Source organism: Streptomyces fructofermentans, from assembly GCF_014651055.1.
Classification (GTDB): Bacteria; Actinomycetota; Actinomycetes; order Streptomycetales; family Streptomycetaceae; genus Streptomyces; species Streptomyces fructofermentans.
This window is the reverse complement of sequence record NZ_BMWD01000006.1, coordinates 9,792-67,462: the sequence shown is the minus strand read 5'-3', so window position 1 is coordinate 67,462 and position 57,671 is coordinate 9,792. Positions and strand designations below refer to the sequence as shown.

42 protein-coding genes (1 of these 42 only partly in view) are annotated in these 57,671 nt (G+C 72.9%); 24 read left to right on the top strand and 18 right to left on the bottom strand.

Annotated elements, in window-relative coordinates; genetic code table 11:
* Together IE265_RS10585 and recD2 are read right to left on the bottom strand one after the other, a co-directional pair.
* A protein-coding gene (locus IE265_RS10585) for a citrate synthase (RefSeq protein ID WP_190035193.1) crosses the window boundary here: on the bottom strand, positions 1-667 show its 5' portion. Its footprint begins 623 nt before the window's first position; only the first 667 of its 1,290 coding nucleotides appear in the window; its start codon is at positions 665-667; its stop codon lies beyond the left edge, outside the window.
* 579 nt (positions 668-1,246) lie between these two features.
* On the bottom strand, positions 1,247-3,511 hold the full coding sequence (recD2, locus tag IE265_RS10580) for an SF1B family DNA helicase RecD2 (RefSeq protein ID WP_190035192.1): 2,265 nt from the start codon (positions 3,509-3,511) through the stop codon (positions 1,247-1,249).
* A gap of 191 nt (positions 3,512-3,702) precedes the next feature.
* Between recD2 and IE265_RS10575 the strand changes: the two genes are divergently transcribed.
* The 5 genes from IE265_RS10575 to rbsD all read left to right on the top strand — a co-directional run bounded on the left by IE265_RS10575 (position 3,703) and on the right by rbsD (position 9,611).
* On the top strand, positions 3,703-4,743 hold the full coding sequence (locus tag IE265_RS10575; RefSeq protein WP_190035191.1) for a LacI family DNA-binding transcriptional regulator: 1,041 nt from the start codon (positions 3,703-3,705) through the stop codon (positions 4,741-4,743).
* Positions 4,740-6,305, top strand: a complete 1,566-nt coding sequence (locus IE265_RS10570) for a sugar ABC transporter ATP-binding protein (protein WP_190035190.1) — start codon at positions 4,740-4,742, stop codon at positions 6,303-6,305. The genes IE265_RS10575 and IE265_RS10570 overlap by 4 nt, the downstream gene beginning before the upstream one ends.
* On the top strand, positions 6,295-8,244 hold the full coding sequence (locus IE265_RS10565; protein WP_190035189.1) for an ABC transporter permease/substrate-binding protein: 1,950 nt from the start codon (positions 6,295-6,297) through the stop codon (positions 8,242-8,244). The genes IE265_RS10570 and IE265_RS10565 overlap by 11 nt, the downstream gene beginning before the upstream one ends.
* A 78-nt stretch (positions 8,245-8,322) precedes the next feature.
* Entirely contained in the window at positions 8,323-9,222 is a 900-nt protein-coding gene (locus tag IE265_RS10560; RefSeq protein WP_190035188.1) for a ribokinase, read from the top strand.
* Positions 9,219-9,611 carry a D-ribose pyranase gene (gene rbsD / locus IE265_RS10555; RefSeq protein WP_190035187.1) on the top strand — a complete coding sequence of 131 codons (393 nt, stop codon included), beginning with the start codon at positions 9,219-9,221 and terminating at the stop codon, positions 9,609-9,611. Before IE265_RS10560 ends, rbsD begins: the two co-directional genes overlap by 4 nt.
* Positions 9,612-10,002: 391 nt before the next feature.
* Here rbsD and IE265_RS10550 read toward each other — a convergent pair whose 3' ends face one another.
* From IE265_RS10550 to IE265_RS10540, 3 genes are read right to left on the bottom strand one after another with little or no spacing between them, the layout of a single operon-like run.
* Positions 10,003-10,800, bottom strand: a complete 798-nt coding sequence (locus IE265_RS10550) for a sugar phosphate isomerase/epimerase family protein (RefSeq protein WP_190035418.1) — start codon at positions 10,798-10,800, stop codon at positions 10,003-10,005.
* A 35-nt stretch (positions 10,801-10,835) separates the two neighbouring features.
* On the bottom strand, positions 10,836-11,990 hold the full coding sequence (locus tag IE265_RS10545) for a dihydrodipicolinate synthase family protein (RefSeq protein WP_190035186.1): 1,155 nt from the start codon (positions 11,988-11,990) through the stop codon (positions 10,836-10,838).
* Positions 11,987-13,138 carry a Gfo/Idh/MocA family protein gene (locus tag IE265_RS10540; RefSeq protein ID WP_190035185.1) on the bottom strand — a complete coding sequence of 384 codons (1,152 nt, stop codon included), beginning with the start codon at positions 13,136-13,138 and terminating at the stop codon, positions 11,987-11,989. The genes IE265_RS10545 and IE265_RS10540 overlap by 4 nt, the downstream gene beginning before the upstream one ends.
* Positions 13,139-13,506: 368 nt before the next feature.
* Here IE265_RS10540 and IE265_RS10535 point away from each other — a divergent pair, with 368 nt between their 5' ends.
* Entirely contained in the window at positions 13,507-14,559 is a 1,053-nt protein-coding gene (locus IE265_RS10535; protein WP_190035184.1) for a LacI family DNA-binding transcriptional regulator, read from the top strand.
* An 814-nt stretch (positions 14,560-15,373) separates the two neighbouring features.
* Here the strand turns inward: IE265_RS10535 and IE265_RS10530 are convergent.
* Positions 15,374-16,213, bottom strand: coding sequence for an aldo/keto reductase (locus tag IE265_RS10530; RefSeq protein WP_190035183.1), 840 nt, complete (start codon positions 16,211-16,213; stop codon positions 15,374-15,376).
* A 178-nt stretch (positions 16,214-16,391) separates the two neighbouring features.
* Between IE265_RS10530 and IE265_RS10525 the strand changes: the two genes are divergently transcribed.
* Together IE265_RS10525 and IE265_RS10520 are read left to right on the top strand one after the other, a co-directional pair.
* Positions 16,392-17,330, top strand: a complete 939-nt coding sequence (locus IE265_RS10525) for a bifunctional helix-turn-helix transcriptional regulator/GNAT family N-acetyltransferase (protein WP_190035182.1) — start codon at positions 16,392-16,394, stop codon at positions 17,328-17,330.
* 31 nt (positions 17,331-17,361) lie between these two features.
* Entirely contained in the window at positions 17,362-18,162 is an 801-nt protein-coding gene (locus IE265_RS10520; protein WP_190035181.1) for a sugar phosphate isomerase/epimerase family protein, read from the top strand.
* Between the two features lie 98 nt (positions 18,163-18,260).
* Here the strand turns inward: IE265_RS10520 and IE265_RS10515 are convergent, their stop codons facing one another.
* Complete coding sequence (locus IE265_RS10515) at positions 18,261-19,175, bottom strand: EamA family transporter (RefSeq protein ID WP_190035180.1); 915 nt, start codon at positions 19,173-19,175, stop codon at positions 18,261-18,263.
* Positions 19,176-19,265: 90 nt separating this feature from the next.
* Between IE265_RS10515 and IE265_RS10510 the strand changes: the two genes are divergently transcribed.
* The 3 genes from IE265_RS10510 to IE265_RS10500 all read left to right on the top strand — a co-directional run bounded on the left by IE265_RS10510 (position 19,266) and on the right by IE265_RS10500 (position 23,371).
* Positions 19,266-20,183 (top strand): LysR family transcriptional regulator, encoded by a 918-nt coding sequence (locus tag IE265_RS10510; RefSeq protein ID WP_190035179.1) that lies wholly within the window; start codon positions 19,266-19,268, stop codon positions 20,181-20,183.
* 615 nt (positions 20,184-20,798) lie between these two features.
* Positions 20,799-22,613, top strand: coding sequence for a glycoside hydrolase family 3 protein (locus IE265_RS10505; RefSeq protein ID WP_229916121.1), 1,815 nt, complete (start codon positions 20,799-20,801; stop codon positions 22,611-22,613).
* Positions 22,614-22,723: 110 nt separating this feature from the next.
* Positions 22,724-23,371: a hypothetical protein gene (locus tag IE265_RS10500; RefSeq protein ID WP_190035177.1), complete on the top strand. Its 648-nt coding sequence runs from the start codon at positions 22,724-22,726 to the stop codon at positions 23,369-23,371.
* 73 nt (positions 23,372-23,444) lie between these two features.
* Here the strand turns inward: IE265_RS10500 and IE265_RS10495 are convergent, their stop codons facing one another.
* The 4 genes from IE265_RS10495 to IE265_RS10480 all read right to left on the bottom strand — a co-directional run bounded on the left by IE265_RS10495 (position 23,445) and on the right by IE265_RS10480 (position 30,696).
* The gene (locus IE265_RS10495) at positions 23,445-24,893 is read right to left on the bottom strand and encodes a S28 family serine protease (protein ID WP_190035176.1); all 1,449 of its coding nucleotides are present in this window, start codon (positions 24,891-24,893) and stop codon (positions 23,445-23,447) included.
* 110 nt (positions 24,894-25,003) lie between these two features.
* A complete protein-coding gene (locus tag IE265_RS10490) occupies positions 25,004-25,396 on the bottom strand; it encodes a hypothetical protein (RefSeq protein ID WP_190035175.1) in 393 nt (130 codons plus the stop codon).
* A gap of 162 nt (positions 25,397-25,558) precedes the next feature.
* The gene (locus IE265_RS10485; RefSeq protein ID WP_190035174.1) at positions 25,559-29,281 is read right to left on the bottom strand and encodes an ABC transporter ATP-binding protein; all 3,723 of its coding nucleotides are present in this window, start codon (positions 29,279-29,281) and stop codon (positions 25,559-25,561) included.
* A gap of 491 nt (positions 29,282-29,772) precedes the next feature.
* Positions 29,773-30,696 carry a serine hydrolase gene (locus tag IE265_RS10480; RefSeq protein WP_190035173.1) on the bottom strand — a complete coding sequence of 308 codons (924 nt, stop codon included), beginning with the start codon at positions 30,694-30,696 and terminating at the stop codon, positions 29,773-29,775.
* Positions 30,697-31,409: 713 nt separating this feature from the next.
* Here IE265_RS10480 and IE265_RS10475 point away from each other — a divergent pair.
* Together IE265_RS10475 and IE265_RS10470 are read left to right on the top strand one after the other, a co-directional pair.
* Positions 31,410-32,213 carry an endonuclease I family protein gene (locus tag IE265_RS10475; protein ID WP_190035172.1) on the top strand — a complete coding sequence of 268 codons (804 nt, stop codon included), beginning with the start codon at positions 31,410-31,412 and terminating at the stop codon, positions 32,211-32,213.
* 159 nt (positions 32,214-32,372) lie between these two features.
* Positions 32,373-33,860, top strand: coding sequence for an FG-GAP-like repeat-containing protein (locus IE265_RS10470; protein ID WP_190035171.1), 1,488 nt, complete (start codon positions 32,373-32,375; stop codon positions 33,858-33,860).
* A gap of 132 nt (positions 33,861-33,992) precedes the next feature.
* Here the strand turns inward: IE265_RS10470 and IE265_RS10465 are convergent, their stop codons facing one another.
* Genes IE265_RS10465 through IE265_RS10455 form a run of 3 tightly spaced genes read right to left on the bottom strand, consistent with a single transcriptional unit; the run spans position 33,993 to position 38,172 of the window.
* The gene (locus IE265_RS10465; protein WP_190035170.1) at positions 33,993-35,678 is read right to left on the bottom strand and encodes a thiamine pyrophosphate-binding protein; all 1,686 of its coding nucleotides are present in this window, start codon (positions 35,676-35,678) and stop codon (positions 33,993-33,995) included.
* A complete protein-coding gene (speB, locus tag IE265_RS10460; RefSeq protein ID WP_190035169.1) occupies positions 35,675-36,655 on the bottom strand; it encodes an agmatinase in 981 nt (326 codons plus the stop codon). Before speB ends, IE265_RS10465 begins: the two co-directional genes overlap by 4 nt.
* Before the next feature lie 53 nt (positions 36,656-36,708).
* Complete coding sequence (locus IE265_RS10455) at positions 36,709-38,172, bottom strand: sodium:solute symporter family protein (protein ID WP_190035168.1); 1,464 nt, start codon at positions 38,170-38,172, stop codon at positions 36,709-36,711.
* 183 nt (positions 38,173-38,355) lie between these two features.
* Here IE265_RS10455 and IE265_RS10450 point away from each other — a divergent pair, with 183 nt between their 5' ends.
* The gene (locus tag IE265_RS10450) at positions 38,356-39,966 is read left to right on the top strand and encodes a PucR family transcriptional regulator (RefSeq protein ID WP_190035167.1); all 1,611 of its coding nucleotides are present in this window, start codon (positions 38,356-38,358) and stop codon (positions 39,964-39,966) included.
* A gap of 63 nt (positions 39,967-40,029) precedes the next feature.
* Positions 40,030-40,818 carry a phosphatase gene (locus tag IE265_RS10445; protein ID WP_190035166.1) on the top strand — a complete coding sequence of 263 codons (789 nt, stop codon included), beginning with the start codon at positions 40,030-40,032 and terminating at the stop codon, positions 40,816-40,818.
* A gap of 55 nt (positions 40,819-40,873) precedes the next feature.
* On the opposite strand, the gene IE265_RS10440 is transcribed toward IE265_RS10445, so the two are convergent.
* The 4 genes from IE265_RS10440 to IE265_RS10425 form a co-directional block, all read right to left on the bottom strand.
* Entirely contained in the window at positions 40,874-41,848 is a 975-nt protein-coding gene (locus tag IE265_RS10440) for a cation diffusion facilitator family transporter (RefSeq protein WP_190035165.1), read from the bottom strand.
* 3 nt (positions 41,849-41,851) lie between these two features.
* The gene (locus IE265_RS10435; protein ID WP_190035164.1) at positions 41,852-42,739 is read right to left on the bottom strand and encodes an acyl-CoA thioesterase; all 888 of its coding nucleotides are present in this window, start codon (positions 42,737-42,739) and stop codon (positions 41,852-41,854) included.
* Positions 42,740-42,773: 34 nt separating this feature from the next.
* On the bottom strand, positions 42,774-43,931 hold the full coding sequence (locus IE265_RS10430) for an acyl-CoA dehydrogenase family protein (RefSeq protein ID WP_190035163.1): 1,158 nt from the start codon (positions 43,929-43,931) through the stop codon (positions 42,774-42,776).
* A gap of 144 nt (positions 43,932-44,075) precedes the next feature.
* Positions 44,076-44,672 carry an SACE_7040 family transcriptional regulator gene (locus IE265_RS10425; RefSeq protein WP_190035162.1) on the bottom strand — a complete coding sequence of 199 codons (597 nt, stop codon included), beginning with the start codon at positions 44,670-44,672 and terminating at the stop codon, positions 44,076-44,078.
* 109 nt (positions 44,673-44,781) lie between these two features.
* Between IE265_RS10425 and IE265_RS10420 the strand changes: the two genes are divergently transcribed.
* The 9 genes from IE265_RS10420 to IE265_RS10380 all read left to right on the top strand — a co-directional run bounded on the left by IE265_RS10420 (position 44,782) and on the right by IE265_RS10380 (position 57,638).
* Positions 44,782-46,398 (top strand): carboxyl transferase domain-containing protein, encoded by a 1,617-nt coding sequence (locus IE265_RS10420; protein WP_190035161.1) that lies wholly within the window; start codon positions 44,782-44,784, stop codon positions 46,396-46,398.
* A gap of 10 nt (positions 46,399-46,408) precedes the next feature.
* Positions 46,409-48,358 (top strand): ATP-binding protein, encoded by a 1,950-nt coding sequence (locus IE265_RS10415; protein WP_190035160.1) that lies wholly within the window; start codon positions 46,409-46,411, stop codon positions 48,356-48,358.
* Positions 48,355-49,311: a hydroxymethylglutaryl-CoA lyase gene (locus IE265_RS10410; RefSeq protein ID WP_190035159.1), complete on the top strand. Its 957-nt coding sequence runs from the start codon at positions 48,355-48,357 to the stop codon at positions 49,309-49,311. Before IE265_RS10415 ends, IE265_RS10410 begins: the two co-directional genes overlap by 4 nt.
* 11 nt (positions 49,312-49,322) lie before the next feature.
* The gene (locus IE265_RS10405) at positions 49,323-50,483 is read left to right on the top strand and encodes an acyl-CoA dehydrogenase family protein (protein ID WP_190035417.1); all 1,161 of its coding nucleotides are present in this window, start codon (positions 49,323-49,325) and stop codon (positions 50,481-50,483) included.
* Positions 50,484-50,666: 183 nt separating this feature from the next.
* The gene (locus IE265_RS10400; RefSeq protein WP_190035158.1) at positions 50,667-51,713 is read left to right on the top strand and encodes an ABC transporter substrate-binding protein; all 1,047 of its coding nucleotides are present in this window, start codon (positions 50,667-50,669) and stop codon (positions 51,711-51,713) included.
* 898 nt (positions 51,714-52,611) lie between these two features.
* On the top strand, positions 52,612-54,054 hold the full coding sequence (gene desA / locus IE265_RS10395) for a lysine decarboxylase DesA (protein ID WP_190035157.1): 1,443 nt from the start codon (positions 52,612-52,614) through the stop codon (positions 54,052-54,054).
* Positions 54,038-55,315 (top strand): lysine N(6)-hydroxylase/L-ornithine N(5)-oxygenase family protein, encoded by a 1,278-nt coding sequence (locus IE265_RS10390; protein WP_190035156.1) that lies wholly within the window; start codon positions 54,038-54,040, stop codon positions 55,313-55,315. Before desA ends, IE265_RS10390 begins: the two co-directional genes overlap by 17 nt.
* Positions 55,312-55,869 (top strand): GNAT family N-acetyltransferase, encoded by a 558-nt coding sequence (locus IE265_RS10385; protein ID WP_190035155.1) that lies wholly within the window; start codon positions 55,312-55,314, stop codon positions 55,867-55,869. Before IE265_RS10390 ends, IE265_RS10385 begins: the two co-directional genes overlap by 4 nt.
* On the top strand, positions 55,866-57,638 hold the full coding sequence (locus IE265_RS10380) for an IucA/IucC family protein (protein WP_190035154.1): 1,773 nt from the start codon (positions 55,866-55,868) through the stop codon (positions 57,636-57,638). Before IE265_RS10385 ends, IE265_RS10380 begins: the two co-directional genes overlap by 4 nt.
* Positions 57,639-57,671 lie beyond the last annotated feature (33 nt).

Sequence of the window (57,671 nt, the reverse complement as noted above, 5' to 3'; positions counted from 1 at the left end):
GCTTGTCGAGCGCGGAGACGACGACCGGGTCGAGCTCGTACTCCTGCGCGGGGACCGAGAAGGTCATGCGCAGGAAGTTCTCGACGTAGCTCAGGTCGTTGCGCGGGTAGACGAACGGGTGACCGATCGACTTCTTGTACGCGTACGCCGCGATCGTCGGAAGCTTGGCGAGAAGGCGGATCGTCGAGAGGTGGCGCTGCTTCTCGTCGAAGGGGTTGTGGCTGTCCTGGTAGAACGTGGACAGCGCGGAGACGACCGAGGAGAGCATCGCCATCGGGTGGGCGTCGCGCGGGAAGCCCTGGAAGAACCGCTTGACGTCCTCGTGCAGCAGGGTGTGCTGCGTGATCTCGTTCTTGAAGACGGAGAGCTCGTCGACCGTCGGCAGTTCGCCGTTGATCAGCAGAGAGGCCACCTCGAGGAAGGTGGAGCGCTCGGCGAGCTGCTCGATCGGGTAGCCCCGGTAGCGCAGAATGCCCTGCTCGCCGTCGAGGTAGGTGATGGCGGATTTATAGGCGGCCGTGTTTCCGTAACCGCTGTCCAGCGTCACCAGGCCGGTATTGGCGCGGAGCTTCCCGATGTCGAAGCCCTTGTCACCGACGGTGCTGTCGATCACCGGGTAGGTGTACTCACCGTCGCCGTACCGCAGTACTACAGAGTTGTCGCTCACGTCATCCCTCACCGACGTTGTGCCTCTTCTTCGAGGTGCCCTGACTGTCTCTACCATCCCCCATTTGGCGCAGGAGAGTGCACTCGGGGTCGACCATTGGGCCTATTGGCGGCACTCAGTGCCGCCAACCTGCTCATCCTGCCCCCTCCGGCGGCCTCGCGAAAGTGCTCTGTGACCTTCGCGACTCATTTGATCGATCATTTTTCCCCACCCGGCCCCCTGGGCCCCTCGCACGAGCCGCTCCCGACCACTTCGCACGGCTCCCCGGGCCCCGGCGACGGGGCACCCGGCCGGTCGTACGGCCGGCTGCGCGGGCCCCGCGGCCGGGGCGCGGACGTGGGGCAAGCCCCGCGGGCCGCGCGGCTCCCCGCGGCTCACGCGCCCACGAAGGTGGGCCGCCGTCCGGACCCGGTGGTCGGCAAGGGGCAGACAGCAGGTGCCAGGCGGCAAGCGGCAGGCGGCAGGCGGCAAGCGGCAAGCGGCAAGCGGCAAGGCGCACGGACCGCACCACCCGCCGCCCGGCACCCGACACCGCGCACCCGCGCACCGGCCCTCCACCGCGTACCGGCGCGGCGCCCGTCAGCTCTCGCGCCCGCCCGCCAGCCGGAAGTCCAGCGCCGTGCACCGGCGCCCCGCGGACACCGTGCGCACCGCCTGCCCCAGCGCCTTGCGCGATCCGACCAGCACGACCAGCTTCTTGGCCCGCGTCACCGCCGTGTAGAGCAGATTGCGCTGGAGCATCATCCACGCGCCGGTCGTGACGGGGATGACGACCGCCGGGTACTCGCTGCCCTGCGAACGGTGGATGGTCACCGCGTACGCGTGCGCCAACTCGTCCAACTCGTCGAAGTCGTACGGCACCTCCTCGTCCTCGTCGGTGCGCACCGTCAGCCGCTGCTCGTCGGCGTCGAGCGAAGTCACCACGCCCACCGTCCCGTTGAAGACCCCGTTCGCGCCCTTCTCGTAGTTGTTGCGGATCTGCGTCACCTTGTCCCCGACCCGGAACACCCGCCCGCCGAACCGCTTCTCCGCAAGCTCCGGCCGTGCGGGCGTGATCGCCTGCTGGAGCAGTCCGTTGAGCGTGCCCGCCCCCGCGGGCCCCCGGTGCATGGGCGCCAGCACCTGCACGTCCCGGCGCGGGTCGAGCCCGAATCTGGCCGGAAGCCGACGGGACGCCACATCCACCGCCAGCCTGCCGGCCTCCTCGGTGTCGTCCTCCACGAAGAGGAAGAAGTCGTCGAGCCGGTCGGTGACCGGCTGCTGCCCCGCGTTGATCCGGTGCGCGTTCATCACCACACCCGACTGCTGCGCCTGCCGGAACACCCGCGTGAGCCGGACCGCCGGCACCGGCCCGCCCTCGGCGAGCAGGTCGCGCAGCACCTCCCCCGCCCCGACGCTGGGCAACTGGTCGACGTCTCCCACGAAGAGCAGGTGCGCACCCGGCGGAACGGCCTTCACCAGCTTGTTGGCGAGGAGCAGGTCCAGCATCGAGGCCTCGTCGACGACCACCAGGTCGGCGTCCAGCGGCCGGTCCCTGTCGTACGCCGCGTCACCGCCCGGCTTCAACTCCAGCAGCCTGTGCACGGTCGAGGCCTCGGCGCCGGTGAGTTCGGCCAGCCGCTTGGCGGCCCGGCCGGTCGGCGCCGCGAGCACGACCTTGGCCTTCTTCGCCCTGGCCAGCTCCACGATCGAGCGCACGGTGAAGGACTTGCCGCAGCCGGGACCGCCGGTCAGCACGGCGACCTTCTCGGTGAGGGCCAGCCGGACGGCCGCCTCCTGTTCGGGCGCCAACTCCGCGCCCGTGCGGTCGCCGAGCCAGGAGAGCGCCTTGTCCCAGGCCACCTCGCGGAAGCCGGGCATCCGGTCCTCGCCGGTGCGCAGCAGGCGCAACAGCTGGGCGGAGAGGGAGAGTTCGGCCCGGTGGAAGGGGACCAGGTAGATCGCCGTCACCTGCTCACCGCCGTCCGGGCCCGGCACCCGCTCCCTTACGACACCGGGCTCCGCGCCGTCCTCGGCGGGGGCCGCCAGTTCGGCGAGGCACTCGATGACCAGGCCGGTGTCGACCTGGAGCAGCTTCACCGCGTCCGCGATCAGCCGCTCCTCGGGGAGGAAGCAGTGGCCCTGGTCCGTGGACTGCGAGAGCGCGTACTGCAGACCGGCCTTGACCCGCTCCGGGCTGTCGTGCGGAATGCCGACGGCCCGGGCGATCCTGTCGGCGGTGAGGAAGCCGATGCCCCAGACGTCGGACGCGAGCCGGTAGGGCTGGTTCCGGACGACCGAGATCGACGCGTCGCCGTACTTCTTGTAGATGCGGACCGCGATCGACGTGGACACCTCGACGCTCTGGAGGAAGAGCATGACCTCCTTGATCGCCTTCTGCTCCTCCCACGCCTCGGCGATCCGCCTGGTGCGCTTCGGGCCGAGCCCCGGCACCTCGACGAGCCTCTTGGGCTCCTCCTCGATGATCCGGAGGGTGTCCAGTCCGAAGTGCAGGGTGATGCGGTCGGCGAAGACCGGCCCGATGCCCTTGACCAGGCCGGACCCCAGATACCTGCGGATGCCCTGGATCGTGGCGGGCAGCACCGTCGTGTAGTTCTCCACCGTGAACTGCCTGCCGTACTGGGGGTGCGAGCCCCAGCGGCCCTCCATGCGCAGCGACTCGCCGGCCTGGGCGCCGAGCAGCGCCCCGACCACCGTGAGGAGGTCGCCGCCGCGGCCGGTGTCCACCCGCGCGACCGTGTAGCCGTTCTCCTCGTTGGCGTACGTGATCCGCTCCAGGACCCCTTCGAGCACGGCCGGTTGCCGTTCGCCGCCGCCCGCCCCGCTCCCCGCCCCATTGGCCATGTCCCGACGCTACCGCCCGCCTCCGACAGCCAGGGGGCGTCCGTCCCCGCCGGGCGCCGGCGGACGGTTCGACGGCACCCGGGCAGTGTGTGTGGGCTCACACCGAAATCGGGTCAAGAGGGGTTGTCAAATGCCCGTGTAATCGATTCCAATCCTTCGTGTAATCGATTCCACGAGGAGGTGGAGCGACGATGGCGTGCATCAAGGATGTCGCCGCGGAGGCGGGTGTCTCCGTTGCCACGGTCTCGCGCGTCCTGAACGACCACCCGTCGGTGAGCACGGAGGCGCGCACCCGTGTGCTGGCCGCCGTCGAGACGCTGGGCTACCGTCCCAACGCCGTCGCCCGCTCCCTGCGCACCGACCAGACGCGCACCCTCGGCCTGGTCATCAGCGATGTGCTCAACCCCTACTTCACCGAGCTGGCACGCTCCGTCGAGGAGGAGGCCCGGGCCCTCGGCTACAGCGTCATCATCGGCAACGCCGACGAGCGCCCCGAGCTCCAGGACCACCACGTACGGACCCTGCTCGACCGTCGCATCGACGGCCTGCTGGTCTCCCCCACCGACGGCGGCTCCCCCGGCATGCTGGACGCCGCGCGCGCGGGGACTCCGATGGTCTTCGTGGACCGCTGGATCCCGGGCCTGGACGTGCCCGTGGTCCGGGCGGACGGCCGCACGGCCGTCCGCGACCTGGTCGCACACCTGCACGGCCTCGGGCACCGCAGGCTCGCCATCATCGCGGGCCCGGCGGCCACCACGACCGGCAGCGAGCGGGTGGCGGCCTTCCGCGAGGCCCTCGCCGCATACGGGCTCACGCTGCCCGACGCCTACACCGGCCAGGGCGACTTCCAGGCGGAGAGCGGCCGCCGGGTCACCGAGGAGTTCCTCGACCTGGCCGAACCGCCCGAGGTCGTCTTCGCCGCCGACAACCTGATGGCCCTGGGCGCCCTGGACGCCGTCCGCGCGCGCGGGCTGCGGGTCCCCGACGACATCGCGCTCGCCGCGTTCGACGACATCCCGTGGTTCGTGCACACCGATCCGCCGGTCACCGCGATCGCCCAGCCGGTCCGCGAACTGGGCCGGGCCGCCGTCCGCGCCCTCGTCGACCGCATCGAGGGACGGCCCCCGCAGTCGGTCACCCTCCCCGCCCGTCTCGTCGTCCGCCGCTCCTGCGGCGAACGCCCCGACCCGAACCACCCGCACATGAACGTCACGCAGAGGAGCAACCCGTGAGCGATCCGGACGAGCTGCTGCGCATCGAGGGGATGAGGAAGACCTTCCCCGGAGTGGTCGCGCTCGACAGCGTCGACTTCGACCTGCGCCGCGGCGAGGTGCATGTCCTGCTCGGTGAGAACGGAGCGGGCAAGAGCACCCTGATCAAGATGCTGTCCGGGGCCTACCGGCCCGACTCGGGACGGATCGTCGTCGGCGGCGAGGAGGTCCGCATCCACGGCGCCCAGGACGCCGAGCGCCTCGGGATCGCCACGATCTACCAGGAGTTCAACCTGGTGCCCGACCTGACGGTCGCCGAGAACATCTTCCTGGGCCGCCAGCCGCGCCGCTTCGGCCTGATCGACCGCGGGGCGATGGAGGCCGGCGCCGCGGAGCTCCTGGAACGGGTCGGGGTGGACGTCTCCCCCCGGGCCCGGGTGCGCGAACTGGGCATCGCCCGGCTCCAGATGGTCGAGATCGCGAAGGCCCTGAGCCTGGACGCCCGCGTCCTGATCATGGACGAGCCGACGGCCGTGCTCACCTCCGGTGAGGTCGACAAGCTCTTCCGGATCGTGCGCGGCCTGCGCGAGGACGGCGTCGGCGTCGTCTTCATCACGCACCACCTGGAGGAGATCGCCGCCCTGGGCGACCGCGTCACGGTGATCCGGGACGGCCGGAGTGTCGGCCAGGTCCCCGCGTCGACGCCCGAGGACGAACTCGTACGCCTCATGGTCGGGCGCTCCATCGAGCAGCAGTACCCGAGGGAGCGGGCCGACGCCGGAGCTGCCCTGCTCACGGTGGAGGGCCTGACCCGCGACGGCGTCTTCCACGACATCGGCTTCGAGGTGCGGGCCGGCGAGGTCGTCGGCATCGCCGGCCTGGTCGGCGCGGGCCGCACCGAGGTCGCCCGGGCGGTCTTCGGGGCCGATCCGTACGACAGCGGCTCGGTCGCCGTCGAAGGGACCCGGCTGCCCCGCCACGACGTGGGCGCGGCCATGACCGCGGGCATCGGGCTGGTGCCCGAGGACCGCAAGGGCCAGGGGCTGCTGCTGGACGCCTCCGTCGAGGAGAACCTCGGGCTGGTCACCCTGCGTTCGGCGACCCGCGGCGGGTTCGTCGACCTCAAGGGCCAGCGGACGGCCGCCGCCCGGATCGCCGCACAGCTCAACGTGCGGATGGCCGGGATCGGCCAGCAGGTGCGCACGCTCTCCGGCGGCAACCAGCAGAAGGTCGTCATCGGCAAGTGGCTGCTCGCCGACACCCGCGTGCTGATCCTCGACGAGCCCACGCGCGGCATCGACGTCGGCGCCAAGGTCGAGATCTACCAGCTGATCAACGAGCTGACGTCCGCCGGGCACGCCGTCCTGATGATCTCCAGCGACCTGCCCGAGGTGCTCGGCATGAGCGACCGCGTGCTGGTGATGGCCCAGGGCCGGATCGCCGGCGAGCTGTCGGCCGACGAGGCGACCCAGGACTCGGTGATGGCCCTGGCCGTCAGCACCCCCGCGACATCACCCGCGCCACCCCCCGCATCGACCCCCACCGATGCCGCTACCGAAGTGGAGAACCCCCGTGGCCACTGACACGCTCAAGAACGCACCGGGCGCGAAGGGCGCCGCGGGCGGACTGCGCAGACTGCTGCTCGACAACGGCGCGCTCACCGCGCTCATCATCCTCGTCATCGCGATGTCGGCCCTGTCCGGCGACTTCCTGACGACGGACAACCTCCTCAACATCGGCGTCCAGGCGGCCGTGACGGCCATCCTCGCCTTCGGTGTGACCTTCGTGATCGTCTCGGCGGGCATCGACCTGTCGGTCGGCTCCGTCGCGGCCCTGTCCGCCACCGTGCTCGCGTGGTCGGCGACCTCGCAGGGAGTACCCGTCTGGATCGCGGTGCTCCTCGCCGTCGCGACGGGCATCGCGTGCGGTCTCATCAACGGCGTGCTGATCTCCTACGGGAAGCTGCCGCCGTTCATCGCGACGCTGGCCATGCTGTCGGTGGGCCGAGGCCTGTCCCTGGTCATCTCGCAGGGCAGCCCGATCGCCTTCCCGGACTCGGTCTCCCACCTCGGCGACACGCTGGGCGGCTGGCTGCCGGTACCGGTCCTGGTGATGATCTTCATGGGCCTGCTCACGGCCCTGATCCTGGGTCGTACCTACATCGGCCGGTCCATGTACGCCATCGGAGGCAACGAGGAGGCCGCCCGCCTCTCCGGACTGCGGGTCAAGCGGCAGAAGCTCGTGATCTACGCGCTGTCCGGCCTCTTCGCGGCCGCGGCCGGCATCGTGCTCGCCTCCCGGCTCTCCTCGGCGCAGCCGCAGGCCGCCCAGGGCTACGAGCTCGACGCCATCGCGGCGGTCGTCATCGGCGGTGCCTCCCTCGCGGGCGGCACGGGCAAGGCCTCGGGCACCCTGATCGGCGCGCTGATCCTGGCGGTGCTGCGCAACGGCCTCAACCTGCTGTCCGTGTCGGCGTTCTGGCAGCAGGTCGTCATCGGCGTCGTCATCGCGCTGGCGGTGCTGATGGACACCCTGCGGCGCAAGGCCGGGGCGACACCCGTCGCGGCCGGGACCTCCCCGGCCCGAAAGGGCCCGCAACGGCTCAAGTACGCGCTCGCGCTGGTCCTCGCGGCAGCGGTCGTGGGCGGCCTGACCCTGGTGAACAACGGCTCGTCCGGTACGAAGCAGAAGGTGGGCCTGTCGCTGTCCACGCTCAACAACCCCTTCTTCGTGCAGATCAAGGCGGGCGCGCAGGCCGAGGCCAAGAAGGCCGGCGTGGACCTGACCGTCACGGACGCGCAGAACGACGCCTCGCAGCAGGCCAACCAGCTCCAGAACTTCACCAGTGAGGGCGTCGACTCGATCGTCGTCAACCCGGTGGACTCGGACGCGGCGGGTCCCTCCGTACGGTCCGCGAACAAGGCCGACATCCCCGTGATCGGGGTCGACCGGGGCGTCAACAAGGCGAAGACGGCGGCGCTGGTCGCCTCCGACAACGTCGAGGGCGGCAGGCTCGGCGCCGAGGCACTCGCCGAGAAGCTGGGCGGCAAGGGCCGGATCGTGATCCTCCAGGGACTGGCCGGCACGTCGGCGAGCCGGGAGCGCGGCGCGGGATTCCAGGAGGGCCTGAAGGCCTACCCGGGCATCAAGGTGGTCGCCAGGCAGCCCGCCGACTTCGACCGCACCAAGGGCCTCGACGTGATGACGAACCTGCTCCAGGCACACCCCGACGTGCAGGGCGTCTTCGCCGAGAACGACGAGATGGCGCTCGGCGCGATCAAGGCCCTGGGCTCCAAGGCCGGAAAGTCGGTCCAGGTCATCGGCTTCGACGGCACGCCGGACGGGCTGAAGGCCGTCGAGGCGGGCACGCTGTACGCGTCCGTGGCCCAGCAGCCCAAGGAACTCGGCCGGATCGCGGTGGAGAACGCGCTGCGGGCGGCCGACGGCAAGAAGGTCGACGCGACGGTGAAGGTTCCGGTGAAGGTGGTCACGTCGCAGAACGTGGCCGGGTTCGGCGGCTGACCGACGGACACCGCGGGGCGGGGCGGCGGCTGCCGCTCCCCCGCCCCGCCCCACCCCACTTCTGGACGGAGACAGCGCATGTACGAGTACGACCTGCTGGTCGTGGGGTCGGCCAACGCCGACCTGGTCATCGGCGTCGAGCGGCGGCCCGGTGCCGGGGAGACCGTGCTCGGCACCGACCTGGCCCTCCACCCGGGCGGCAAGGGCGCCAACCAGGCGGTCGCCGCCGCCCGGCTCGGGGCGCGCACGGCCCTGCTGGCCCGGGTCGGCGACGACGCGCACGGCACCCTGCTGCTCGACTCGCAGCGGGCGGCGGGGGTCGACACGGCCGGCGTCCTGGTCGGCGGGGCGCCCACCGGGGTCGCGCTGATCACCGTGGACCCGTCGGGCGACAACAGCATCGTCGTGTCGCCGGGCGCCAACGGACGGCTCACCCCGGACGACGTCCGGGCCGCGGCGCCGCTGCTGGGCTCGGCGCGGGTCGTGTCGGCCCAGCTGGAGATCCCCCTGGAGACGGTCGAGGAGGTCGTACGGACCCTGCCCGCGGGCAGCCGTTTCGTACTCAACCCCTCGCCGCCGCGGCCGCTGCCGCCCGCGGTGCTGGCGGCCTGCGACCCGCTGATCGTCAACGAGCACGAGGCACGGGTGCTGCTCGGCGCGGACGCGGGCGACACACCCGGACGGTGGGCCGAGGCGCTGCTCGCGCTCGGTCCGCGCTCGGTGGTCGTCACGCTGGGCGGGGAGGGCGCGCTGGTCGCCGACTCCGCCGGCGCGGTCCTGGTCCCTGCGGTCCGGGTGGACGCCGTGGACACGACGGGCGCGGGCGACTCCTTCACCGCGGCGCTGGCCTGGCGGCTGGGTGCCGGGGAGCGGCTCGCCGACGCGGCCGCGTACGCGGCGCGGGTCGGGGCCGTGGCCGTCACCCGGGAGGGCGCCCAGGCGTCCTTCCCCACCGCCGAGGAGGTGGCCGCGCTGTGAAGAAGGCCGGGATACTCAACCGCCATCTGGCGGGGGCGCTGGCCGAACTCGGCCACGGCGACGGTGTGCTGGTCTGCGACGCGGGCATGCCGATCCCGGCCGGACCCCGGGTGGTGGACCTGGCGTTCCGGGCCGGGGTGCCGTCGTTCGCGGAGGTGCTGGACGGCCTGCTGGACGAGCTGGTCGTGGAGGGCGCGACGGCGGCCGCGGAGACGCGCGAGGCCAACCCTGAGGCCGCGGCCCTGCTGTCGGCCCGCTTCCCGGGGTCCCTGGACCACGTCTCCCACGAGGAGTTGAAGGCCCGTTCGGCGGGAGCCCGGCTGATCGTGCGGACCGGCGAGGCGCGTCCGTACGCGAATGTGCTGCTGCGCTGCGGCGTCTTCTTCTGACCCGCCGCGGCGCCGGGCGGGTCCGTCCGGTGCCGGGTTCCGACCGGTCGGGCTCCGTCCGGTGCCGGGTTTCCGTCGGTCATTGTCCGGGTCCGGGTCCAGGTCCGTCCGGGTCCGGACAAGCTTCGAGGGGGCCCGGTCCGTCGACCGGGCCCCCTCGGTTTCCCTCCCCATCAGAACCCCGCGATCCCCCCAGATCCCCTCCAGAAGTCCTGATGCCAAGTACGACCCACGGAGTGCGGAGAGGGTTGCACGGCTCCGCGGACTTTTTTCCGGGGCTCCGCGATCGGGCCCCGATCCGGGCGTGCGGGCCCTCTCCGGAGCCCGCCTCCGCGGCCGACCCCGGGCCCGGGAGGGGTCCGCCCCCCGCGGCGGCGCCTGTGCCCGGCGCTCAGGCGGCGTGCTCCAGGAACCGGGCGGCCGTCTCCGCCAGGACCTCCCGCCCGTCCCGGGCCCACAGGGCGTCGTTGAACAGCTCGACCTCGATGGGGCCGGTGTAGCCGGCCGCCTCGACGAGCGCCCTCCACGCGCGCATGTCGATCGAACCGTCGCCGATCTGCCCGCGCCCGTCGAGGACGCCGGCGGGCAGCGGGGTCGTCCAGTCGGCGAGCTGGAAGGAGTGGATGCGGCCGCCGGCGCCGGCCCGGGCGATCTGCGCGGGCGCGTTGTCGTCCCACCACACGTGGTACGTGTCCACGGTCACCCCGACCTGCTGGGCGGGGAAGCGCTCCGCCAGGTCCAGGGCCTGGGCGAGGGTGGAGACCACGCAGCGGTCGGACGCGTACATCGGGTGGAGCGGCTCGACGGCCAGCCGCACCCCGCGCGCCTCGGCGTACGGGCCCAGCTCGGCCAGGGCCTCGGCGACGCGCTCCCGGGCCCCTCGCAGGTCCTTGGAGCCCGCCGGGAGGCCGCCCGAGACGAGGACGAGCGTGTCGGTGCCGAGAGCCGCGGCCTCGTCCACGGCCCGGCGGTTGTCGTCGAGCGCCCGAGCGCGCCCGGCCGGGTCCGGGGCCGTGAGGAAGCCGCCGCGGCACAGGGTCGTCACCGTGAGGCCCGCGTCGCGGAACAGCCGTGCCGTCGCCGTGACGCCGTACGCCCGGACGGGTTCGCGCCAAAGGCCGGCGCTCCGGACCCCCAACGCCAGGCAGGAGTCGACCAGTTCGGGCAGCGGAAGCTGTTTCACGGTCATCTGGTTGATGCTGAAGCGGGAGAGGTCCTGGACGCTCACTGGTTCACTCCGTGCAGGGAGAGCAGGTTCTTCATGCGGGCCTCCGCGAGCGCCGGGTCGGGGAACAGGCCCAGCCCGTCGGCGAGTTCGTAGGCGCGGGCGAGGTGCGGCAGCGAGCGGGCCGACTGGAGGCCGCCGACCATGGTGAAGTGCGTCTGGTGGCCCGCGAGCCAGGCCAGCAGGACCACTCCCGTCTTGTAGAAGCGGGTCGGGCTCTCGAAGAGGTGGCGGGACAACTCGACGGTGGGGTCCAGCAGTTCGCGGAACCCCCGCACGTCACCCGTGTCCAGGGCACGTACGGCCCGTGCGGCGAGCGGGCCCAGCGGGTCGAAGATGCCGAGCAGGGCGTGGCTGAAGCCGCGCTCGTCGCCCGCGATCAGCTCGGGGTAGTTGAAGTCGTCGCCCGTGTAGCAGCGCACGCCCCGGGGGAGGCGGCGGCGCAGGTCGACCTCCCGCCGGGCGTCCAGCAGCGACACCTTGACGCCGTCCACCTTGTCGGGGTGGGCCGCGACGATCTCCAGGAAGGTCTCGGTGGCCTTGTCGAGGTCCTCCGAGCCCCAGTAGCCCGCGAGGGCCGGGTCGAACATCGGGCCGAGCCAGTGCAGGACCACGGGTCCGGCGGACTGCCGCAGCAGACGGCCGTAGACCGACAGGTAGTCCTCGGGGCCCGCGGCCGCCGCGCACAGGGCGCGGGAGGCCATCAGGACGGGCTGCGCGCCCGCCTCCTCCACGACGGCGAGCTGCTCCTCGTAGGCGGCGCGCACGGCGTCGGGCGAGGCGGGTCCGGGCAGTTGGTCGGTGCCCGCGCCGCAGGCGATGCGCCCGCCCTCCGCCCGGGCCTCGGCGGCGGAGCGCCTGATCAGCTCGGCGGCGACCGGCCAGTCCAGGCCCATCCCGCGCTGGGCCGTGTCCATGGCCTCGGCGACCCCGAGGCCGTGGGACCACAGGTGGCGCCGGAAGGCGAGCGTGGCGTCCCAGTCGACGGCGGCCGCCGAGTCCGGTGAGACGTCGGCGCGCGGATCGGCGACGACGTGGGCCGCGGAGAAGACCGTGCGGGAGGCGAGGGGGGCGCCGGCGGGGACGGCGAGGGGTTCGGCGCGCGGGACGTACTCGCGCAGTCCACCGGCCGCGCCGGGCAGTCGGATCGTCACAGGGAGATCTCCGGTACGTCGAAGCGGCGGCCCTCGGCCGAGGACCTCAGGCCGAGTTCGGCGAGCTGGACGCCGCGGGCGCCCGCGAGGAGGTCCCAGTGGTAGGGGGCACCGGTGTGGACGTGCCGCAGGAACAGCTCCCACTGGGCCTTGAAGCCGTTGTCGAACTCCGCGTTGTCCGGGACCTCCTGCCACTGGCCGCGGAAGGCCTCGGTGGCCGGGACGTCGGGGTTCCACACCGGTTTGGGGGTGGCGCTGCGGTGCTGGACCCGGCAGGTGCGCAGGCCCGCGACGGCCGAGCCCTCGGTGCCGTCGACCTGGAACTCGACGAGTTCGTCGCGGTGGACGCGCACGGCCCAGGAGGAGTTGATCTGGGCGATCGCGCCGCCTTCGAGCTCGAAGATGCCGTACGCGGCGTCGTCGGCGGTGGCGTCGTACGGCTTGGCCTGCTCGTCCCAGCGCTGCGGGATGTGCGTGGCGGTCAGCGCCTGGACCGACCTCACCCGGCCGAACAGCTCGTGCAGGACGTACTCCCAGTGCGGGAACATGTCGACGACGATGCCTCCGCCGTCCTGCGCGCGGTAGTTCCAGGACGGGCGCTGCGCGGACTGCCAGTCGCCCTCGAAGACCCAGTAGCCGAACTCGCCGCGCACGGAGAGGATCCGGCCGAAGAAGCCGCCGTCCACGAGCCGCTTGAGCTTCAGCAGGCCCGGCAGGAAGAGCTTGTCCTGGACGACGCCGTGCTTGATGCCCTTCGCGTCGGCCAGCCGGGCCAGCCGCAGGGCTCCGTCGAGACCGGTCGCGGTCGGCTTCTCCGTGTAGACGTGCTTTCCGGCCGCGATCGCCCCCGTGAGGGCCTCCTCGCGGGCGGAGGTGACCTGTGCGTCGAAGTAGATGTCGACGGCGGGGTCGGCGAGCACGGCGTCGAGGTCCGTGGACCAGTGCGCGAGGCCGTGCCGGGCGGCGATCTCCCGCAGGGCGTGCTCGCGCCGGCCGACGAGGACCGGTTCGGGCCACAGCACGGTGCCGTCGCCGAGGGCGAGGCCGCCCTGCTCGCGCAGGGCCAGGATCGACCGGACGAGATGCTGGCGGTAACCCATGCGTCCCGTCACGCCGTTCATGGCGATGCGCACCGTCTTGCGTGTCACGTCATTCCCTTCGTACGCGTCCCCGCGCCGCGTACGCCCCGCCGGTGGAACCCGGGTGTCCGGCGGGCTCCGTGCACCGGCACGCGTCGCAGCAAGCGCTTTCTACACAAGGAGAAGCTAGCCTCTGAGCAGCGGATCGGACAAGACCGCGGGGGGAAGCGAGTTGTGCGAGGGGGCGAGCGGGGCGGGCCGTCGGCCGTAAGGTCTGGACGGGCCCGAGGCCGTGCGCGCCGCACGGCCCCCTGACCGTAAGGTCTGCACCAGCCGTGGCCGGAAACGCCACACTGGCGGTGGCCCGAGCCGTGGCAGCGGTCCGGCTCCGAGCACCACTGTGAGAACGACGAGACGCGCGACCGGAGGACGACGAGATGACGGTGACCCTGGCGGACGTGGCGGCCCGCGCGCAGGTCTCGCCCGCGACGGTGTCGCGCGTGCTGAACGGGAACTATCCCGTGGCGGCTTCCACCCGTGAACGCGTGCTGCGGGCCGTGGACGACCTGGACTACGTCCTGAACGGCCCCGCCAGCGCGCTCGCGGCGGCCACCTCCGACCTGGTCGGCATCCTGGTCAACGACATCGCCGACCCGTTCTTCGGGATCATGGCCGGCGCGATCCAGTCCGAGATCGGGGGGCCCGGGGGGCGTGCGGGCGGGGAGCGCCTCGCCGTCGTGTGCAACACCGGCGGCTCCCCGGAGCGCGAACTCACGTACCTCACGCTCCTTCAGCGCCAACGCGCCGCCGCCGTCGTCCTGACGGGCGGGGCCGTGGAGGACACCGCGCACGCGACGGCGGTGGCGACCAAGCTCCGCAAGCTCGTGGCCGCGGGGACGCGTGTCGTGCTGTGCGGCCGGCCGCCCGCCCCCGCGGACACCGACGCCGTGGCGCTCACCTTCGACAACCGGGGCGGCGGGCAGCAGCTCACCGAACACCTGATCGCCCTGGGGCACCGGCGCATGGGCTATATCGCCGGTCCCGAGGAGCGCACCACGACGCGCCACCGGCTGGAGGGGCACCGCGCCGCGCTCGCCGCGCACGGCGTCGCCGACGATCCCGCGTGGACCGTCCACGGCCGCTACGACCGGCGGTCGGGCTACGAGGCGACGCTCGAACTCCTGCGCCGCGAGCCCGGTCTGACGGCGGTCGTGGCCGCCAACGACACGGTCGCCCTCGGCGCGTGCGCCGCCCTGCGCGACTCGGGCCTGCGCATCCCGGACGACGTCTCGGTGGTCGGCTTCGACGACCTGCCGTTCAGCATCGACGCGGTGCCCGCGCTGACGACCGTACGGCTCCCGCTGGCCGAGGCGGGCGCCCGGGCCGGGCGCATCGCGATGGGACGCGAAGAGGCTCCACCCGGAGGGATCGCCACGATCCGGGGCGAGTTGATGGTCCGCGGGTCGACGGGGGCGCCCAAGGAGGCGTGAGCCTCCGGCGGTTCGACGGGAGGAGCACCGGGCCGGGGCTGCCGCCTGCCCGCCTGCCCGCCTGCCCGGGCGCGGCTTCCGGCTTCCGGCTTCCGGTCGAGCGGCGGGTGTCGTCGTCCCGGCGGGGTGAACACCTGGCGCCCGTACGGGACTTGCGGAGTGCGCGGTCGACGCCGGACGGCAGGGTGCGGAGCCTCCGGCGTCGGGTCCGTGGAGCGCAACGGGCATCGGGCAGGGGGGCCCGCGGGTGCCGTGCCCCGAGTTGACGGCCGGGCGCGGGACGCGGAACCTCCGGCGCCGGTGGGCCGCAAACGCGAGCGGGCATGGGGCGGGCGCGAGCCCGCGGGTGCCGGACCCGCTCCGACCGTCGGGCGCGCGGGGCGCGGAGCCCCCCGGCGTCGGTGGCCCGCGAACGCGGGCGGGCATGGGGCGGGCGCGAGTCCGCGGGTGCCGGACCCGCTCCGACCATCGGGCGCGCGGGGCACCGAGCCTCCGGCCCCGGCGGCCCGCAAACGCGAGCGCACATCGCCCAACCGGCAAGCGGCGCGCGGAAATCGCGGGTTCCCTCCGTACGCGGAGGAGCGCGCAGGCGCCGGTGGGCCGCAGGGCGCGGAGCCTCCGGCGTCGGTGGCCCGCAGGGGCGATCGGGCCTGGCGCAACCGGCAGGCGGAGCCCCGGCGCCCATGGCCCGCAGGGGCGAGCGGGCATCGGCCGACCGGCAGGCGGGAGCCCCAAGGGGCCGTGACCCGCTCCGAGCCTCCGGCGTCGCGTCCGCGTGGGCGAACGGGGCGCGGGGACTCGCGGGGGTGGCGGGTCAGGCGGTGAGGGCGTCGAGGCGGGCGCGTTGGGGGGCGGACAGGTTCAGCCGGGCCGCCGCCACGTTCTCCGCCAGGTGCACGGGGTCGGCCGTGCCCGGGATCGGGACGACGACCGGGGAACGGCCGAGGAGCCAGGCCAGCGAGACCTGCGTGGGCGTCGCGCCGAGTTCGGCCGCCACCTCGGCGACCACCGTGTTCGCGCCCGCGGCCCCGTGCGCGACGGGCCGCCACGGCAGGAACGCGGTGCCCGCGGCCGCGCAGGCCGCGAGGACGGGCTCGTGCTCACGGTCCAGCAGGTTGTAGCGGTTCTGGACGCTCGCGATGTCCACGGTCTCCCGGGCCAGGGAGAGTTCGTCGACGCTCACCTCGGACAGCCCGATCCGGGCGACCTTGCCCTCGTCCCGGAGGTCCCGCAGGGCGCCGAGCTGGTCCGCGAGAGGCGTGGCGGGGTCGACGCGGTGGAGCTGGAGCAGTTCGATCCGCTCGACCCGCAGCCGGCGCAGCGCCTGTTCCACCTGGTCCCGCAGGACTTCGGGGCGGCCGTCGAGACCCCACTCGCCGGTGTCCGCGGAGCGCGCGACGCCGACCTTGGTGGTGATCAACAGCCCGTCCGCGTACGGGTGCAGGGCCTCGGCGAGAAGCTCCTCGTTCGCTCCCCCGCCGTACAGGTGGGCCGTGTCGATCAGGGTGACGCCCAGGTCGACCGCGAGCCGGGCGACGGCGATCGCGGCGGCACGGTCGGCGCCCGGCCCGGTCGGCAGGTGCATGGCCCCGAAGCCCAGCCGCCCCACCTCCAGGTCCCCGCCGATCCGGAAGGTCCCCGCCACCGTCGTCATGTCCGCCTCCAGCCCCCCATCATGCCCAACACGGGCCGCGCCGGCAGTCCGTCCGAGTCTTCGGGGAAGTCGTGACGGCCCCCCTCCCGTCGCGTAATGTCTGACTGAGTCAGCAATCCAGTCGTACCCCGGTCGGCGCGCGACGCGCCCCGGGACCGGAAGGCGGGTGCCGGGAACCGTGACCGTCGAGGAGATCCGCTCCTTCAACCGCTTCTACACGAACCTCATCGGCGCGCTGGACCACGGCCGCCACCTGCACGCGCCGTACACGCTCACCGAGTCGCGGGTGCTGTACGAACTGGCCCACGCCCCGCACACGGACGCCGCCGGCCTCCGCGCCGAACTCTCCCTGGACTCCGGGTACCTGAGCCGCATCCTCACCAGGTTCGAGAAGGACGGGCTGATCGAGCGGATGCCCTCGCCGACGGACACCAGGCGGCGCCGGATCACCCTCACGGACAGCGGCCGCAGGACCGCCGGACTGCTCGACGAGCGCTCGTCGGAGACCATCGGTTCGCTGCTCGCGCCCGTGCCGCCGGACGACAGGCTGCGGCTCGTCGAGGCCATGCGGGAGATCCGCGGCATCCTCTCCGCCGCGCCGAGCCGCACCCCGCGCGCCGAGGACGTGCTGCTGCGCGAACCGGGCCCCGGCGACCTCGGCTGGATCGTGCAGCGCAACGCGGCGCTCTACACCGCCGAGTTCGGCTGGAACACCGACTACGAGGGCCTGGTCGCCCGGATCGTCGCCGACTTCGCCGAGGACCACGACCCGCACCTGGAGCGGGTGTGGATCGCGGAGTCGGACGGCCGCCCGGTCGGCTGCGTGATGTGCGTGCGCGACGAGGCACCGGGCGCCGCGCGGCTTCGCCTGCTGCTCGTCGAGCCCGACGCTCGCGGCCTCGGCATCGGCGACCGACTGGTCGGGGCCTGCGTCGCGTTCGCGCGCGGGGTCGGCTACCGCGAGCTGGTCCTGTGGACGAACGACATCCTCGGCTCCGCCCGCCGCATCTACCTCCGGCACGGATTCGTGCTCCTCGCCGAGAAGCCGCACCGCTCCTTCGGGGCCGATCTCGTCGGCCAGGACTGGCGGCTGGACCTGCACGGCGTGCGGGAGTGACAGGGGGCGCTTCGCGGGTAATGTCCGGTACATGAAGCTGGCCTTCTCCACCCTCGGAGTACCCGGACTCCCGATCACCGACGTGGTGCGGCTCGCCGCCACGCACGGCTACCACGGGGTCGAACTGCGCGTTCATCCCGAGGAGCCCGTACATCCCGGCCTGGACGGCACCGCTCGGGCCGGGGTGACGGCCGCGTTCGAGGCGGCCGGCGTCGAGATCCTCGGGCTCGCGGGCTACACGCGCGTGGCTGCGCCCGGTGAGGACGGACCGGTCCTCGCCGAGATCCGCGGGCTCCTCGAACTGGCCCGGGACCTGGGCGCCCCCCACGTCCGCGTCTTCCCGGGTGCCGACGCCGGCGGCGGCACGCCGGACGCCGACGCCGCGGCGGCGCGCAGGCTGGGCACCGCGGCGGAGTACGCCGCCGACCTCGGCGTTCGCGTCCTCCTGGAGACCCACGACTCGCACCGCACGGGCTCCGACGTGATCCGGGTGCTCGGGCCGGTCGGCCACCGGCAGGTCGGCGCGCTCTGGGACGTCATGCACACCTGGCTCGGCGGCGAGCAGCCCTCCGCCAGCTATGCCGCGCTCGCCCCGTTCCTCGGATACGTGCAGGTCAAGGACATCGCCTCGGCCGAGGACACGGCGCCGCTGCCCCTGGGCGCGGGCGTCCTGCCGCTGACCGAGTGCGTGGAACTCCTGTCGCGCGAGGGCTGGGACGGCTGGCTCTGCTGGGAGTACGAGAAGCGCTGGTACCCGTCGGCCGCGCCGCTCGAAGGGCTGCTGGACGCGGGCCGGGAGCACCTGGCGCGACTGCTCAACGAATCGGCGTAGGGCGCCGCCGGGACGCTCCCCGCGGTCGCGATCGCCGGCCCTCGCGCCGGGCCCGCGGCGCCGGGGCCCCTCGGCGCGGGGGCACGCGTCCGCCGGGCCTACGTCCGGGACTCCAGGGGCGTCACGCGTGACTTCGCCCCGGTGCCGCCGAGCGCGCGGGGCGCCTTCCCGACAGAGGCCACTGCCACCCCTCCCACCAGCAGTGCCGCCGCGACCCACCGCAGGCCGCTCACGGGCTCCCCGAGGAACAGCGCGGCCGAGGACATGCCGAACACCGGGACCAGCAGCGAGAACGGGGCGACCGTGGACGCGGGATGGCGGCGCAGCAGCCATCCCCAGGCACCGAAGCCGAACACCGTCGTGATCCAGGCGACGTGGAGGACCACGCCGGCGCCCTGCCAGTCGAGCGAGCGCAGCGCCCGCAGGTCGCGGGCCGGGCCCTCGGTGAGCAGGGACAGCCCGAGCAGGGGCAGTACGGGGACCGTGCTGACCCACACCATGAAGTTGAGGCTGTCGGGCGGCGCCGCCCTGCGGGTGAGCACGTTGGAGACGCCCCAGCAGGCCGCTGCGGCCACCACCAGGGCGAACGCGGTCGGCGGTCCCGCCGCTCCCCCGTCGACGGCGGCCACCGCGACCCCGCACAGCGCCACGGCCATGCCCGTGAGGCGGATTCCGGAGGGGCGCTCCCCCAGGACCGCGTACGCGAACAGCGCGGTGAAGACCGCCTGGATCTGGAGGACCAGCGAGGAGAGTCCGGCGGGCATCCCCCGGTCCATCCCGATGAAGAGCAGCCCGAACTTGGCGACCCCGAGGACCAGGCCGACGCCCACGATCCACTTCCACGCCACCTTCGGGCGCCCGACGAGCAGGACGGCGGGCAGGGCCGCCGCCAGGAAGCGCAGGGCCGAGAAGAGCAGGGGCGGGAAGTGGCCGAGGCCGATCTCGACGACGGTGAAGTTCACGCCCCAGACGGCGGCGACGAGAACGGCGAGCGTGACGTGTGCGGGGCGCATGCGTCGAGGATCACGCCCCGCGACCGTGAAGCACCAGCGATGATTCCTGCATGGTTGAATGAAGCATCCCTGAAACGACCGGAGCCCTCCGTGCTCGATCTCCAGCGTCTGCGCGCCCTGCACGCCGTCTCCGTCCACGGTTCCGTCGGCGCCGCCGCGGCCGCGCTCGGCTACACCCCGTCCGCCGTGTCCCAGCAGATCGCCAAGCTGGAGCGGGAGACCCGGACCGTGCTGCTGGAGCGGCGCGGGCGGGGCGTGCGTCTCACCGAGCAGGCGGAGCGGCTGGCGGCGACCGCGCGTGAGCTGATGGCCATCGTGGAGCGGGCCGAGACGGAGCTGGAGGAGCGGCGCGGGCTGCCCGCGGGACGGCTGACCGTGGCCGCGTTCGCGAGCGCCGCGCGCGGGCTGATGCCCGGCGTCCTGGCGGACCTGGCGGCGCGGCATCCGGCTCTGGACACCCGGCTGACCGAGGTCGACCCCCATCTGTCGGTCGACCTGGTCGCCAAGGGCGCGGTCGACGTGGCCGTCGTGCACGACTGGGACATCGCGCCGCTGCCGGCACCACCGGGGGTGGCGCAGGTGGTGATCGGCGACGACCTGTGCGACCTGCTCGTCCCGGCGGACCACCCGTTCGCGGGGCGGCGGTCCGTCCGCCGCGAGGAACTCGGCGGCGAGCGCTGGATCTGCCAGCCGCCGGGGCGCGTCTGCCACGACTGGCTGGTGCGGACCCTGCGCGCGGCGGGATGCGAGCCGGACATCGTCCACCAGGCCGACGAGAACCCGACCCTGGTGGCGCTGGTCGCCGCGGGCCTCGGGGTCGCCCTCATCCCCCGGCTCGGCCGCGGCCCGCTGCCCGAGGGGGTCGTCGAGGTGCCGCTCGACCCGATGCCCGTACGCCGGCTGTACGCGCTGTGGCGCACGGGCGCGGCCCGCCGCCCGGCCATCACGGAGACGGTCCGCACGCTGCGGGAGGCCTGGCCCGGGGCCGCGGCGCACCCCCGCGGGTGACGGGCGTACGGCGACGGGAGCGCGGCCGAGCGCCGGGCACGGCACCGGGGCCGAGCGCCGGGAACGGGCCGGGCACGGGCCGGGACCGGGGACACGGCCCGCGACGACACGGGCGGGCGGCCGGGAACGGCCCGAATGCGCGCCGCACGGGGTGTGTTCGGCACCACCCGTCCCACCCGCACCGATTTCCGGGAATCAGCGGAAAACGGGGAACCCGTCCGCGCCACCGCCCGTCCAATCCGCATGCTGCCGGATGAGTCTCCGCAGAGCGGTGTCGGCCTCGCTGCTGGCTGCGATCGCTGACCAACCCTCTCCGCCGCCTGCGGCCGGCAGCACGCCGTCATCGGCGCGCCCCCTCCAACTGCGCCGATGACGGCCCCTCACCTCCGGCCCCGACGACCGGCACCGCCTCGATCCGGCCCGATCCGGCCCGATCGGGCCAAATCCGCCCCGCGCGCCGACACGGCCGGGGCCTGCCGGCGGTCCGCCGCGCGTTGTCGGCTGTCCGCGCTATTGACTGGCAGAAATTTCCCGGATATCCGTGACTCCTTGGAAGTTTCCTTCATACTCGGCCCCTCCACGGGCCCCTTCGGGCCCCCTCCGGAAGGAGCGCACGTGCACACCTCCAGACGTACGCTGCTCGCGGCGACCGCGGGCGCGGCGGCGGCCGTCGCCGTCGGCGGTGCCCCAGCGCGGGCCCAGGACGACGAAGCCGCGAAGCACCACGACCGGCGGCTCCGGACCCTGATCTCCCGCATGACGCTCGAAGAGAAGGTCGGACAGCTCTTCGTGATGCGGGTGTACGGCCACTCGGCCACCGCGCCCGACCAGGCGGACATCGACGCCAACCTCAAGGAGATCGGTGTACGGACCGCCGCCGAGCTGATCGCGAAGTACCGCGTCGGCGGCGTCATCTACTTCGGCTGGGCGCACAACACCCGTGACCCGCACCAGATCGCGGACCTGAGCAACGGCATCCAGCGGGCCGCGCTCGAACAGCCCCGCGGGCTGCCCGTGCTCATCTCCACCGACCAGGAGCACGGCGCCGTCGCCCGGGTGGGCACCCCGGCGACCCTGTTCCCCGGAGCGATGGCCCTGGGCGCGGGAGGGTCGCGCGCGGACGCCCGGACCGCCGGCCGGATCGGCGGCGCCGAACTGCGCGCGATGGGCATCCGGCAGGACTACGCCCCGGTCGCCGACGTGAACGTGAACCCGGCCAACCCGGTCATCGGCGTACGCTCCTTCGGCTCCGACCCGAAGGCCGTGGCCCGCATGGTCGCCGCCCAGGTGACGGGATACCAGAGCGCGGGAGTCGCGGCCACGTCGAAGCACTTCCCCGGCCACGGCGACACCGAGACGGACAGCCACTACGGCTTCCCCGTCATCGAGCACACCGAGGCGCAGTGGGACGAGCTGGACGCGCCGCCGTTCCGTGCGGCCGTCGCGGCCGGCATCGACTCGATCATGACCGCGCACATCATGGTCCCGGCCCTGGACCCGTCCGGCGACCCGGCCACCCTCTCGCCCGCCATCCTCACCGGCATCCTGCGCGGACGCCTCGGCTACGACGGGGTAGTGGTGACGGACTCCCTCGGCATGGAGGGCGTGCGCACGAAGTACGGGGACGACCGGGTGCCCGTACTCGCCCTGAAGGCGGGCGTCGACCAGCTCCTCAACCCGCCGAAGCTGGACGTGGCGTGGAACGCGGTCCTCCAGGCGGTCCGCGGCGGCGAGCTGACGGAGGCACGGCTCGACGAGTCGATCCTGCGCGTCCTGCGGCTGAAGGCGAAGCTCGGGCTGTTCGACGACCCGTACGTCACCCGGCGCGGTGTGGACCGTACGGTCGGGACGCCCGCGCATCTCAGGGCGGCCGACCGGATCGCCGAGCGGACCACGACCCTGCTGGTCAACTCCGCGGGCCTGCTGCCGCTCTCGCACCGCACGCACCCGAAGGTGCTCGTCGTCGGCGCCGACCCCGCCTCGCCGTCCGGCACCACCGGACCGCCGACGACCGTGCTCGCCACCGCGCTCACCGGGCTGGGCTTCACGGCGACGGCGCTGTCCACGGGCACGGCGCCCTCCGCCGCGACCGTCGCCAAGGCCGTCGCCGCGGCCCAGGAGGCGGACGCGGTCCTGGTCGCGACGTACAACGTGACGGCGTCCTCCACCCAGCGGACCCTGGTGGCCCAACTGCTCGCGACCGGACGCCCGGTGGTGGCGCTGGCCGTCCGCAACCCGTACGACGTGGCCCAGCTCCCCGACGTGCGGGCCGCCCTGGCGTCGTACTCCTGGACGGACGTCGAACTGCGTGCCGCCGCGCGGGTGATCGCCGGCGCGGCCGACCCGGTGGGCAGGCTGCCGGTCCCCGTGCAGCGGGCGGACGACCCGGCGCAGGTGCTGTACCCCGTCGGGCACGGCCTGGCGTACTAGCGCTACGCCGCGCACCCGGCGCGGCGTCCCCGAACGGCGCAAAGCGCCCCACACGCCTGGCGTGTGCCCGCCGCGGCGGGTCACGCTGGGCGGGGGATCGGGGGAAGGCCATGCGCGAGGCACGAGGTGCGGCAGCACGTCGCCGGCGGGTCGCGGGCGCGCTGCTGGTGCTGTCGCTGGTGGCGGCGGCCACCGGGTGCCAGCAGTCCGCCGGGACCGGGAACACCGGGACCGGGCGGACCGCGGCGCCCGCTCCGACACGGTCTCCGGGGTACGGAACGGTGTTCCTCGGAGTCGACGAGTGCAGTTCGTTCGGGCGCGAGTCGTTCACCGAGGTGCCGTGCACCAGCGAGAAGGCGGCGGCGCGGGTGCTCGCTCGGCACGAGGGAAGGGTCGGCGGCGGGCAGTCGTGCCCCGCGGCCAGCGACTTCGTGCTGCACATCAGCGAGCAGAAGCCCGCCGCCGACGAGGACGGCGACGGCGCGGTCCCGCAGGGCTACGCCTGCATGCGCAATCTGGAGGACCCGCATCCGGGCGACCCGGGCGGCGGCGGAGGCCCGCGCACCGTCGTGGGCGACTGCGTCTACTCCGCCGGCCGGGGCGAGGTCCGCGAGACCTCGTGCGCGGGCGGGGGCGCCACGGCACCGGAGTTCAAGGTGACCCGGGCGGTGGCCCGGCGGGCCGACTGCCCCGCGTCGACGGCGCTGTACGTGCAACTGGGCGGGGCGAAGCCGGTGGGCTGCGCCCGTCCGGTGTAGCCGAAGGGCCCCACCGGACGGGCGGGACGGCCGCCGCCGCGAATCTCTCGCGGGGACGGCCGCCGCGGCACGGCTACGGACGGAGTCCGCGCTCCACCGTGCGCCTGTCCAGCTTGGAGTCGAACTTGGCCAGCGGCTTCGCCTTCTCCGGGTCCGCCAGGACCGCGGCCGGGGCGACGCCCGCCCACTCCAGGATGCGGGCCGTGGCGATGGCCTTCTGCTCGGGCACGAGGCCCGCGACGTTGGCACCGTGGTTCAGGCCGGGGGCGGTGAAGACGTACGCGTCGCGCGCGCCCTTGCCGAGGCGGAACGGCTCGGCGCCCCACGGGTCGTTCTGGCCGTACACGAACAGCATGTGGTTCGCGTTGTGCTTGACCCAGGAGTCGACGTCACGCATCGCGCCCTGCCGGAACTTCATGGAGATGTCGCGCGGCACGAAGTTGCGCGGCGGCTGGTAGCCGTAGCGGATCAGCTTCTTCTCGACGTGCGGGAAGTTGATCGTCGGGGCACCGAGCTGGGTGCCCGCCTGGTAGTAGTACGGCGTGTAGGGCGACAGGCCCTGGTCCGTGTAGAACGAGAAGCCGGAGATCGTGTCGATCGAGGTCCAGATCTCGTCGTCCGTGGCCTTCTTGGCGTCCGCGGGGATCGTGTCGCAGTCGGCGAGCAGGCTGTACTGCCAGAAGCCCCACACGTAGTCGAGGACGACCGCCTCGTAGGCGCGGTCCAGGCTGCCGATGGTGGTGAAGGTGTAGCCCTCCGCGGCGGCCAGTTCCTCGTACTTCTTCTTCAGCGCCTCGCGGCGCACGAGCGCCTCGCGCTGGACGCCGTTCAGCCGGTCGCGGCACTCCTTGGTGCCGACCTTGGCGAAGAACCGGTCGTACGCCGAGTCCTCCTTGTTCACCACGTCGTTGGGCGCGACGTACGCGACGACGCCGTCCATGTCGCGCGGGTAGAAGCGCTCGAAGTAGGTGGCGGTCATGCCGCCCTTCGAACCGCCCGTGGAGACCCACTTCTTGTCGTAGATCTTCTTGAGGGCCTTGAAGATGCGGTGCTGGTCGCTCGCCGCCTGCCAGATGTCGAGCTTCGACCAGTCGGCCGGCGCCGGGCGGGACGGGGTGAAGTAGCGGTACTCCATCGAGACCTGGTTGCCGTCCACGATCTGGGTCGGCTCGCGGCGGCTCGGGTTCGTCGAGACGTTGTAGCCGCCGGTGTAGAAGACGGTCGGGCGGGACGTGTCCTTGTGCAGCACGGTGATGCGCTGCTGGAAGGTCCCCTTGGACGGGTGCCGGTGGTCGACCGGCTGGGTGTAGTTGAGGACGAAGAAGCGGTAGCCCGTGTAGGGCTTCTCCTCTATCAGGCTCATGCCCGGTATCGCGAGGAGCCGGTCCTTGATGTCCGCGGCGGTGTCGGTGACGACACCGGGGCCGGTGGTCCGCGGCTGGGCGGCGGTGGCCGCCCCGGCCGTGCCCACGGTGCCTATGAGCACCACGAGCGACAACAGCCATCTGAGCGTCTTGCGCATGCGTTCTCCCCTGAATACGCAGATGTCCGCCGGAACCTAGCGGAGCAACTGGCGTGGCACCAGGGGATGTTGCGCCCAATTGGGGCGGGACGGCATGAAGTGAGCCCGGTTCAGCAGAGAATCCAGCCCGAACTGATCGAGCCGGAGCCGACCGCGCCCCTGAGCCAGACGCAGCGGTGTCCGGCGTGCACGGTCACCGGGCCCGCGTGCCGCGTGAACCGGCCCTCGTCGACCACCGGCCTGCTCCCGCGGGCCTGCACGCTCACCTTCATGTGGACTCGGGGGCCCGCGCGTTCGGGACGGGTGACCGCGCAGACGTAGTCGCGGCTCCGGTGGACGACGACGTACCCGGTGGCGAAGGAGAGCGTCCGCACCTTCCGCCCGGAGCACAGGGCCGCCGCCTGCGCGTCACCGGTCGCGGGACCCGCGAGCACCAGCAGCCCCGCCACGCTCAGCAGGGCCGTGCCGAGCGCCAGGCGTCGGCGTATCGCGCCCATGTCCACTGGTGTCCCTCCGCAGCCCGCAGCAATCGGCGTACGGAAGTACGGACGCCTGGCGTACGCCCGATGGTTGCGCCGTCCGCGGGACGCGGCCTTTCGTCGTGTTCGGGCCGGTACCGTGCTCTTCGCCGCATCCGCCGGGACCGCCGGGCCGCGCCTGTCACGTCAGGTGCCGACCTTCGCGACGGGGTCCGGCCCGCCCACGAACGTGCGCCACAACTCGGCGTACCGGCCTCCGAGTTCGAGGAGCTCGTCGTGCGTGCCGTCCTCCGCGACCCGGCCGTCGGCCATCAGCACGACGCGGTCCGCCCGGGCTGCCGTGGTCAGCCGGTGGGCGACGACCAGCGTGGTGCGGCGGCCCGCGATGCGGTCGGTCGCCTGGTTGACCTGGGCCTCGGTGGCCAGGTCGAGGGCGGCCGTGGCCTCGTCGAGGAGCAGGATGTCCGGGTCGACCAGCTCCGCCCTGGCCAGCGCGATCAACTGGCGCTGCCCCGCGGAGAGGTTGCGGCCGCGCTCGGCGACCTCGTGCAGATAGCCGCCGTCCAGCGTGGCGATCATCTCGTGCGCGCCGACCGCCCTCGCCGCCGCCTCCACCTGGGCGTCGGTGGCGTCCGGACGGCCGTACGCGATGGCGTCGCGGACCGTGCCCTGGAAGAGGTACGCCTCCTGCGGCACCACGCCGAGCCGGTGGCGGTACGACGTGAGGTCCAGGGACCGCAGGTCCGTGCCGTCCACCGTGAGCCGGCCGCCCGTGGGGTCGTAGAAGCGGGCCACGAGCTTGACGAGGGTCGACTTGCCCGCGCCCGTCTCGCCGACGAACGCCACGGTCTGGCCCGCCGGGATCGTCAGGGAGACCGCGCTGAGCGCCTCCTCCGCCTCGTCGGCGGACCCGTACGCGAAGTCCACGTCCTCGAAGGCGATGTCGCCGCGCAGGGACAGCACCTCCAGCGGTTCGTCGGCCGACCTCGTCGACGTCGGCTCCCGGAGCAGTTCCTGGATCCGGCCGAGCGAGACGGTGGCCTGCTGGTAGCCGTCGAAGACCTGCGAGAGCTGCTGCACGGGGGCGAAGAACAGGTCGATGTAGATGAGGTAGGCCACCAGCGCGCCGGTGGTGAGGGTGCCCGCGTCGACGCGGACGGCGCCCATGACGAGCACGGCGGCGGCCGCCACGGACGACAGGAGCTGTACGAACGGGAAGTAGACCGAGATCAGCCACTGTCCCCGTATGCGTGCCTGGCGGTAGCTGTCGCTGCCCTCCGCGAAGCGCCTGCCGCCGTCCTCCTCGCGCCCGAACGCCTGCAGGATCCGCAGCCCGGACACCGACTCCTGGAGGTCCGCGTTGACGGCGGACACCCGCTCACGGGCCAGTTCGTACGCCTTCACGCTGGCCCGGCGGAAGAAGAACGTCCCGACGATCAGCGGCGGCAGCGTCAGGAGGACGACCATCGCGAGCTGCATGTCGATCACGAGCAGCGCGACCAGGATGCCGAAGAAGGTGACGACGGAGACGAACGCGGTGACCAGGCCGGTCTGGAGGAAGGTGGACAGCGCGTCCACGTCCGTCGTCATCCGGGTCATGATCCGGCCGGTCAGCTCGCGCTCGTAGTAGTCGAGCCCCAGGCGCTGGAGCTGCGCGAAGATCTTCAGGCGCAGCGAGTACAGGACCCGCTCGCCGGTGCGTCCCGTCATCCGGGTCTCGCCGATCTGCGCCGCCCACTGGACGAGCACCGCGACCAGCGCGATCGCCGAGGCCACCCAGACTCCGCTGATCGCGAGCCGCGAGACGCCCTCGTCGATGCCGTGCCGGATCAGGATCGGCAGCACCAGGCCCATGCCCGCGTCCACGGCGACGAGACCGAGGCTGACCAGCAGGGGCAGCCCGAAGCCGTGCAGCAGACGGCGCAGTCCGTACGACGCCTCGGGGGTGACCGCGCGCGCCTCGTCGATGCCGGGGGTGTCGGTGGCGGGCGGCAGGGCGTCGACCAGGGCGAGGAGTTCGGGGCTCGCGGGCGTACCGGTCAGCGCCGTGTCCTTGGGCTCGCGGTCGCCCGTCCACAGGTGCGGGGTGACTCCGCGCTCGGCGTCGAACTCGGCGTCCAGCTCTTCCCTGACGGACGTGTCCTCCCGCGGGCCGGACGGCCGGGTGTGTCCGGGGGAGACACCGCCCAGCTCGTCCGGGTCGGTGAGCAGCCGCCGGTACAGCGGGGAGCGTTCGGTCAGCTCCTCGTGCGTGCCGATGTCCGCGAGGCGTCCGCCGTCGAGGACGGCGATGCGGTCGGCGAGGTTCAGGGTGGAGCGGCGGTGGGCGATGAGGAGGGTCGTGCGGCCCGCCATGACACCGCGCAGGGCCTCGTGGATCTCGTGCTCGACCCGGGCGTCGACGGCGGAGGTGGCGTCGTCGAGGACGAGCAGCCGAGGGTCGGTGAGGATCGCCCGGGCCAGGGCGACACGCTGGCGCTGGCCCCCGGAGAGGGTCAGGCCGTGCTCGCCGACCGTGGTGTCGTAGCCGTCCGGCAGGGCGTCGATGAAGCGGTCCGCCTGGGCGGCCGCGGCGGCCGCCCGGATCTCCTCGTCGGTGGCCTCGGGGCGGCCGTAGGCGATGTTCGCCCGCACGGTGTCCGAGAAGAGGAAGGAGTCCTCCGGGACCAGCCCGATCGCAGAGCGCAGCGACGCGAGGGTCAGTTCCCGCACGTCGTGGCCGCCGATGAGGACCGCGCCGCGGGAGACGTCGTAGAAGCGGGGCAGCAGCAGGGAGACCGTCGACTTGCCCGAGCCCGAGGAGCCGACGACGGCGAGGGTCTCGCCGGGCCGGATCTCGAAGGAGAGTCCCGACAGGACCGGGCGGTCGTCGTCGTAGCCGAACGACACGTCGTCGAACTCGACCGTCGCCGGGGCGTCGGCGGGCAGCGGCTTGGTGCCGTCCTTGATGGACGGCTCGGTGTCGATCAGCTCCAGGACGCGCTCGGCGCCCGCACGGGCCTGCTGCCCGACCGTGAGGACCATGGCGAGCATCCGGACCGGGCCGACGAGCTGGGCGAGGTAGGCCGAGAAGGCGACGAACGTGCCGAGGGTGACCTGGCCCCGGACGGCGAGCCAGCCGCCGAGGGCCAGCATCGCGACCTGGCCGATCGCCGGGACGGCCTGGAGGGCCGGGGTGTACTTGGAGTTCAGCCGGATCGTGCGCAGCCGGCCCGCGAACAGCCTGCGGCCGATCTCGCGCAGCTTCCCGGTCTCCTGGTCCTCCTGGCCGAACCCCTTGACCACCCGCACGCCGCTGACCGAGCCGTCGACGACGCCGGCCACCGCGGCGGCCTGCGCCTGGGCGTACCAGGTGGCCGGGTGGAGCTTGGCGCGGCTGCGCCTGGCGATGACCCACAGCGCGGGGGCGACGGCCAGCGCGACCAGGGTGAGCGGCAGCGACAGCCACGCCATGATCACCAGGGAGATCAGGAAGAGGAGGATGTTGCCGATCGTCATCGGCAGCATGAAGAGCAGGCCCTGGATGAGCTGGAGGTCGCTCGTCGCGCGGCCCACGACCTGGCCGGTCGACAGTTCGTCCTGCCGCCGCCCGTCGAGGCGCGTGATCGTGTCGTACATGTCCGTACGCAGGTCGTGCTGGACGTCCAGGGCGAGACGCCCGCCGTAGTAGCGGCGGACGTAGGTGAGGACGTACACGAGGACCGCGGCGCCGAGGAGCGCCCCGGCCCAGGGGCCCATGTCCCGCGTGTGGTCGCCGACGACGTCGTCGATGATCACCTTGGTCACCAGGGGGACCAGGGCCAGTACGGCCATGCCCGCGAGGGAGGCGCCCAGCGCGAGCACGACGTCCTTCGGATACCGCCAGGCGTACCCGGCCAGCCGCCGTGCCCATCCCCGCTGCGTTGTCACGCCTGATGCTCCGTCCGTCGTCCCGGACGCTCCGGTCGTCCTGATCGTCCGGAAAGCAGTAACGCGGGCGGCGGGAGATTTCATCCCGCCGCAATGTTCCGGGGCGGGCGGGCGCCCGCCGACGGTCCCCGGGACGCGGGCGTGCGGTCCGGCAGCCGCTCCCGGGCCCGCCGCCCGCGGCACGGGACCCGGAGCCCCGCGCCAGGGACCGGTACGGGCGGTACCGGCAGTACCGGGCGGCTGCGCGGGGGCGGGGTGGGAGGGGGCGCGGCAGCGGAGGGCGATCCGGCTCGTCGGCCGCGGGACCCGGCTAGTCGGTGGGGGCCGGCCGTCCGCCTCGGGGCGCGCCGCCGGGGGTCGCGTGGCGTCCGGGGCAAGGGGGCCGCCGCGGGGACGGGACGGGCGGGGCACTCCCCCGGCGCCGCCGTCGCGGGCGGGGCCGGGGGCCGGGGGTCAGGGGCGGGGGCGCCCCGGGGAGCACCGGGCGCCGGTCAGGGGGCCGGTACCGCCGGGAACGCCTCCTTCGGGGTGCTCGTGGGCGTGTAGCGCTGTGCGCTCGTCGCCGCCGGCACCATGTCCTTGTGGATGGCCCGGGCCACCGCCTGGATCGTGGCGACGCCGTAGTCCATGGTGCTGTTGCCGTGCGTCAGGACCGAGATCGTGTAGTCGCGGCCCGCCCCGTCGAAGGTGCCGACGCTGTGCACGCGCCACCCGTGGGTCGACCTGGACAGCCAGCCGTTCTTGACGTGGACGGCGACGGAGGACGGGGCCCCGGCCGGGGTGCCCCAGCGCTGGGAGGAGACGACCTTGCCCATCAGCTTGAGGGTGTAGGCGCGCGCGTTGTCGCTCAGCACCGTGTTCTTCGCGGTGAGCAGCGCCAGGAGCTTCTGCTCGTCCTTCACCGTGATCTGGGTGAGCCCCCAGTAGCCGTTCGCGCCGGGCTTGGTCGCGGTCATGCCCGCCGCCGCCAGGAACCCTTTGACCTTGGTCGTGCCGAGCTGCTTCCAGAGCGTGCTGGTCGCCGCGTTGTCCGACTTGGTGATCATGGCGGTGGCCAGGTCGGCCTCGCGCTGGGTGAGGTAGCGGTTGTGCTTCTTCGCGTCCCACAGGAGCGTCGCGAGCACGGTCACCTTGACGATGCTGGCCGAGTCGTAGGCCGACGTGGACCTGAGGGTGCAGGTCGTCTTCGTGGTGCGGTCGTACAGGCCCACCGCGATCGTGCCCTTGCGGTTCGCCAGCGCCGCGGTGATGTCCTTCTGGAGCTTGGCGGCGAGCGCCGACTGGCTCGACGTGCACACCACCTGCGGTGCCGCGGCGGCGGCCGCGGGCGTCGCCGACACGGCGAGCGGCACGAGGACCCCGGCGCCGAGGCCCGTGGCGAGCAGGCGGGCACGCCTGGATATCCGGTGAGTCATGGAGGCTTCCCATCCCCTGAGGTGCGATCCGGAGCGCGCCCCCTGCGCGCCCGCGTGTTCATGACTCGCCCACGACGGGAAAAGGTTGTACGGACCAGGCGTATTTTCGTACGCGCCCGCCCCCACCCGCCCCGGCACGACCGGGCACGGTCATGCGCGGGCGTGCGGGCGGGCGCGCGGACGGTTGGGCGGCGGGCGCATCGCCGGGTCGGGCAGCCCCGCGGGCAGCGCGACCGGGCCGGGCAGCCGCGGGGCATCGCGACCGGGCCCCGCAGTCCCCCGGGCATCGCGACCGGGCCGCGCAGTCCCCCGGGCATCGCGACCGGGCCGGGCAAGGGTCCGGTCGGTACGGGCCGCGCCCCGACCCCGACCCCGACCCCGACTCCGGCCCGGCCCGGCTCCACGCGGGGACTCGGCCGCCGCATGGCGTCCCCCGGCGTACGCGGCCCGTACCGCCGGCCGGCGGAGGCGTCAACCAGGGTTCCCCCTGGGCCAGTTGGGGAAAACCCTCGCTCTTCACGGCCGGCGGAGCGGAAACGGCCCGGGGTTGCCCCGTATGCGGGAACGTCACACGAACGACTCCTCCCCGTTACGCGACCGACCCCTCGCGCGTGCCACGCTCCCGGTTGACCGATGGGTCAACACGCGTAGAACCAGGGCCTGTTGAGCGGGCCCATGGCCAGCGCGTGCCGTTCCCGGGAAAGGGCACCCCCATGTCCGTTCTGCAGACAGGCAGATGGAGGACGCTGGCGGTCGGAGTCTCCGCCGTCCTCGTCGGCCTCACTCTCCCGACGGTCGCCGCGACCCCCGCCGCGGCCACCACCACCGCGTACGACGACACGTACTACGCGGGCGCGATCGGCAAGACCGGCACGGCCCTGAAGAGCTCACTGCACACGATCATCAGCGACCAGACCGCGATCTCGTACTCCGCGGTCTGGAACGCCCTGAAGGTCACCGACCAGGACCCGAACAACAGCAACAACGTCGTCCTGCTCTACAGCGGCATCTCCCGCAGCAAGACCCTCAACGGCGGCGCCACCGGCAACTGGAACCGCGAGCACGTGTGGGCGCAGTCGCACGGCGACTTCGGCACCTCGGCCGGTCCCGGCACGGACCTGCACCACCTGCGCCCCGAGGACGTCCAGGTCAACAGCGTCCGGGGCAACAAGGACTTCGACGCGGGCGGCAGCTCGTTCACCAACAGCGGCGGCAGCCTCACCGACTCGAACTCCTTCCAGCCCCGCAGCGCCGTCAAGGGCGACGTGGCCCGCATGATCCTCTACATGGCCGTCCGCTACGAGGGCGGCGACGGCCGGCCCGATCTGGAGCCCAACGACGCGGTCACCAACGGCAGCGTCCCGTACCACGGGCGGCTCTCCGTGCTGAAGCAGTGGAACGAGCAGGACCCGCCCAGTGCCTTCGAGGTGCGCCGCAACGACCTGATCCACTCCACCTACCAGGGCAACCGGAACCCGTTCATCGACCACCCCGAGTGGGTCGAGGCGATCTGGTAGCGGTCCCCGGGTGCGCCGGGCCCCCGGGTCACCGGGAGTCCGGCCGCACGGTTACGAAGCCATGACATCGGGGCGTACAACCGGAGCGCCCCGGCCCGGGTCGAACCGTACGGGCGCGGCGCAACCGCGGTCCCGACGACCGACTCGAAAGGCTCTCGTATGTCCCGAGCACGACGCAGAACCCGCGCCCGGCTCACGGCGCCCCTGGCCGCCGCCGCGCTGCTGGCCGGAGGGGCCGGCGCCCTGGTGTTCACCGGGGCCACGGCCCAGGCCGCCACCGGGTCGGCGGACGCCGGGGACGACTTCAACGGGGACGGTTACGCCGACCTCGTCGTCGGCGCCCCGGACGCCACCGTGTCGAGCAAGGCCCGCGCAGGCTACGTGGCCGTCATGTACGGCTCGTCGAACGGTCTCTCCACGGCGAAGAAGAAGATCGTCAGCCGCTCCACCACCGGGGTCCCCGGTGCCGCCACCGCCAACCAGCGCTTCGGGGCCACCTTCACCAAGGGCGACCTCGACCGCGACGGCTTCAGCGACCTCGTGGTCGGCGGCGGCACGGCCGGCTCGGTCGTCCTGTGGGGCTCCGCCTCCGGGCTCACCGGCGGCACGGCCCTCGCCGGGTACGGCGCCTCACCGCAGGCCGGCGACTTCGACGGCGACGGGAAGACGGACCTCGCCCTGTTCTCCGCGCAGAACGTCGGCGGTGACGACCCCTCGGGCGCCCCGGCCGCCCTCTGGAAGGGTCCGGTGTCACGCGCGGGCAAGCCCGCCGCCGTCCTGAACCTCCTCGACAAGTCCCTGTGGTGGGGCTACGAGGCGGAGGACGAGACCTGCGCCACCAACGGCGGCTGTCAGGACGGCCCGTCCTCGATCACCGGCCCGGTGGTGTCCGGCGAGGTCGGCGACGTCAACGGCGACGGCAGGGACGACATCGTCCAGTGGATCTACTCGGGCGACGGCGTCTGGGGCAACCGCCTGCTGTACGGCGGCGCCGACGGCTTCACCCGCGGCTGGGTGCCCGGGGACGACACCAGCCGCAACAGCACGGGCACGGGCATCGGTGACGTCAACGGCGACGGCTTCGACGACGTGGTCGTCGGCGGCGACGGCTGGAACAGCAAGGTGCGGGTCGCCTTCGGCTCGGCCTCCGGACTGTCCGAGTCGAAGGTGCAGGCCTTCGACCAGGACCTGCCCGGCTTCCCCGGCGTCGAGGAGGAGGGCGACGGCCTCGGCACCGCGGTCTCGGTCGGCGACGTCACGGGAGACGGCTTCGCCGACATCGCGCTCGGCCTCCCGGGCGAGGACATCGGCAGCCTCACCGACGCCGGCTCGATCGCCCTGCTGCACGGCAGCGCCTCCGGGGTCACCGGCACCGGAGCGCAGACCTTCCACCAGGACACGGCCGGCATCTCCGGGGTCGCCGAGAACGGCGACAGGTTCGGCGTGAGCACCGCGCTCCTGGACGTCGACGGCAACGGCCACCCGGACCTCGCCGCCGGCTCGACGGCCGAGAACAGCGACAACGGGGCCGTCTGGGTGCTGCGCGGCACCGCGACCGGCCTGACCGCCAAGTCGTCCCTCGCCTTCGGCGGCGGAACCCTGGGCGCGCCCGCCACGGACGCCCGGTTCGGCACCGACGTGCGCTGAACGGTCCGGCGGGAGGCGGGGCGGCCCCGGACGGGGCGGCCCCGCCTCCGTCGTCCGCGGCCCGGGTCCGTCGTGGGCGGGCCCGGGTCCGTCGTGGGCGGGCCCGGGTCCGTCGTCCGCGGCCCGGGTCCGTCAGCCCAGGTGCGTGGGCGCGAACATGCGCAGCAGCGCGGGCAGCACGACGACCGAGGGGCCGGGCTCGGCCAGGCACTTGGCGAGGTCGGCGGCGAGGTTCTCCGGTGTGGTCCGTACGCCCGGTACACCGAAGGACTCGGCGAGGGCCACGTAGTCCGGGCGGGTCAGTTCCGTGGCCGTGGGCTCGCCGAAGGCGTCCGTCATGTACTCGCGCAGGATGCCGTAGCCGCCGTCGTCGACGATCAGCCAGGTGACGTCGAGTCCGTGCTGCCTGGCGGTGGCCAGTTCGGCGACGGAGTAGAGCGCGCCGCCGTCGCCCGAGACCGCGAGGACGGGGTGGGTGGGGTCGGCGACCGCGGCACCGAGCGCGGCCGGGAAGGCGTAGCCGAGGCCGCCGGCGCCCTGCGCGGAGTGCATGGTGTTGGGGCGGCGGGCGTCGAAGGCGGACCAGGCCCAGTAGGCGAGGATCGTCATGTCCCAGAAGCTGGGCGACCGGTCCGGCAGGGCCTCGCGGACGGCGGCCAGCACCTGCCGCTCCAGGGTGAGTTCCTGCGCGTCGATGCGCTCGCGGACCTGGTCCAGCACGCCCCGCGCACGGTCGGCGGCGGTCGGGTCCCGGCGCTCGGGCACGGTTTCGAGGAGCGCGGACAGGGCGAGGCGGGCGTCCGCGTGGATGCCGAGCGCGGGATGGTTGGACTCCAGCTTGCCGAGGTCGGCCTCGATCTGGATCACCCGGCCGCGGGGCTTGAACGTGTAGTAGTTCGAGGAGAGTTCGCCGAGTCCCGATCCGACGACGAGCAGGACGTCCGCGTCCTCCAGGAAGTCGGTCGTGTGACGGTCCTCCAGCCAGGACTGGAGCGAGAGCGGGTGGTTCCAGGGGAACGCGCCCTTGCCGCCGAAGGTGGTGACGACGGGGGCGTCCAGCCGCTCGGCGAGCGCGCGCAGCTTCCCCGAGGCGTCGGCGCGGACGACGCCGCCGCCCGCGATGATCGCCGGCCGGGAGGCCCCGGCGAGCAGGTCGGCCGCCACGGCGGTCAGTTCGGGGCGCGGGGGCAGGTCGTGCGGTGCCGCGTCCACGGCCGTGACGACCGGCAGGGTCGTCCCGGCGAGCAGCACGTCCTGCGGGATCTCCACCCACACCGGGCCGTGCGGGGCGGTCAGCGCCGACTCCCAGGCCTCGGCGATCGCCGAGGGGATCTGCGACTGCGTACGGACCGTGTGGACCGACTTGACCACGCCGCGGAACGACGCCGCCTGGTCGGGGAGTTCGTGCAGGTGGCCGCGGCGTCCGCCGCCGAGTCCGGCGGTCGGCACCTGGCTGCTGATCGCGAGGACGGGGGCCGACGCCGCGGCGGCCTCCTGGAGCGCGGCCAGGGAGGTCAGGGCGCCCGGTCCGGTCGACAGGAGCAGCGGGGCGGCCTCGCCGGTGATCCGGCCGTACGCGTCCGCGGCGAAGCCGGCGTTGTTCTCGACCCGCAGGCCGACGTAGGCGAGGTCCGAGCGGCGCAGGGCGTCGAACATGCCCAGCGCGTGCTGGCCGGGCAGTCCGAAGACGGTGGTCGCGCCGAGACCGGTGAGGGTCTCCACGACCAGGTCTCCGCCGTTGCGGCCGGGGGGAGGGTTGAGTGCTGCCTCCGTCTGCGCGGCGGTCGGGCGGAGCACCAGGTCGTGGTCGTGGGTCACTTGGCGTCGGTCTCCTTGCGCGCCTGCGCGATCTGGCGGGACATGATGGTCGTCAGTTCGTACGCCGTGTGGGAGGCGGCGACGGAGGTGATCTCGGCGTGATCGTACGCGGGCGCCACCTCGACGACGTCCGCCGAGACCAGGTGGCAGGAGGCGAGGCCGCGCAGGATCTCCAGGAGCTCCCTGGAGGTCATGCCGCCCGCCTCGGGCGTGCCGGTGCCGGGCGCGTGCGCCGGGTCGAGGCAGTCGATGTCGATGGAGATGTAGAGGGGGCGGTCGCCGATGCGCTGGCGGAGCTGGTCGGCGATCTCGTCGGCGCCGCGCCGGTAGACGTCGGCGGAGGTGACGATGCCGAAGCCGAGCTTCTCGTCGTCGGTGAGGTCCTGGCGGCCGTACAGCGGGCCGCGCGTGCCGACGTGGGAGAGCGCCTCGGTGTCGAGGATGCCCTCCTCGACGGCCCGGCGGAACGGCGTGCCGTGGGTGTACTCCGCGCCGAAGTAGGTGTCCCACGTGTCGAGGTGCGCGTCGAAGTGGAGCAGCGCGACCGGGCCGTGCTTCTTGGCGACCGAGCGGAGCAGCGGCAGCGCGATGGTGTGGTCGCCGCCGAGGGTCATGAGCCGGGCGCCGGTGCCGAGGAGGTCGTCGGCGGCCGCCTCGATGGTCTCCACGGCCTCGTGGATGTCGAACGGGTTCGCCGCGATGTCACCGGCGTCCGCGACCTGCGCGAGGGCGAACGGGGAGGCGTCCTGCGCCGGGTTGTAGGGGCGCAGGAGTCGGCTCGCCTCCCGGATCGCGTTCCCGCCGAAGCGGGCTCCGGGACGGTACGAGACGCCCGCGTCGAACGGTACGCCGACGACGGCGACGTCGGTGGTGCCGACCTCGTCGAGCCGGGGCAGCCTGGCGAAGGTCGCCGGGCCCGCGTAGCGCGGGATGCGGGACGAGTCGACGGGCCCGCGGGGCGTCTCGTGAGTGTTCATGGAGTCATGCCTTCTTTCCTACGCTTCGTCGCTTATGCACTTCTCTTCCGACTCTACTGGTGAGCCGGCAGCGGTTCGGACACGGGTTCGGTGGACCGGCCCGCGAGGCGCTCGCGCCAGGCGGCCAGCACGGCCGCGTCGGTGGCGGGGGTGAGCAGCGAGACGATCACGTACGCGGCCAGCGAGGAGAGGAGCCCGTAGTAGACGGGTTCGTTCGCGAGGATTCCGTACGCGGCCATCAGGCCGACGACCGCGAGGCCGCCGACTGCGACGGCGGCGAGGGCGCCCTGGGCGGTGCCCCGCTTCCAGAGGAGGCCGCCGAGGATGGGGACGAGGAGGCCGCCGACGAGCAGGTTGTACGCGACGGTCAGGGCCTCGACGACGTTGTTGAGGGCGATGGCCGTGCAGATCACCGCGACGCCCATGACCAGGATGAAGGCCCGGTTGCCGCGCACCTCGTCGTGCGGTTCGCCGGAGTCACGGGCGACCGCGCCCCGCAGCCGGGACCAGATGTCGTTGTTGGCGACGGTCGCGCAGGCGATGAGCGCTCCCGAGGACGTCGACATCACGGCGGCCAGTGCCGCGGCGAGGACGAGTCCGCGCACGCCGACGGGCAGTTCGTCCTTCACGATCGTGGCGAACGCGTCGTCCGCGCTGGCCAGGTTCGGGTAGAGGACCTTGGCCGCGGTGCCGATGACGGCGCCGGCCAGCGCGTAGACCAGGCAGTAGGTGCCCGCGACCGTGCCGCCCCACTTGGCCGTGGTGTCGCTGCGGGCGGTGAACACGCGCTGCCAGATGTCCTGCCCGATCAGCATGCCGAACGTGTAGATCAGGACGTAGGTGAAGATCGTCTCGCCGCCGATGCCCAGCGGGTCGAAGTACTCGGTGGGCAGTTGCGCCTTCATCTCGCTGAACCCGCCGGCCTTGACGACCGCGATGGGCAGCAGCAGGAGGAGCACGCCGACGGTCTTCACCACGAACTGGACCATGTCGGTGAGCGTGATCGACCACATGCCCCCGAGCGTCGAGTAGGCGACGACGATCGATCCGCCGAGGACGATCGCGAGCGTGCGGTTCATGTCGAAGAGGACGTCGAAGATCGTGGCGTACGCGATGGTCGAGGTGACCGCGAGCATGAGGGTGTAGGCCCACATGACGACACCGGAGATGACACCGGCCCGGCCGCCGTAGCGCAGGTCGAGCATCTCGGAGACGGTGTAGACCTTCAGGCGGGCGATGCGTGCCGAGAAGAAGACGGACAGGGCCAGCAGGCCGAGGCCGATCGTGAAGACCATCCAGGCGCCGGACAGGCCGTACTGGTAGCCGAGGCCGACGCCGCCGATGGTGGACGCGCCGCCGAGGACGATCGCGGCCATCGTGCCGGAGTACATGGCCGGACCGAGCCGCCGTCCGGCGACCAGGAAGTCGCTCTTCGACGTGGCGCGGCGCATGCCCCACCAGCCCATGCCCAGCATGCCCAGGAGATAGACGACGATCACGGTGTAGTCGACGGCCATAGGGGCTCTCCTTCGCGCGTTCGGTGGCGTGTCGTGCGTGTGAGGGGTTCGCCGGCAGCCGGCCGCGGGGACATCCGCCCGTACCCGCGGCCTCCGGTGGGCACGACCCTAGGTGGCCGGAAAGCGGCGCTGAAGTGTACGTTTCATCCACTGCTTCGGGCCCGTACGGAGGAAACATCCACCATGGCGGACACTGTGCCCCCCGGTACGCCAGGCGTCACCGGCGTCTCCGGCCCGACCGGCGTCACCGGCACTCCCGGTGCCCCGGCCGGTCCCGCCGTGCCGCCCACGCCCCCCGTTCCGCTGGCCGCCCTGCTGGCCCGGGGGGACCTCGGCCTGCGGCTGATCGCGGGAAGCTCGGACACGGGTGGCGCCGAGGGCGCGGGCACGGTGGTCCACTGGGCGCACACCTCGGAGATGTCGGACCCCTATCCGTACCTGCTCGGCGGCGAACTGCTGCTGACCGCCGGGGTGCACATCCCCGGGGCGGACGGCTCGGACGCCTACTTCGACGCCTATGTCTCGCGGATCGTCGAGGCGGGCGGCGCGGCCCTCGGCTTCGGCCTGGCCCCGGTGCACGACACCGTCCCGCGGGCCCTGGTGGCGGCCTGCGACCGCCACGGCCTGCCGCTCCTGGAGGTCCCGCCGCGCACCACCTTCTCGGGGGTCGCCCGCGCGGTCTGGCAGCTCATGGCGCAGGCCCGGCACACCGAACTGCGCCGTGTCACCGAGGCCCAGCAGAGCCTGGCCGCCGCGGCGGCACGCCCGGACCCGGTCCCCTCGGTGCTGCGCCGGCTCGCGCAGCGGATGGGCGGCCGGACCCTGCTGTACGCGCCGGACGGCGCGCGGGTGGCGTCGGCCGGCCGGCTGCCCGGGGCGGCGGCGGACGCCGTGGACGGGGCGCTCGCCGCGCTGGCGGCCGTGGTCCGCCCGGCGGGGGGCGGCCCGGGCCCGGCCCCCACGTCCGCCACCGACACCGTCGCCGGCGCGCACCTCGCCGCCTACGCCCTCGGCACCGGCCAGGGGTTCGTGCTCGGCGTCGCCGCCCCGCACCGCGACCCCGGCGACCACACCATCGCCTCCGTCGGCGCCGTCCTGCTGTCGCTGCTCACCGGTGAGCACCAGAGCGACACGGGAGCCGCCCGCTCCTCGGCCCTCGTACGGCTGCTGCTGGGCGCCGCGCCGCCCGAGGTGGCGCCGCTGCTCGGCGAGGGACTGTGGACGGTCGTGCACGCGCGGCCGGACGGCCCGGGCCCCGACCCCGTCACCGCGTCCGCGCTGGGGGCGGCACTCGGCTCCACGCTGGTGGACACGGACCGGGACGTCGTACGGGTCCTCGTCCCCGCCGGCCTCCGCGAGCCGTCCGCCCAGGCGGGCTGGACGTGCGGCGTCAGCGCGCCCGCCGCCCCGCACGAGTGGCCCGCCGCCGACCTCCAGGCCGCCCGTGCCCTGGCCCGCGCGCGGGCCACCCGGACCGCGCTGGTCCGCCACGGCGAGCACCCGGGCCTCGCGGGACTCGTCGTCCCCGAGGAGGCGGCCGCCCACGCCCGGGCCGTGCTCGCGCCGGTCGCCGGAAACCCCGCGCTCACCGAGACCCTGCGCACCTGGCTCTCCCTGCACGGCAGTTGGGACCGCACGGCGGTCGCCCTCGCCGTGCACCGCAACACCGTCCGCCAGCGCGTCGCCCGCTGCGCGGCCCTGCTGGACACGGACCTGGACGACCCCGACGTCCGCATGGAGCTGTGGTTCGCGCTGCGGCACGCCCAGGACGCTCCTGAGCCCGGACGCGAGTGACACGCGTCCCACGGTTCGGCACTCCCGCGCCACCGGAGGGGGCTCACCGGCAGAATGGGGGGCATGCCGATATCCGGGACCCCCAGCCGCGCCGAGCTCGTCGCCCACCTCGTACGGACGCGTATCGCGGGTGACGTGGCCACCCCCCGCGAGAACAACCTCTCCCACTACCGCAAGCTGGCCAACGGCGACCGCAACTACTGGCTCGGGCTGGAGCTCGGCGACCGCTGGACCGACGAGCAGGACGTGCTGGCCGTGATGGCCGAGCGGTGCGGTGTGAACGACGACCCGGAGTACCGGTACGGCCAGGACACCATCGACCCCGAGCTGACGGTCGACGCGCTGGAGCGGATGGCGGGACGGCTGCGCAAGGCGGCGGCGGGCAGGGAGCGGGTGCTGTTCGCCACGGGCCACCCGGGCGGCCTGCTCGACGTGCACCGGGCGACGGCCGCCGCGCTGCGCGCCGCGGGCTGCGGGATCGTGGTGATCCCGGACGGCCTGAGCACGGACGAGGGATACGTGATGCAGTTCGCGGACGTCGCGGTGCTGGAGCACGGGGCGACGCTCTGGCACACCCACTCCGGCGCGCCGATGCGGGCGATCCTGAAGGGCCTGGAGGCCGAGAGCCGCCCGCTGCCCGACCTGGTCGTCGCCGACCACGGCTGGGCGGGCTGCGCCGGCCAGCTCGGCGTCGACTCGATGGGGTACGCGGACTGCAACGACCCGGCGCTGTTCCTCGCCGAGTCCGAGGGCACCGTCCAGGTGACGGTCCCGCTCGACGACCACGTCACCAGCCCCCGGCACTACGACCCGATGACGGCCTTCCTGCTCGCCGAGGCCGGCCTGTCCTGACCCCCGGCGCGCCGGTGGGCGACCGTTCCTGACTCCCGGCGCGCCGGCCGGGGCGTCACGGCGACGGGTCGGGTCCCTCCTCGCGGCGCCGGGCGCGGCCCGGCGTCGGGTCCAGGTACACGCGGCTCACCGCGGGGTACGCCTCGCGCACCCGCTGCTCGGCCTGCTCGCAGGCCCACTCGACCTGTGCGGCGGTGGACATGTCCCGGAAGTCGACCTTGGCCGCGACCAGCGCCTCGCGCGGGCCCTGCACGAGGGTCGTGAGTTCCAGCACCGCCTCCACGTGCTCGACGGCGAGCAGCTCGGCCCGGATGCGCTCCCGGGCCGGCTTCGGCAGCGGTCGCCCGATCAGCAGCTCCGCGTTGGACCGGCCCAGCACCCAGGCCACGTAGAGCAGCAGGACCCCGATGCACAGGGAGGCGAGGCCGTCCCAGACGCCGGAGCCGGTGAGCTGCCCGCCCAGCAGCCCGCCGGCTGCCAGCAGCAGCCCCGCCAGGGCGGCCGAGTCCTCCATGACGACCGCCTTCACGGCGGTGTCGGGCGTGCGCCGGAGGTAGCGCCGGAAGGGCGTGCCGAGGCTCTCCGCCTCGCCCCGTGCCTGGCGGACGCCGGTCCGCAGCGAGAGGCCCTCCAGCAGGAAGGCGACGCCGAGCACGACGTACGACACGAGGGGGTCGCCCGGTTCCTCGCCCGCGACGAGGGTGTGGACGCCGTCGTAGAGGGAGAAGACCGCGCCGCCGACGAAGGTCGCGACGGCCGCGAGGAGCGCCCAGATGTACCGCTCGGGGCCGTGGCCGAGCGGGTGCTCCTCGTCCGCGGGTCTCGCGCTGCGTTTCAGCGCGGTGAGCAGCATCAGCTCGGTGACGGTGTCGGCGACGGAGTGCGCGGCCTCCGACAGCATCGCGCTGGATCCGCTGATGAGGCCGGCGACCGCCTTGGCGAGCGCGATGCCGAGATTGGCGACGGCGGCGACGACGACCGTGAGGACGCTCTCGTCGCCGCGGTCCGGACCGGGTGCCGCTTCAGCCATGCCTCAGTCTGACCGAGGGACGCGGACCACGCCTTCCTGGATCACGGTGATGGCGAGTCGCCCGTCCCGCGTGTGGATGCGGGCCTGTCCCAGTCCGCGCCCGCCGGAGGCGGACGGCGACTCCTGGTCGTACAGCAGCCATTCGTCGGCGCGGAACGGCCGGTGGAACCACATCGCGTGGTCCAGCGAGGCCCCGACGACGTCGCCGGTGACCCAGCCGCCGCGCCCGTGGGCGAGCAGCACGGAGTCGAGGAGCGTCATGTCGGAGACGTACGTGGCGAGGCAGACGTGCAGCAGCGGCTCGTCGATGGCGCCGTCGAGTTTGCCGTTGGTGCGGAACCACACCTGGGAGCGCGGCTCGCGCGGCTCCCCGACACTCGCGAACGGCGGCGCGTCGACGTACCGGAGGTCGACGGCCTCGCGGGTCTGCAGCAGCCGCTCCAGGATGCCCGGGTCGACCCGGCCGTCCAGGTGGGCGGGCAGCGTCTGGGCGGCCGTCGGCAGGGTCTCCGGATCGGGCGCGGCAGGCATGGCGGCCTGGTGGTCCATGCCCTCCTCGTACGTCTGGAAGGACGCGGAGAGGTGGAAGATCGGCTGTCCGTGCTGGACGGCGACGACCCGGCGGGTGGTGAAGGAGCGCCCGTCGCGGATCCGGTCGACGGTGTAGACGATGGGCGCGTCCGGGTCCCCCGCCCGCAGGAAGTACGCGTGCAGGGAGTGGGCGAACCGGTCCTCGGGAACGGTCCGCCCGGCCGCGACCAGTGCCTGCGCCGCGACCTGCCCGCCGAAGACCCGCGGGACGACGGCGGAGCGCGACCGGCCGCGGAAGATGTCCCGCTCGATCCGCTCCAGGTCGAGCAGATCGAGCAGGTCCTCGAGTGCCTGGGTCATGGGTCGGTTCTACCGTGCGGTGAGGTCCGGGGACCTACAGCCCCATGTTCTTGGCGATGATCGACTTCATGATCTCGCTGGTGCCGCCGTAGATGCGGTTGACCCGGTTGTCCGCGTACAGGCGGGCGATCGGGTACTCGTTCATGAAGCCGTAGCCGCCGTGGAGCTGGAGGCAGCGGTCGATCACGCGGTGCGCGACCTCGGTGCAGAACAGCTTGGCGCTGGCGGCCTCGGCCGGCGTCAGCTCGCCCGCGTCGAGGGCCTCCAGGGCGCGGTCGGCGACGGCCTCGGCCGCGTCCACCTCGGCCTGGCAGGCGGCCAGCTCGAACTTGGTGTTCTGGAAGGACGCGACGGTCTTGCCGAAGACGGTGCGGTCCTGGACGTACTCCTTGGCGAACCGCACGGCGGCCTTGGCCTGCGCGTAGGCGCCGAAGGCGATGCCCCAGCGCTCGGAGGCGAGGTTGTGGCCCAGGTAGTAGAAGCCCTTGTTCTCCTCGCCGAGCAGGTCCTCGACGGGGACCTTCACGTCGACGAACGCCAGCTCGGCGGTGTCGGAGGTCCTCAGACCGAGCTTGTCCAGCTTGCGGCCTATGGAGTAGCCCTCGGCCTTGGTGTCCACGGCGAACAGGGAGATGCCGAAGCGGCGGTCGTCCGCGGTGGGCGCGGAGGTGCGGGCGCAGACGATCACGCGGTCGGCGTGGACGCCGCCGGTGATGAACGTCTTCGAGCCGTTGAGGACGTAGTGGGTGCCGTCCTCGGAGAGCTTGGCGGTGGTCTTCATGCCCGCGAGGTCGGAACCGGTGCCCGGCTCGGTCATCGCGAGGGCCCACATCTCCTCGCCGGAGACGAACTTCGGCAGGAAGCGCTTCTTCTGCTCGTCGGTGGCGAGCGACTTGATGTAGGGCAGGCCGAGCAGCACGTGCACGCCCGAGCCGCCGAACTGGACACCGGCGCGCGCGGTCTCCTCGTACATCACGGCTTCGAACTTGTACGAGTCGATGCCGGCGCCGCCGAACTCCTCGTCGACGCGGATGCCGAAGACGCCCAGCTCGGAAAGCTTGTAGTAGAAGTCGCGCGGTGCCTGGCCCGCGGCGAACCACTCGTCGTAGACCGGGACGACCTCGGCCTCGATGAAGGCGCGCAGGGTCTCCCGGAACGCCTCGTGATCCTCGTTGAACACCGTACGGCGCACCGCCGCCACCTCCACCTGGGGTCCATGTCTAAGCGCTTGCTCAGAGGCACGTTACCCGCCGGTCACGACGGCCGTCCAGAGATCCAGGTCACGCCCGGGCCACTAGCGACGCATGTCACTCCGGGCACGGCCGCGGCGGGCGGGTCACCCGGCGGCGGCCGCCGCCTCGAAGGCGCCGCGCGCCATCCGGTGCAGCAGGGCCGCCATGCCGGCCCGCCCGGGGAGCGCTCCGGGACGACCGAGGTGCGGGGTGGAGTTGAGCAGCCCGAAGACCGCGTGGACGGCGGCCCGCGCGGCCGGCTCCGTCAGGTCCGGGGCGACCTCGCGCACGACCTCCACCCACAGCTCGACGTACTGCCGCTGCAGCTGCCGCACGAGCTTGCGGTCGCTGTCCCGCAGGCGGTCCAGCTCCCGGTCGTGCAGGGTGATCAGCGGGCGGTCGTCGAGCGCGAAGTCGATGTGCCCCTCGATGAGCGAGTCGAGGAGCGCCGCGGGATTCCCGTCGGCCTCCGCCACGCGCCGCTTGCCGCCGGTCAGGAGCTGCCCGCTGATCCCCACCAGCAGCTCGGCGAGCATCGCGTCCTTGCCCGGGAAGTGCCGGTAGAGGCCGGGCCCGCTGATGCCGACCGCCGCGCCTATCTCGTCGACCCCCACCCCGTGGAAGCCGCGTTCGGCGAACAGCCGGGCGGCCTCCTTGAGGATCTGCTCGCGCCGGGTGGGGGCATCGGTTCTCGTGGCCATGAAAGCAATTCTAGACAGGCAGGTTAGCGCTCGTTAACCTGAAGGAAACGCGTTAACGCTCATTAACCAGGTTCATTGACTGGTCACCACCGGGTGAGGGGACCGCAGGATGCACGAGGCACCGGAGCTCCACAGCGCGGCAGATCCCGCGTCGGAGGCCTGGCGGGCCAACGAGGCGGCACACCGCGCGCTCGTCGAGGAGCTGCGGCGCAAGCTCGCCGCGGCCCGGCTGGGCGGCGGTGAGCGGGCCCGCGCCCGGCACACCGCACGCGGCAAGCTGCTGCCGCGCGACCGGGTGGACACGCTCCTCGACCCCGGCTCGCCGTTCCTCGAGCTGGCCCCGCTGGCGGCCGACGGGATGTACGAGGGGCAGGCCCCGGCCGCCGGCGTCATCGCCGGGATCGGCAGGGTGAGCGGCCGCGAGTGCGTGGTCGTCGCCAACGACGCCACGGTCAAGGGCGGCACGTACTACCCGATGACCGTGAAGAAGCACCTGCGCGCCCAGGAGGTCGCGCTGGAGAACCGCCTCCCTTGCGTCTACCTGGTGGACTCCGGGGGCGCCTTCCTTCCGATGCAGGACGAGGTCTTCCCCGACCGGGACCACTTCGGGCGGATCTTCTACAACCAGGCGCGGATGTCGGGTGCGGGCATCCCCCAGATCGCCGCGGTCCTCGGCTCGTGCACGGCCGGCGGGGCGTACGTCCCGGCGATGAGCGACGAGGCCGTGATCGTGCGCGGCCAGGGCACCATCTTCCTGGGCGGCCCGCCGCTCGTGAAGGCCGCGACCGGCGAGGTCGTCACCGCCGAGGAGCTGGGCGGCGGCGAGGTCCACTCGCGGGTCTCCGGCGTCACCGACCACCTCGCCGAGGACGACGCGCACGCGCTGCGGATCGTCCGCACGATCGTCTCCACGCTCCCCGCGCGCGGGGAGCTGCCCTGGACGGCCGAGACCCCGGCCGAGCCGAAGGTGGACCCCGCCGGGCTGTACGGAGCGGTGCCCGTCGACTCCCGCACCCCCTACGACGTGCGCGAGGTCATCGCGCGCGTGGTGGACGGCTCGCGGTTCGCGGAGTTCAAGGCGGAGTTCGGCCAGACCCTGGTCACCGGCTTCGCCCGGATCCACGGCCACCCGGTCGGGATCGTCGCCAACAACGGCATCCTGTTCTCCGAGTCCGCCCAGAAGGGCGCCCACTTCATCGAGCTGTGCGACCAGCGCGGCATCCCCCTGGTGTTCCTGCAGAACATCTCGGGCTTCATGGTGGGCCGCCAGTACGAGGCGGGCGGCATCGCCAAGCACGGCGCCAAGATGGTCACGGCCGTGGCCTGCGCCCGCGTGCCGAAGCTGACCGTGGTCGTCGGCGGCTCGTACGGCGCGGGCAACTACTCCATGTGCGGCCGGGCCTACTCCCCCCGCTTCCTGTGGATGTGGCCGAACGCCAAGATCTCCGTCATGGGCGGCGAGCAGGCCGCGTCCGTGCTCGCCACCGTCAAGCGCGACCAGCTGGAGGGCCGCGGCGAGTCCTGGCCCGCGGAGGACGAGGAGACCTTCAAGGACCCGATCCGCGCCCAGTACGAGCGCCAGGGCAACGCCTACTACGCGACCGCCCGGCTCTGGGACGACGGAGTGATCGACCCCATGGAGACCCGCCAGGTACTGGGTCTCGCCCTGACCGCGTGCGCCAACGCGCCCCTGGGTGACCCCCAGTTCGGCGTCTTCCGGATGTGAAGGACTGACCATGTTCGACACCGTTCTTGTGGCCAACCGCGGCGAGATCGCCGTCCGGGTCGTCCGTACGCTGCGCTCCCTCGGCGTGCGGTCGGTGGCGGTCTTCAGCGACGCCGACGCCGACGCCCGGCACGTGCGCGAGGCGGACACGGCGGTCCGGATCGGTCCGCCCCCGGCCGCCGAGAGCTACCTGTCCGTGGAGCGCCTGCTGGAGGCGGCGGCGCGGAGCGGCGCGCAGGCCGTGCACCCGGGCTACGGATTCCTCGCGGAGAACGCCGGGTTCGCGCGCGCCTGCGCCGACGCCGGACTCGTCTTCATCGGGCCCCCCGCCGACGCGATCGCCCTGATGGGCGACAAGATCCGCGCCAAGGAGACCGTGCGGGCGGCCGGTGTCCCGGTCGTCCCCGGCTCCTCGGGCAGCGGACTCTCGGACGCGCAACTGGCCGACTCCGCACGGGAGATCGGAATGCCCGTGCTGCTGAAGCCGTCGGCGGGCGGCGGCGGCAAGGGCATGCGCCTGGTGCGCGACGCCGCGGCGCTGGCCGACGAGATCGCCGCCGCGCGGCGCGAGGCCCGCGCCTCCTTCGGCGACGACACCCTGCTCGTCGAGCGGTGGGTCGACCGCCCCCGGCACATCGAGATCCAGGTCCTGGCCGACGGCCACGGGAACGTGGTGCACCTGGGCGAGCGCGAGTGCTCCCTCCAGCGCAGGCACCAGAAGATCATCGAGGAGGCGCCGAGCGTCCTGCTCGATCCCGGCACGCGGGCCGCGATGGGCGCGGCGGCCGTCCAGGCGGCCCGCTCCTGCGGCTACTCGGGCGCGGGCACCGTGGAGTTCATCGTGCCCGGCGGCGACCCCTCCTCGTACTACTTCATGGAGATGAACACCCGGCTCCAGGTCGAGCACCCGGTGACCGAGCTGATCACCGGGCTGGACCTGGTGGAGTGGCAGTTGCGGGTCGCCGCCGGCGAACGGCTCGCCTTCGGACAGGACGACATCACCCTGACCGGGCACGCCGTCGAGGCCCGCGTCTGCGCCGAGGACCCCGCCCGGGGATTCCTGCCCTCCGGCGGGACGGTCCTGAGGCTGCGGGAGCCCCGGGGCGAAGGCGTCCGCACGGACTCCGGCCTGACCGAGGGCACCGAGGTCGGGTCGCTGTACGACCCGATGCTGTCGAAGGTCGTCGCGTACGGGCCCGACCGCGCGACCGCGCTGCGCAGGCTCCGGGCCGCGCTCGCGGACACGGTCACGCTGGGCGTGCCGACGAACGCCGGGTTCCTGCGCAGGCTCCTCGCCCATCCCGCGGTCGTGGCCGGCGAGCTGGACACCGGACTCGTCGAGCGGGAGGCCGCGGGCCTCGTCCCCGACGGGGTGCCCGAGGAGGTGTACGAGGCCGCCGCGGCGGTCCGCCTCGAAGGGCTCGCCCCGTCCGGCGGGGACGGCTGGACCGACCCGTTCTCGGTGCCGAGCGGCTGGCGGCTCGGGGGTGAGCCGGCGCCCGTGGCCTTCGACCTGCGGGTGGCGGGACGGGACCCCGTGACGCGGGGCGCCCGGCCCGGTGCCGAGGTGTCGCCCAACCGTGTCTCGGTCACCGTCGACGGGGTCCGCCACACGTTCCACCGGGCCGCCGACTGGCTGGGCCGGGACGGCGACGCCTGGCAGGTCCGCGACCACGACGCGGTCGCCGCCTCCCTCACCGGCGCCGCGCGCTCCGGTGCCGACTCGCTCACCGCCCCCATGCCCGGCACGGTGACGGTGGTGAAGGTGGCCGTGGGGGACGAGGTCGACGCCGGGCAGAGCCTGCTGGTCGTCGAGGCGATGAAGATGGAGCACGTCGTCTCCGCCCCGCACGCGGGCACCGTCACCGAGCTGGACGTCACCCCCGGCACGACCGTCGCGATGGACCAGGTCCTTGCCGTGGTCGCGCCGCGCGAGGAAGCGCAGGAGGAGCAGGCATGACGACTCCCGAACTCGGGCTGCCGATGACCGTGCCGGCCGAGGGACTCCCGTCCCGGGTGCGGATCCACGAGGTGGGCGCCCGGGACGGACTCCAGAACGAGAAGGCGACCGTCCCGACGGAGGTCAAGGCGGAGTTCGTCCGGCGGCTGGCGGAGGCGGGGCTCGGCACCATCGAGGCCACCAGCTTCGTCCACCCCAAGTGGGTGCCCCAACTGGCGGACGCCGAGCAGCTCTTCCCCCTCGTACGCGATCTCGGCGACCTGTCCGGCACGGCCCTTCCGGTGCTCGTCCCGAACGAACGCGGCCTGGACCGCGCCCTGGCCCTCGGCGCGACCCGCATCGCCGTGTTCGCCAGCGCCACGGAGTCCTTCGCCAGGGCCAACCTGAACCGGACCGTGGACGAGGCGTTCGCGATGTTCGAGCCGGTGGTCGCACGGGCCCGGGCCGAGCGGGCGCACGTCCGCGGCTACCTCTCCATGTGCTTCGGCGACCCCTGGGAGGGCCCCGTCCCCGTCCCCCAGGTCGTCCGCGCCTGCCGGGCGCTGCTCGACATGGGCTGCGACGAGCTGAGCCTCGGCGACACGATCGGGGTGGCCACCCCGGGGCACGTACGACGGCTCCTCGCGGAGCTGGCCGGGCAGGGCGTCCCCACGGACGTCGTCGGCGTGCACTTCCACGACACGTACGGCCAGGCCCTCGCCAACACCCTGGCCGCGCTCGAACAGGGCGTGACCACCGTGGACGCGTCCGCCGGAGGGCTCGGCGGCTGCCCCTACGCGAAGAGCGCCACCGGCAACCTCGCCACCGAAGACCTCGTGTGGATGCTGACAGGACTCGGCATCGACACCGGGGTCGACCTCGACCGCCTCATCGCCACGAGCGTGTGGATGGCCGAACAACTGGGCCGACCCAGCCCGTCCCGCACCGTCCGCGCCCTCTCCCACAAGGAGTGACCCCCATGTCCCTGGACCACCGCCTCTCCCCCGAGCTGGACGAACTGCGCCGCACGGTCGCGGAGTTCGCCCGCGACGTCGTGGCCCCGAAGATCGGCGACTTCTACGAGCGCCACGAGTTCCCGTACGAGATCGTCCGGGAGATGGGCCGCATGGGCCTGTTCGGGCTGCCGTTCCCCGAGGAGCACGGCGGCATGGGCGGCGACTACCTCGCGCTGGGCGTCGTCCTGGAGGAACTCGCCCGCGTGGACTCCTCGGTGGCCATCACCCTGGAGGCGGGCGTCTCGCTCGGCGCGATGCCGATCCACCTGTTCGGCACCGACGCCCAGAAGGCCGAGTGGCTGCCCCGGCTGTGCTCCGGCGAGATCCTCGGCGCCTTCGGCCTGACCGAGCCCGACGGAGGCTCCGACGCGGGCGCCACCCGCACGACGGCCCGGCTCGACCCCGAGACGGACGAGTGGGTCATCAACGGCAGCAAGTGCTTCATCACCAACTCCGGCACCGACATCACGGGCCTGGTGACGGTCACCGCGGTCACCGGCCGCAAGCCCGACGGCAAGCCGCTGATCTCCGCGATCATCGTCCCCTCCGGCACCCCCGGCTTCACGGTCGCGGCCCCGTACTCGAAGGTCGGCTGGAACGCCTCCGACACCCGTGAGCTGTCCTTCGCGGACGTGCGCGTCCCGGCGGCCAACCTGCTCGGCGAGGAGGGCCGCGGCTACGCGCAGTTCCTGCGGATCCTGGACGAGGGCCGCATCGCCATCGCGGCGCTGGCCACGGGGCTCGCCCAGGGCTGTGTCGACGAGTCGGTCAGGTACGCCAAGGAGCGGCACGCGTTCGGGCGCCCGATCGGCGCCAACCAGTCGATCCAGTTCAAGATCGCCGACATGGAGATGAAGGCCCACATGGCCCGTGTCGGCTGGCGCGACGCCGCGTCCCGCCTCGTCGCGGGGGAGCCCTTCAAGAAGGAGGCGGCGGTCGCCAAGCTCTACTCCTCCACGATCGCCGTGGACAACGCCCGTGACGCCACCCAGATCCACGGCGGCTACGGCTTCATGAACGAGTACCCGGTCGCCCGCATGTGGCGCGACTCGAAGATCCTGGAGATCGGCGAGGGCACGAGCGAGGTCCAGCGGATGCTGATCGCGCGGGAGTTGGGCCTGTCCGGCTGAAAGTCGACGGACACCGGTGCTGCCCCGTCCCCGAACTCCGGGGCAGTCCACCGGACCGGGCCGGAGGCCATTGCGCGTTCGCGCAGGTGGGACCCCCCACGGCGGGCAGATGATGAGGTTAGGCTAACCTACCTTCGCAGTTGTCCGGTGGGTCACCCGCCCTGTTCGAAAGCAGCCAAAGCCATGCCCAACGCCCGTGCCACCCACCTCACCCGCCGCGGCATCCTGGCCGCCGGTGGCGCCATCGGCCTCGGCGCCGCGCTGGCCGCCTGCGGCGACGACGACGCGAAGAGCGGTGGCTCGGCGGACGCTTCGAAGAGCGCCGCGGCGGGCCCCTGGAGCTTCGAGGACGACCGCGGCACGAAGGTGAGGACGGACAGGGCCCCGGCGAGCATCGTCGCGTTCACCGGTGTCGCCGCCGCGCTCCACGACTACGGCATCGAGGTCAAGGGCGTCTTCGGACCGACCACGACCAAGGACGGCAAGGCCGACGTCCAGGCCGGCGACATGGACGTCAGCAAGCTGACGGTCATCGGCAACGCCTGGGGCCAGTTCAACATCGAGAAGTACGCGAGCCTGGCCCCCGACGTCCTCATCTCGACGATGTTCGACGACGCGGGCACCCTCTGGTACGTCCCCGAGGAGTCCAAGGACAAGATCGCCAAGCTCGCCCCGAGCGTCGGCATCTCCGTCTTCGACCGCCAGCTCCCCAAGCCGCTGGAGCGCATGCTCGCGCTCGCCGAGTCGCTGGGCGCCGACGTCAGGGCGGCCAAAATCGTCGAGGCGAAGAAGAACTTCGAGAAGGCCGCCGAGCGCCTGCGCAAGGCCGCCAAGGCCCGCCCCGAGATCAAGGTCCTCGTCGGCTCGGCCAGCCAGGACATCTTCTACGTGTCCGGCTCGAACTTCTCCATCGACCTGGAGTACTACAAGGCCCTCGGCGTGAACCTCGTGGAGCCCTCCGCCAAGGCGCTCAAGGCGAGCGGTGGCTGGTTCGAGAACCTCAGCTGGGAGAACGTCGACAAGTACCCGGCGGACGTCATCATCATGGACGACCGCACCGCGACCATCCAGCCCGCCGACATCACCGAGAGCACCTGGAAGAAGCTGCCCGCCGTCAAGGCCGGCCAGGTCGTCGCGCGCACTCCCGAGCCGATCCTGTCCTACGACAAGTGCACCCCGATGCTGAACAACCTCGCCGAGGCCATCGAGAAGGCGAAGAAGGTCGCCTGATCCCCGCGTCCGCGGTCCGGCTCCGGGCACCCCTCTGCGGGGCGCCCTGAGCCCGGCCGCGCAGGCGGCGCCTGCCTCCCGGGGCGACTCCGGAGCCCGCGCGAGCACGGCGGCGGCCGCACCGCCCCGCGTCCCCGCCCTCGGGCGGCCCGGTCGCGGCGGCCCACGCCGCCCCCGCCGGCCGAGGGCGGCTCCGGGGCCCCGCCCGGCCTCCCCCGCGTCCGGCTCCCCCACCCCGCCCCGCCCCGGCCCCGTCTCCCCCTCCCCCTGATTGCCGCCTCCGTCCGTCGCCCACGGGGCCCCACCGCCGCACGGACCCCGGACCAGCGCGCGGACGCGGACCCGCTCCGGGCCCGGAGCGCGGAAGCCCTCCGCGTCAGTGGCGTACGGAGGTCCCGGATCGACGCCCCGGCGACGCGCGAGCGGTCGCACACTCCCGAACGCCCCGCCACCGCGCCCGTACTCAACCCCACACCCCCACGAGGTCCGCGCCCGCGACGCCCGCGCCCCCACCCCGGCGGCACCGCGCCCGCACGAACCCGGGTGGGCCGATCGGGCAACACGGAACCCCACCCGCCACCCGACACTCCGTCACCCCGCAGGCGCAGCGACCCGAACCGGTACCGTCACGGTCCGCGCCGGCCCGACTCCGCGCGGCCGAGGCCCCCGTACGCGGGCATCGCGGTCCGGCCCGCCCGCCACCCTCGCGCGGGCACGTCCGGTCGGAGCGCGGAGCGACCGTACGGCCGTGCGGCCGTGCGACCGTGCGGCCGTGGAGAGTGCTACGTCACAGCGCCACGGTTACCGGAGGGGCGCATTCCAAGATGAACTTTGGTTAGGCTAACCTAAGTTCCATCCCAGCGAACACGTCCCTCTCCCGTCCCCGGAGGCACTTCACATGCGCTCGCACCTGCTCAATGACACGACGGCGGAGCGGTACCGCCGCTCCGTGACCGAAGGCGTCGAGCGGGTGGCGGCCAAACTCGCCGCCACGAAGCGGCCGTTCACCGGTGTCGCCGTCGACGAGCTCGCCCCGCGCATCGACGGCATCGACCTGGACAGGCCGCTCCTCGACGAGGGCGCCGCGCTGGACGAGCTCGAAGAGGTCTACCTGCGCGACGCCGTCTACTTCCACCACCCGCGCTACCTCGCGCACCTCAACTGCCCCGTGGTCATACCGGCCGTGCTCGGCGAGGCGGTCATCTCCGCCGTCAACTCCTCCCTGGACACCTGGGACCAGTCGGCCGGCGGCACCCTGATCGAACGCAAGCTGGTCGACTGGACCACCGAGCGCATCGGCCTCGGACCGGCCGCCGACGGCGTGTTCACGAGCGGCGGTACCCAGTCCAACCTCCAGGCGCTGCTGCTGGCCCGCGAGGAGGCGAAGAGCGAGTCGCTCGCCGACCTGCGGATCTTCGCCTCCGAGGTGAGCCACTTCAGCGTCCGGAAGTCCGCCAAACTGCTGGGCCTGAGCGCCGACTCGGTGGTGTCGATCCCCGTGGGCCAGGACAAGCGGATGCAGACGGTCGCCCTCGCCCACGAGTTGGAGCGCTGCCGGCGGGACGGCCTGGTGCCCATGGCCGTCGTCGCGACCGCCGGCACCACGGACTTCGGCTCCATCGACCCGCTGCCCGAGATCGCCGAGCTCTGCGAGCAGTTCGGGACCTGGATGCACGTGGACGCCGCGTACGGCTGCGGACTGCTCGCCTCGCTGCGGAACCGGGACCGCATCGACGGCATCGAGCGCGCCGACTCGGTGACCGTGGACTACCACAAGTCCTTCTTCCAGCCGGTGAGTTCGTCCGCCCTCCTGGTCCGGGACGCGGCCACCCTGCGGCACGCCACATACCACGCGGAGTACCTCAACCCGCGCCGCATGGTGCACGAGCGCATCCCCAACCAGGTCGACAAGTCCCTCCAGACCACCCGCCGCTTCGACGCCCTCAAGCTGTGGATGACGCTGCGCGTGATGGGGGCCGACGGCATCGGCACGCTCTTCGACGAGGTCTGCGAACTGGCGGCGCAGGGCTGGCGGATGCTGGCCGCGGACCCGCGGTACGACGTCGTGGTCGAACCCTCGCTGTCCACCCTGGTCTTCCGCTACATCCCGGCGAGCGTCACCGACCCTGCCGAGATCGACCGCGCCAACCTTTACGCCCGCAAGGCCCTGTTCGCCTCCGGTGACGCCGTCGTCGCGGGCACCAAGGTCGGCGGGCGCCATTTCCTCAAGTTCACCCTGCTCAACCCCGAGACCACCGCGGACGACATCTCCGCCGTGCTCGACCTGATCGCCGGCCACGCCGAGCAGTACCTGGGAGAGTCCCTTGACCGCGCTTCCTGAATCCCGTGAGAAGACCCACGACTTCGTGGGGATCGGGCTGGGCCCCTTCAACCTCGGCCTCGCCTGCCTCACCGAGCCGATCGACGAGCTCGACGGCGTCTTCCTGGAGTCCAAGCCGGACTTCGAATGGCACTCCGGCATGTTCCTGGAGGGCGCGCACCTCCAGACCCCGTTCATGTCCGACCTCGTCACGCTGGCCGACCCGACGTCCCCGTACTCCTTCCTCAACTACCTGAAGGAATCGGGCCGTCTCTACTCGTTCTACATCCGGGAGAACTTCTACCCGCTGCGTGTCGAGTACGACGACTACTGCCGCTGGGCCGCCTCGAAGCTGTCCAGCATCCGTTTCGGCACCACGGTCGCCGAGGTGACGTTCGAGGACGACGTGTACGTCGTGCGCACCACCGCTGGCGACGTGCTGCGCGCCCGCCGGCTCGTGCTCGGCACCGGCACCCCCCCGTACATACCCGAGGCCTGCGCCGGCCTCGGCGGCGACTTCATCCACAACTCCCGCTACCAGCAGCACAAGCGCGAGCTCCAGCGGAAGAAGTCGATCACGCTCGTGGGCAGCGGCCAGTCCGCCGCGGAGATCTACCACGACCTGCTCGGTGAGATCGACGTCCACGGCTACCGGCTGAACTGGGTCACGCGCTCCCCGCGGTTCTTCCCGCTGGAGTACACCAAGCTCACGCTGGAGATGACCTCCCCGGAGTACATCGACTACTTCCACGCGCTGCCCGAGGAGACCCGCTACCGCCTCCAGACCGAGCAGAAGGGCCTGTTCAAGGGGATCGACGGCGAGCTGATCGACGCGATCTTCGACCTGCTGTACCAGAAGAGCATCGGCGGTCCGGTCCCCACCCGGCTGCTCACCAACTCGTCGCTCACCTCGGCGAGTCACGAGAACGGCACGTACACGCTCGGACTGCGCCAGCAGGAGCAGGGGAAGGACTACGAGCTGCACTCCGAGGGGCTGGTCCTGGCGACCGGCTACAAGTACACCGAACCCGCCTTCCTGAAGCCCGTGCGCGACCGCATCCGCTACGACACGCGGGGCAACCACGACGTGGCGCGCAACTACTCCATCGACGTCACGGGACGCGGCATCTTCCTCCAGAACGCCGGGGTCCACACCCACTCGATCACCTCGCCCGACCTGGGCATGGGCCCCTACCGCAACGCGTCCATCATCAGGGAGCTGCTCGGCACCGAGTACTACCCGGTCGAGAAGTCCGTCGCGTTCCAGGAGTTCGCCGTATGAGCCGCCCCGCCGGCGACTCGGTCGGCACCCTCGGACTCCGGCCGCTCGACCCCCTGCGGGACGCCGAGCTGCTGCACTCCTGGGTCACGCACCCGAAGGCCGCGTACTGGATGATGCAGGACGCGCGGCTCCAGGACGTGGAGCGCGAGTACATGGCCGTCACGGCCGCCGAGCACCACCACGCGTTCATCGGGCTGCGCGACGGCGTCCCGGCGTTCCTGATGGAGAGCTACGACCCGCGGTACGTCGAGCTGGTCGGCCTGTACGAGCCCGAACCGGGCGATGTCGGCATGCACTTCCTGGTGGCACCGACCGACCGGCCCGTGCACGGCTTCACGCGTGCCGTGATCACCGCGGTGATGGACTCCCTGTTCGCCGACCCGCGCACCCGCCGGGTCGTCGTCGAACCGGACGTCGGGAACCGGGCCGTGCACGCCCTGAACGAGATCGTCGGTTTCGTGCCGGCGCGAGAGATCCAGAAGCCGGAGAAGCGCGCGCTGCTGTCCTTCTGCACGCGCGAGGACTTCCTGGCTGCCCGAGGAGTGGCCCTGTGACCCTGTCCGACGCCGTGGCGCACCTGTCCCCCCGACGCTGGGCGCGGGCCAACCGCCTGCTCCTGCGCAAGGCCCTCGCCGAGTTCTCCCACGAACGGCTGATCACGCCGGAGTCCACCGGCGAGGACACGTACGAGGTCCGCAGCGACGACGGCCTCACCCGGTACCGCTTCACCGCGACCGTCCGGGGCCTGGAGCACTGGCAGATCGACCCGGAGTCGATCACCCGGCACCGGGACGGCTCCGAACTCCCCCTCGCAGCGCTGGCCTTCATCATCGAGATGCAGAAGTCGCTCGGTCTCGGCGAGGAGGTGCTGCCGGTGTACCTGGAGGAGATCTCCTCCACCCTGGCCGGCACCTGCTACAAACTCACCAAGCCCGAGGTGACCTCGGCGGAGCTCGCGGGGAGCGGCTTCCAGGACATCGAGACGGGGATGACGGAGGGCCACCCCTGCTTCGTCGCCAACAACGGCCGCCTCGGCTTCGGCGTCCACGAGTACCTCTCGTACGCGCCGGAGACCGCGAACCCGGTGCGGTTGGTGTGGCTCGCCGCGCACCGTTCGCGGGCCGCGTTCACGGCGGGCGTGGGTGTGGAGTACGAGTCGTTCCTGCGCGAGGAGCTGGGCGCCGGGACGCTGGAGCGCTTCGACCGCGTCCTGCGCGAGCAGGACCTGGACCCGGGCGACTACCTGCTCATCCCGGTGCATCCCTGGCAGTGGTGGAACAAGCTCACCGTCACCTTCGCCGCCGAGGTCGCCCGGCGGCACCTCGTGTGCCTCGGCGAGGGCGACGACGAGTACGTGGCCCAGCAGTCGATCCGGACCTTCTTCAACCGGAGCGCGCCCGGCAAGCACTATGTGAAGACCGCCCTGTCGGTCATCAACATGGGCTTCATGCGCGGCCTGTCCGCCGCCTACATGGAGGCGACCCCGGCCATCAACGACTGGCTCGCCCAGCTCATCGAGAACGACCCCGTGCTGCGGTCGACCGGCCTGTCGATCATCCGCGAACGGGCGGCCGTCGGCTACCGGCACCTGGAGTACGAGGCGGCCACCGACCGCTACTCGCCGTACCGCAAGATGCTCGCGGCGCTGTGGCGGGAGAGCCCGGTCGCCTCGCTGCGGGACGGCGAGAGCCTGGCCACCATGGCCGCGCTGGTGCACGTCGACCACGAGGGCGCGTCGATCGCCGCCGCGCTGATCGAGCGCTCCGGCCTCACGCCGGTGGAGTGGCTGCGCCGCTATCTGCGCGCGTACCTCACGCCGCTGCTGCACAGCTTCTACGCGTACGACCTGGTGTACATGCCGCACGGCGAGAACGTCATCCTCGTCCTGAAGGACGGCGCGGTCGAGCGGGCGGTCTACAAGGACATCGCCGAGGAGATCGCCGTCATGGACCCGGACGCGGTCCTGCCGCCCACGGTCGAGCGGCTGCGGGTCGACGTGCCCGAGGACACCAAGCTCCTGTCGATCTTCACGGACGTCTTCGACTGCTTCTTCCGCTTCCTCGCCGCGAACCTGGCCGGCGAGGGCGTGCTCGACGAGGCGGACTTCTGGCGCACGGTCGCCGACTGCGTACGCGAGTACCAGGCGTCCACGCCCGAACTCGCCGACAAGTTCCGGCAGTACGACATGTTCGCCCCGGAGTTCGCGCTGTCCTGCCTCAACCGGCTGCAACTGCGCGACAACAAGCAGATGGTGGACCTCTCGGACCCGGCGGGCGCCCTCCAGCTCGTCGGCACCCTGAAGAACCCCATCGCCGGGCTGTAGCCGCGGCCCCCACCGGCAGGCGGGCGCCCCCCG

What these genes read in the sequence shown, in the direction of transcription:
- IE265_RS10515 (WP_190035180.1), bottom strand. Translation starts at nt 19,175, where the DNA reads ATGCGCCCCGCACACGTCACGCTCGCCGTTCTCGTCGCCGCCGTCTGG.
- IE265_RS10435 (WP_190035164.1), bottom strand. Translation starts at nt 42,739, where the DNA reads ATGACCCAGGCACTCGAGGACCTGCTCGATCTGCTCGACCTGGAGCGG.
- recD2 (WP_190035192.1), bottom strand. Translation starts at nt 3,511, where the DNA reads ATGGCCAATGGGGCGGGGAGCGGGGCGGGCGGCGGCGAACGGCAACCG.
- IE265_RS10400 (WP_190035158.1), top strand. Translation starts at nt 50,667, where the DNA reads ATGCCCAACGCCCGTGCCACCCACCTCACCCGCCGCGGCATCCTGGCC.
- IE265_RS10550 (WP_190035418.1), bottom strand. Translation starts at nt 10,800, where the DNA reads ATGACCGTGAAACAGCTTCCGCTGCCCGAACTGGTCGACTCCTGCCTG.
- speB (WP_190035169.1), bottom strand. Translation starts at nt 36,655, where the DNA reads ATGAACACTCACGAGACGCCCCGCGGGCCCGTCGACTCGTCCCGCATC.
- IE265_RS10500 (WP_190035177.1), top strand. Translation starts at nt 22,724, where the DNA reads ATGCGCGAGGCACGAGGTGCGGCAGCACGTCGCCGGCGGGTCGCGGGC.
- IE265_RS10445 (WP_190035166.1), top strand. Translation starts at nt 40,030, where the DNA reads ATGCCGATATCCGGGACCCCCAGCCGCGCCGAGCTCGTCGCCCACCTC.
- IE265_RS10415 (WP_190035160.1), top strand. Translation starts at nt 46,409, where the DNA reads ATGTTCGACACCGTTCTTGTGGCCAACCGCGGCGAGATCGCCGTCCGG.
- IE265_RS10440 (WP_190035165.1), bottom strand. Translation starts at nt 41,848, where the DNA reads ATGGCTGAAGCGGCACCCGGTCCGGACCGCGGCGACGAGAGCGTCCTC.
- IE265_RS10480 (WP_190035173.1), bottom strand. Translation starts at nt 30,696, where the DNA reads ATGACTCACCGGATATCCAGGCGTGCCCGCCTGCTCGCCACGGGCCTC.
- IE265_RS10425 (WP_190035162.1), bottom strand. Translation starts at nt 44,672, where the DNA reads ATGGCCACGAGAACCGATGCCCCCACCCGGCGCGAGCAGATCCTCAAG.
- IE265_RS10535 (WP_190035184.1), top strand. Translation starts at nt 13,507, where the DNA reads ATGACGGTGACCCTGGCGGACGTGGCGGCCCGCGCGCAGGTCTCGCCC.
- IE265_RS10530 (WP_190035183.1), bottom strand. Translation starts at nt 16,213, where the DNA reads ATGACGACGGTGGCGGGGACCTTCCGGATCGGCGGGGACCTGGAGGTG.
- IE265_RS10495 (WP_190035176.1), bottom strand. Translation starts at nt 24,893, where the DNA reads ATGCGCAAGACGCTCAGATGGCTGTTGTCGCTCGTGGTGCTCATAGGC.
- IE265_RS10520 (WP_190035181.1), top strand. Translation starts at nt 17,362, where the DNA reads ATGAAGCTGGCCTTCTCCACCCTCGGAGTACCCGGACTCCCGATCACC.
- desA (WP_190035157.1), top strand. Translation starts at nt 52,612, where the DNA reads ATGCGCTCGCACCTGCTCAATGACACGACGGCGGAGCGGTACCGCCGC.
- IE265_RS10575 (WP_190035191.1), top strand. Translation starts at nt 3,703, where the DNA reads ATGGCGTGCATCAAGGATGTCGCCGCGGAGGCGGGTGTCTCCGTTGCC.
- IE265_RS10470 (WP_190035171.1), top strand. Translation starts at nt 32,373, where the DNA reads ATGTCCCGAGCACGACGCAGAACCCGCGCCCGGCTCACGGCGCCCCTG.
- IE265_RS10385 (WP_190035155.1), top strand. Translation starts at nt 55,312, where the DNA reads ATGAGCCGCCCCGCCGGCGACTCGGTCGGCACCCTCGGACTCCGGCCG.
- IE265_RS10455 (WP_190035168.1), bottom strand. Translation starts at nt 38,172, where the DNA reads ATGGCCGTCGACTACACCGTGATCGTCGTCTATCTCCTGGGCATGCTG.
- IE265_RS10475 (WP_190035172.1), top strand. Translation starts at nt 31,410, where the DNA reads ATGTCCGTTCTGCAGACAGGCAGATGGAGGACGCTGGCGGTCGGAGTC.
- IE265_RS10450 (WP_190035167.1), top strand. Translation starts at nt 38,356, where the DNA reads ATGGCGGACACTGTGCCCCCCGGTACGCCAGGCGTCACCGGCGTCTCC.
- IE265_RS10420 (WP_190035161.1), top strand. Translation starts at nt 44,782, where the DNA reads ATGCACGAGGCACCGGAGCTCCACAGCGCGGCAGATCCCGCGTCGGAG.
- IE265_RS10410 (WP_190035159.1), top strand. Translation starts at nt 48,355, where the DNA reads ATGACGACTCCCGAACTCGGGCTGCCGATGACCGTGCCGGCCGAGGGA.
- IE265_RS10560 (WP_190035188.1), top strand. Translation starts at nt 8,323, where the DNA reads ATGTACGAGTACGACCTGCTGGTCGTGGGGTCGGCCAACGCCGACCTG.